General features: G+C 46.2%; 58 protein-coding genes, 1 other RNA gene, 2 pseudogenes, 1 CRISPR repeat array and 1 riboswitch (1 of these 63 running past the window's edge). Of the genes and pseudogenes, 7 read left to right on the forward strand and 54 right to left on the reverse strand.

Annotated elements, in window-relative coordinates; all coding sequences use genetic code 11:
* Window positions 1-26: 26 nt before the first annotated feature.
* From OCV59_RS09265 to OCV59_RS09310, 9 genes and pseudogenes are all read right to left on the reverse strand, one after another.
* A pseudogene (locus tag OCV59_RS09265) lies at window positions 27-908 on the reverse strand (IS3 family transposase); the annotation flags it as partial.
* A gap of 40 nt (window positions 909-948) precedes the next feature.
* On the reverse strand, window positions 949-1203 hold the full coding sequence (locus OCV59_RS09270) for a hypothetical protein (protein ID WP_147594212.1): 255 nt from the start codon (window positions 1201-1203) through the stop codon (window positions 949-951).
* A 567-nt stretch (window positions 1204-1770) separates the two neighbouring features.
* Window positions 1771-2874 carry a translation elongation factor Ts gene (tsf, locus tag OCV59_RS09280; protein ID WP_147594213.1) on the reverse strand — a complete coding sequence of 368 codons (1104 nt, stop codon included), beginning with the start codon at window positions 2872-2874 and terminating at the stop codon, window positions 1771-1773.
* 27 nt (window positions 2875-2901) lie between these two features.
* The gene (rpsB, locus tag OCV59_RS09285; protein WP_147594214.1) at window positions 2902-3678 is read right to left on the reverse strand and encodes a 30S ribosomal protein S2; all 777 of its coding nucleotides are present in this window, start codon (window positions 3676-3678) and stop codon (window positions 2902-2904) included.
* A 214-nt stretch (window positions 3679-3892) separates the two neighbouring features.
* On the reverse strand, window positions 3893-4255 hold the full coding sequence (locus tag OCV59_RS09290; protein ID WP_147594215.1) for a LytTR family DNA-binding domain-containing protein: 363 nt from the start codon (window positions 4253-4255) through the stop codon (window positions 3893-3895).
* 106 nt (window positions 4256-4361) lie between these two features.
* A complete protein-coding gene (gene rpoZ, locus OCV59_RS09295) occupies window positions 4362-4562 on the reverse strand; it encodes a DNA-directed RNA polymerase subunit omega (protein ID WP_147594216.1) in 201 nt (66 codons plus the stop codon).
* Window positions 4562-5176, reverse strand: coding sequence for a guanylate kinase (gmk, locus tag OCV59_RS09300; RefSeq protein ID WP_147594217.1), 615 nt, complete (start codon window positions 5174-5176; stop codon window positions 4562-4564). The genes rpoZ and gmk overlap by 1 nt, the downstream gene beginning before the upstream one ends.
* A gap of 129 nt (window positions 5177-5305) precedes the next feature.
* Complete coding sequence (locus OCV59_RS09305) at window positions 5306-6952, reverse strand: APC family permease (RefSeq protein WP_147594218.1); 1647 nt, start codon at window positions 6950-6952, stop codon at window positions 5306-5308.
* A gap of 258 nt (window positions 6953-7210) precedes the next feature.
* The gene (locus OCV59_RS09310) at window positions 7211-8095 is read right to left on the reverse strand and encodes a YicC/YloC family endoribonuclease (protein ID WP_147594219.1); all 885 of its coding nucleotides are present in this window, start codon (window positions 8093-8095) and stop codon (window positions 7211-7213) included.
* Between the two features lie 74 nt (window positions 8096-8169).
* Between OCV59_RS09310 and OCV59_RS09315 the strand changes: the two genes are divergently transcribed.
* Window positions 8170-9861 carry an Rqc2 family fibronectin-binding protein gene (locus tag OCV59_RS09315; RefSeq protein ID WP_147594220.1) on the forward strand — a complete coding sequence of 564 codons (1692 nt, stop codon included), beginning with the start codon at window positions 8170-8172 and terminating at the stop codon, window positions 9859-9861.
* A gap of 197 nt (window positions 9862-10058) precedes the next feature.
* On the opposite strand, the gene OCV59_RS09320 is transcribed toward OCV59_RS09315, so the two are convergent.
* Window positions 10059-10916: an alpha/beta hydrolase gene (locus tag OCV59_RS09320; RefSeq protein WP_262584280.1), complete on the reverse strand. Its 858-nt coding sequence runs from the start codon at window positions 10914-10916 to the stop codon at window positions 10059-10061.
* A gap of 243 nt (window positions 10917-11159) precedes the next feature.
* Between OCV59_RS09320 and OCV59_RS09325 the strand changes: the two genes are divergently transcribed.
* Window positions 11160-11297 (forward strand): hypothetical protein, encoded by a 138-nt coding sequence (locus OCV59_RS09325; RefSeq protein ID WP_262584281.1) that lies wholly within the window; start codon window positions 11160-11162, stop codon window positions 11295-11297.
* 14 nt (window positions 11298-11311) lie between these two features.
* Here OCV59_RS09325 and OCV59_RS09330 read toward each other — a convergent pair whose 3' ends face one another.
* From OCV59_RS09330 to OCV59_RS09395, 14 genes are all read right to left on the reverse strand, one after another.
* Window positions 11312-11938 (reverse strand): flavin reductase family protein, encoded by a 627-nt coding sequence (locus OCV59_RS09330; protein ID WP_147594222.1) that lies wholly within the window; start codon window positions 11936-11938, stop codon window positions 11312-11314.
* Between the two features lie 29 nt (window positions 11939-11967).
* On the reverse strand, window positions 11968-12918 hold the full coding sequence (locus tag OCV59_RS09335) for an RluA family pseudouridine synthase (protein WP_147594223.1): 951 nt from the start codon (window positions 12916-12918) through the stop codon (window positions 11968-11970).
* Window positions 12915-13439 (reverse strand): signal peptidase II, encoded by a 525-nt coding sequence (gene lspA / locus OCV59_RS09340; RefSeq protein WP_262584282.1) that lies wholly within the window; start codon window positions 13437-13439, stop codon window positions 12915-12917. Before lspA ends, OCV59_RS09335 begins: the two co-directional genes overlap by 4 nt.
* The gene (locus OCV59_RS09345; RefSeq protein WP_147594224.1) at window positions 13417-14034 is read right to left on the reverse strand and encodes a DivIVA domain-containing protein; all 618 of its coding nucleotides are present in this window, start codon (window positions 14032-14034) and stop codon (window positions 13417-13419) included. Before OCV59_RS09345 ends, lspA begins: the two co-directional genes overlap by 23 nt.
* A gap of 9 nt (window positions 14035-14043) precedes the next feature.
* Complete coding sequence (locus OCV59_RS09350) at window positions 14044-14541, reverse strand: cell division protein SepF (protein WP_147594225.1); 498 nt, start codon at window positions 14539-14541, stop codon at window positions 14044-14046.
* 9 nt (window positions 14542-14550) lie between these two features.
* Window positions 14551-15252, reverse strand: coding sequence for a YggS family pyridoxal phosphate-dependent enzyme (locus OCV59_RS09355; protein WP_147594226.1), 702 nt, complete (start codon window positions 15250-15252; stop codon window positions 14551-14553).
* A gap of 20 nt (window positions 15253-15272) precedes the next feature.
* Window positions 15273-16301 (reverse strand): HlyD family efflux transporter periplasmic adaptor subunit, encoded by a 1029-nt coding sequence (locus tag OCV59_RS09360; RefSeq protein ID WP_147594227.1) that lies wholly within the window; start codon window positions 16299-16301, stop codon window positions 15273-15275.
* Window positions 16302-16340: 39 nt separating this feature from the next.
* A complete protein-coding gene (gene trmD / locus OCV59_RS09365) occupies window positions 16341-17084 on the reverse strand; it encodes a tRNA (guanosine(37)-N1)-methyltransferase TrmD (RefSeq protein WP_147594228.1) in 744 nt (247 codons plus the stop codon).
* A gap of 48 nt (window positions 17085-17132) precedes the next feature.
* Window positions 17133-17630: a ribosome maturation factor RimM gene (gene rimM, locus OCV59_RS09370; protein WP_262584283.1), complete on the reverse strand. Its 498-nt coding sequence runs from the start codon at window positions 17628-17630 to the stop codon at window positions 17133-17135.
* Between the two features lie 100 nt (window positions 17631-17730).
* On the reverse strand, window positions 17731-17961 hold the full coding sequence (locus tag OCV59_RS09375) for a KH domain-containing protein (RefSeq protein WP_147594230.1): 231 nt from the start codon (window positions 17959-17961) through the stop codon (window positions 17731-17733).
* Between the two features lie 15 nt (window positions 17962-17976).
* Window positions 17977-18216: a 30S ribosomal protein S16 gene (rpsP, locus tag OCV59_RS09380; protein ID WP_147594231.1), complete on the reverse strand. Its 240-nt coding sequence runs from the start codon at window positions 18214-18216 to the stop codon at window positions 17977-17979.
* 53 nt (window positions 18217-18269) lie between these two features.
* On the reverse strand, window positions 18270-19610 hold the full coding sequence (ffh, locus tag OCV59_RS09385; protein ID WP_147594232.1) for a signal recognition particle protein: 1341 nt from the start codon (window positions 19608-19610) through the stop codon (window positions 18270-18272).
* A gap of 4 nt (window positions 19611-19614) precedes the next feature.
* Window positions 19615-19989 (reverse strand): YlxM family DNA-binding protein, encoded by a 375-nt coding sequence (ylxM, locus tag OCV59_RS09390; RefSeq protein WP_147594233.1) that lies wholly within the window; start codon window positions 19987-19989, stop codon window positions 19615-19617.
* Between the two features lie 85 nt (window positions 19990-20074).
* Window positions 20075-20857 (reverse strand): putative ABC transporter permease, encoded by a 783-nt coding sequence (locus tag OCV59_RS09395; RefSeq protein ID WP_147594234.1) that lies wholly within the window; start codon window positions 20855-20857, stop codon window positions 20075-20077.
* A 191-nt stretch (window positions 20858-21048) separates the two neighbouring features.
* Between OCV59_RS09395 and OCV59_RS09400 the strand changes: the two genes are divergently transcribed.
* Together OCV59_RS09400 and OCV59_RS09405 are read left to right on the forward strand one after the other, a co-directional pair.
* Entirely contained in the window at window positions 21049-21756 is a 708-nt protein-coding gene (locus tag OCV59_RS09400; RefSeq protein ID WP_147594235.1) for a 4Fe-4S binding protein, read from the forward strand.
* A 124-nt stretch (window positions 21757-21880) separates the two neighbouring features.
* The gene (locus OCV59_RS09405; protein WP_262584284.1) at window positions 21881-22030 is read left to right on the forward strand and encodes a hypothetical protein; all 150 of its coding nucleotides are present in this window, start codon (window positions 21881-21883) and stop codon (window positions 22028-22030) included.
* Window positions 22031-22034: 4 nt separating this feature from the next.
* Here the strand turns inward: OCV59_RS09405 and OCV59_RS09410 are convergent, their stop codons facing one another.
* The 21 genes from OCV59_RS09410 to cas6 all read right to left on the reverse strand — a co-directional run bounded on the left by OCV59_RS09410 (window position 22035) and on the right by cas6 (window position 48250).
* Window positions 22035-23942 carry a molybdopterin biosynthesis protein gene (locus tag OCV59_RS09410; RefSeq protein WP_147594236.1) on the reverse strand — a complete coding sequence of 636 codons (1908 nt, stop codon included), beginning with the start codon at window positions 23940-23942 and terminating at the stop codon, window positions 22035-22037.
* 18 nt (window positions 23943-23960) lie between these two features.
* Window positions 23961-25193: a molybdopterin molybdotransferase MoeA gene (locus OCV59_RS09415; RefSeq protein ID WP_147594237.1), complete on the reverse strand. Its 1233-nt coding sequence runs from the start codon at window positions 25191-25193 to the stop codon at window positions 23961-23963.
* Between the two features lie 109 nt (window positions 25194-25302).
* Complete coding sequence (gene mobB, locus OCV59_RS09420; RefSeq protein WP_147594238.1) at window positions 25303-25944, reverse strand: molybdopterin-guanine dinucleotide biosynthesis protein B; 642 nt, start codon at window positions 25942-25944, stop codon at window positions 25303-25305.
* A gap of 2 nt (window positions 25945-25946) precedes the next feature.
* Window positions 25947-26651 carry a HesA/MoeB/ThiF family protein gene (locus OCV59_RS09425; RefSeq protein ID WP_262584285.1) on the reverse strand — a complete coding sequence of 235 codons (705 nt, stop codon included), beginning with the start codon at window positions 26649-26651 and terminating at the stop codon, window positions 25947-25949.
* A 13-nt stretch (window positions 26652-26664) separates the two neighbouring features.
* A complete protein-coding gene (locus OCV59_RS09430) occupies window positions 26665-26904 on the reverse strand; it encodes a MoaD/ThiS family protein (RefSeq protein WP_147594239.1) in 240 nt (79 codons plus the stop codon).
* A 338-nt stretch (window positions 26905-27242) separates the two neighbouring features.
* Window positions 27243-29015 carry an aldehyde ferredoxin oxidoreductase family protein gene (locus tag OCV59_RS09435; RefSeq protein ID WP_147594240.1) on the reverse strand — a complete coding sequence of 591 codons (1773 nt, stop codon included), beginning with the start codon at window positions 29013-29015 and terminating at the stop codon, window positions 27243-27245.
* A gap of 19 nt (window positions 29016-29034) precedes the next feature.
* Window positions 29035-29421, reverse strand: coding sequence for a 4Fe-4S binding protein (locus OCV59_RS09440; protein WP_147594241.1), 387 nt, complete (start codon window positions 29419-29421; stop codon window positions 29035-29037).
* A gap of 283 nt (window positions 29422-29704) precedes the next feature.
* Complete coding sequence (locus OCV59_RS09445) at window positions 29705-30409, reverse strand: ABC transporter ATP-binding protein (protein ID WP_147594242.1); 705 nt, start codon at window positions 30407-30409, stop codon at window positions 29705-29707.
* Between the two features lie 5 nt (window positions 30410-30414).
* Window positions 30415-31110 carry an ABC transporter permease gene (locus OCV59_RS09450; protein ID WP_147594243.1) on the reverse strand — a complete coding sequence of 232 codons (696 nt, stop codon included), beginning with the start codon at window positions 31108-31110 and terminating at the stop codon, window positions 30415-30417.
* 17 nt (window positions 31111-31127) lie between these two features.
* Window positions 31128-31994: a substrate-binding domain-containing protein gene (locus tag OCV59_RS09455; protein WP_147594244.1), complete on the reverse strand. Its 867-nt coding sequence runs from the start codon at window positions 31992-31994 to the stop codon at window positions 31128-31130.
* Between the two features lie 185 nt (window positions 31995-32179).
* Window positions 32180-32303: riboswitch (molybdenum cofactor riboswitch) on the reverse strand.
* A 127-nt stretch (window positions 32304-32430) separates the two neighbouring features.
* Window positions 32431-33786, reverse strand: coding sequence for a pyruvate carboxylase subunit B (locus OCV59_RS09460; protein WP_147594245.1), 1356 nt, complete (start codon window positions 33784-33786; stop codon window positions 32431-32433).
* A gap of 137 nt (window positions 33787-33923) precedes the next feature.
* A complete protein-coding gene (recQ, locus tag OCV59_RS09465) occupies window positions 33924-35765 on the reverse strand; it encodes a DNA helicase RecQ (protein ID WP_147594246.1) in 1842 nt (613 codons plus the stop codon).
* Window positions 35766-35917: 152 nt separating this feature from the next.
* Window positions 35918-36457: a nitroreductase family protein gene (locus tag OCV59_RS09470; protein WP_147594247.1), complete on the reverse strand. Its 540-nt coding sequence runs from the start codon at window positions 36455-36457 to the stop codon at window positions 35918-35920.
* Window positions 36458-37271: 814 nt separating this feature from the next.
* Window positions 37272-39815: a CRISPR direct-repeat array (repeat unit 30 nt; unit sequence CTTTACATTCCACAATGTATCTATTAAATC).
* A 188-nt stretch (window positions 39816-40003) separates the two neighbouring features.
* Window positions 40004-40282, reverse strand: coding sequence for a CRISPR-associated endonuclease Cas2 (gene cas2 / locus OCV59_RS09475; RefSeq protein WP_147594248.1), 279 nt, complete (start codon window positions 40280-40282; stop codon window positions 40004-40006).
* Between the two features lie 3 nt (window positions 40283-40285).
* The gene (gene cas1b / locus OCV59_RS09480; protein WP_147594249.1) at window positions 40286-41278 is read right to left on the reverse strand and encodes a type I-B CRISPR-associated endonuclease Cas1b; all 993 of its coding nucleotides are present in this window, start codon (window positions 41276-41278) and stop codon (window positions 40286-40288) included.
* Between the two features lie 17 nt (window positions 41279-41295).
* Complete coding sequence (locus OCV59_RS09485) at window positions 41296-41790, reverse strand: CRISPR-associated protein Cas4 (protein ID WP_147594250.1); 495 nt, start codon at window positions 41788-41790, stop codon at window positions 41296-41298.
* A gap of 18 nt (window positions 41791-41808) precedes the next feature.
* Window positions 41809-44169 carry a CRISPR-associated helicase Cas3' gene (gene cas3, locus OCV59_RS09490; RefSeq protein ID WP_147594251.1) on the reverse strand — a complete coding sequence of 787 codons (2361 nt, stop codon included), beginning with the start codon at window positions 44167-44169 and terminating at the stop codon, window positions 41809-41811.
* Window positions 44170-44243: 74 nt separating this feature from the next.
* Window positions 44244-44957, reverse strand: a complete 714-nt coding sequence (gene cas5 / locus OCV59_RS09495) for a CRISPR-associated protein Cas5 (RefSeq protein WP_147594252.1) — start codon at window positions 44955-44957, stop codon at window positions 44244-44246.
* Window positions 44950-45819, reverse strand: coding sequence for a type I-B CRISPR-associated protein Cas7/Cst2/DevR (gene cas7i / locus OCV59_RS09500; RefSeq protein WP_147594253.1), 870 nt, complete (start codon window positions 45817-45819; stop codon window positions 44950-44952). The genes cas5 and cas7i overlap by 8 nt, the downstream gene beginning before the upstream one ends.
* On the reverse strand, window positions 45812-47512 hold the full coding sequence (cas8a1, locus tag OCV59_RS09505) for a type I-B CRISPR-associated protein Cas8b1/Cst1 (RefSeq protein ID WP_147594254.1): 1701 nt from the start codon (window positions 47510-47512) through the stop codon (window positions 45812-45814). The genes cas7i and cas8a1 overlap by 8 nt, the downstream gene beginning before the upstream one ends.
* Before the next feature lie 15 nt (window positions 47513-47527).
* A complete protein-coding gene (gene cas6, locus OCV59_RS09510; RefSeq protein ID WP_147594255.1) occupies window positions 47528-48250 on the reverse strand; it encodes a CRISPR-associated endoribonuclease Cas6 in 723 nt (240 codons plus the stop codon).
* Between the two features lie 592 nt (window positions 48251-48842).
* Between cas6 and OCV59_RS09515 the strand changes: the two genes are divergently transcribed.
* The 3 genes from OCV59_RS09515 (at window position 48843) to OCV59_RS09525 (ending at window position 51953) form a co-directional block, all read left to right on the forward strand.
* A complete protein-coding gene (locus OCV59_RS09515) occupies window positions 48843-49595 on the forward strand; it encodes a helix-turn-helix domain-containing protein (protein WP_147594256.1) in 753 nt (250 codons plus the stop codon).
* A gap of 89 nt (window positions 49596-49684) precedes the next feature.
* Window positions 49685-50578: a carbon-nitrogen hydrolase family protein gene (locus OCV59_RS09520; protein WP_147594257.1), complete on the forward strand. Its 894-nt coding sequence runs from the start codon at window positions 49685-49687 to the stop codon at window positions 50576-50578.
* A 46-nt stretch (window positions 50579-50624) separates the two neighbouring features.
* On the forward strand, window positions 50625-51953 hold the full coding sequence (locus tag OCV59_RS09525; protein ID WP_147594258.1) for an APC family permease: 1329 nt from the start codon (window positions 50625-50627) through the stop codon (window positions 51951-51953).
* A gap of 297 nt (window positions 51954-52250) precedes the next feature.
* Here the strand turns inward: OCV59_RS09525 and OCV59_RS09530 are convergent, their stop codons facing one another.
* From OCV59_RS09530 to OCV59_RS09570, 9 genes and pseudogenes are all read right to left on the reverse strand, one after another.
* Complete coding sequence (locus tag OCV59_RS09530; protein WP_262584286.1) at window positions 52251-52751, reverse strand: transposase; 501 nt, start codon at window positions 52749-52751, stop codon at window positions 52251-52253.
* Between the two features lie 49 nt (window positions 52752-52800).
* Entirely contained in the window at window positions 52801-53718 is a 918-nt protein-coding gene (locus tag OCV59_RS09535) for a transposase (protein ID WP_262584287.1), read from the reverse strand.
* Window positions 53719-53891: 173 nt separating this feature from the next.
* Window positions 53892-54265: a transfer-messenger RNA gene (gene ssrA, locus OCV59_RS09540) on the reverse strand.
* A gap of 52 nt (window positions 54266-54317) precedes the next feature.
* Window positions 54318-54623 (reverse strand): hypothetical protein, encoded by a 306-nt coding sequence (locus OCV59_RS09545; protein WP_147594259.1) that lies wholly within the window; start codon window positions 54621-54623, stop codon window positions 54318-54320.
* A 12-nt stretch (window positions 54624-54635) separates the two neighbouring features.
* Window positions 54636-55082: pseudogene (gene smpB / locus OCV59_RS09550) on the reverse strand (SsrA-binding protein SmpB); the annotation flags it as partial.
* Window positions 55083-55098: 16 nt separating this feature from the next.
* Entirely contained in the window at window positions 55099-55596 is a 498-nt protein-coding gene (lepB, locus tag OCV59_RS09555; protein ID WP_147594261.1) for a signal peptidase I, read from the reverse strand.
* 79 nt (window positions 55597-55675) lie between these two features.
* A complete protein-coding gene (gene lepB / locus OCV59_RS09560) occupies window positions 55676-56194 on the reverse strand; it encodes a signal peptidase I (RefSeq protein ID WP_147594262.1) in 519 nt (172 codons plus the stop codon).
* Between the two features lies 1 nt (window position 56195).
* Window positions 56196-56735 (reverse strand): signal peptidase I, encoded by a 540-nt coding sequence (lepB, locus tag OCV59_RS09565; RefSeq protein WP_147594263.1) that lies wholly within the window; start codon window positions 56733-56735, stop codon window positions 56196-56198.
* Window positions 56736-56746: 11 nt separating this feature from the next.
* Window positions 56747-57671: the 3' portion of an RluA family pseudouridine synthase gene (locus OCV59_RS09570; RefSeq protein WP_262584288.1), read on the reverse strand. The gene runs 38 nt beyond the window's last position; 925 of the gene's 963 nt are visible here — the last part of the coding sequence; its start codon lies beyond the right edge, outside the window; its stop codon occupies window positions 56747-56749.

The raw sequence follows: 57671 nt of genomic DNA on the forward strand, positions 1-57671 counted from the left end.
TGAGGTGCACCCATAAAAGTAGAGTATCAAACCTCGTTTTTCCCCTGCCTGTAGAACTCGTCAGGAGTTAAATATCCGAATGTTTCATGTGGCCTTTCTTTCGGATAGAAATGCCACACGTATTCATATACATCCCGCTTCGCCTGCTGGATCGTATCATACTTATCTGAAAGCCATTCCGATTTCATTTTTCCCCAGAAGCTTTCCATCGGAGCATTATCCCAGCAGTCTCCTTTTCTGCTCATACTGCAAAGAAAATCATGTTTACTGATCAGCTGCCTGTATTCCGTTGCACAGTAGGTGGAGCCTCGATCCGAGTGTATGATACAGCCGGGCTTTCCGCATCCTCTCATGATCATATCATCAAATGCATCCATTACAAGCTTTTTATCGTTGCGAGTGCTCATCGCGATCCCTACGGGCATATCTCCATACAGATCCAGAATACCGGCTACGTAGAGTTTTCCCTGTCCGGTCGTGATCACTGTTGTATCGCTGAGCATCTTGGAATCAGGCTCTTCTGCTGTAAAGCCTCTGTCGATCAGGTTATCTGCTATCAGTTCATCGTGATCTGAATCCGTTGTGCAGATATATTTTTTACAGGACTTTGAAAACAGGCAGCATTCCTGCATGATGCGTTCTACACGCTTATGGTTTATTGGTTTTTTATGCATCTTGTTTAAAATTGCAGTGATTTTCCTGGATCCATAAGAGCCTCGTGAAGAACGGTAGATCGCAAAGATCTCCTCTGTGATCTTTATGTCTTCCTGTTCTTTTTCTGTAAGGGGCGCATTGTTTTTCTTACACCATTTGAAGTATCCGCTCTCGGATACTCCCAGTACTTTGGCCATCCTTGCTATGGTGTGTTCCTGTCTATGTTCCCGCATGAACAGATACTTCAGTCGCGCTTTACATTTGCGAGGAAGGCCGCTGCTTTTTTTAGGATCTCTACTTCCTCCCGCAGCTGTGCATTTTCTTTTTCCAGTTCGACCTCTCTTGGAGTGGAACGTTTTTTAGAGTGTATCCCTTCTTGAATGCATTTTCTTCCCCGACCTGCTGAAGATGGTCTCGCCATTTTATCACTGTCCATGGCATCACGTGATATTTTTCTGCGATGACATGTTCCAGTCCCTGATTTTCCGGCAGCATCGCTTCTTTTGCAACTTTGATTTTTAATCCTCTTGAATACTTTGATCGTGCCATAGTGTACCTCCGTATTGTCTCTATTATATCATCTTTTTTCAGACTCTACTTTTTGGGGTACACCTCATTATATAAGTTTTTAAGCGATTTTTTCTGATTTACTTTTGATTTTCAAAATAGAGGAAGCGAGAATTGGATTAGGTTTGTATTTTCCACCTTTTAACTGTTGAATTAACTGCATTTCATCTCCGGATTCACATGCCAATACATATTCCACATAGTTCGTATCGCCATAAGAAGACCATACGTTCTGCTTCGATTGCGCCTTTGAAAATTCCTCAGCTGATAGAATACTTCGGACCTGTTATTCCGTTAGACTTCTTAGGGTATTTCTTATTGAACCCGCACTCGGAAGCCTGCATCGGATCGTTTCCCGTTCCTCCAGATTCTTATGATACTTTGCAACATCGGATTTCCGGCAGCAAAAAACCCCTGAAGCACTGAATTTCAATGCTTTCAGGGGTTAAAAGCCTTATTTCAAAGTTTCGCAGTCGTTTTCACCAAATCAAAGATTTGGGAAAGCTTTGCATAAGTCCTGCGCGCCGTATCAAAGATACGGGCAGGGCTTTATTTCTTCGCTGCTGCTGCCTGCTGTGCTGCCACTTCTGCTGCGAAGTCTTCTTCTTTTTTCTCGATTCCTTCGCCGACTTCGAAACGGACTACGTTAACGAGAGCAAGATCCTTGTTTACTGTTCCAAGGTACTGAGCAACTGTCTGCTTGCCGTCTTCTGCTCTGACATATGTCTGATCCAGAAGGCAGATGTCCTTTAACTGCTTTGAAACACGTCCGTCAACAAGGCCTTTGAAGATCTTGTTTTCGGAGATCGATGCTTTGTCTGCAACTGCGATCTGAGCGAGCTTAGCTTTTGCATCGTCTGAAAGGAAATTAGGCAGATAATTGAAGTTGAATTTCTTATCAGCTCTCTTTTCCTCTAAGATAGCAACGTCTTCAGCACCCCATACACCATCTACCGCTTTGTCTAATAAAGCGTTTAAGATCGGCTTAGGAAGTGTGAACGGATCGTTCAGCGCGCTTTCAAGTGTTATATCATGCATTTTAGCAAGTTCTTCATCTGAAATGTCGTTTCTGCTTACATACTGTGGATTCATTGCAGCGACCTGCATTGCTATGTTAGTCAGAGCTGCCTTCACATCATCAGTAGCTTCTACATTTCCTGCAACTACAGCACCGATCCTGCCGCCATGGATATATGAAACGACAGTTTCACCGGTAACCTTCTCGAATCTTCTGATGCTCATGTTCTCGCCGATAGTAGCGATCTTATTAGTGAGAACGTCTTTAACAGTTCCTTCATCTCCGTAAGGAAGTGCCATGAATGCGTCCATATCTGCAGCATCGTTTTCGAGAGCCATCTTTGCAAGAGTATCTACGAATGTAACGAATTCTTCGTTCTTTGCAACGAAGTCTGTTTCTGAATTTACTTCTACGATAGCTGCTGCCTTGCCGTCAGCGGCGATAGCTGTTCTTACCAGTCCCATCGCAGCAACTCTTCCTGCCTTTTTAGCAGCCTTTGCCAGACCTTTTTCCTTTAAAAGATCAACTGCTGCTTCGATATTGCCATCAGTTTCAACTAATGCTTTTTTGCAGTCCATCATACCTGCGCCTGTCATTTCACGCAGTTCTTTTACCATCTTAGCTGTTACAGCCATGATATTACCCTCCTCAATTACAAGTTACTATTCAGCATCTGCCTTTTCTTCTGCTACTTCTGCTGCATCTTCTGCCGCTGCAGCATCAGTTGATCCTGCTTCTTCACCTTCGTCAAAGCTTTCGCCCTGCTTAGCTTCGATTATAGCGTCAGCCATGCATCCTGCGATCAGTTTTACCGCTCTGATAGCATCATCATTTGCAGGAATGATATAGTCAACATCGTCAGGGTCGCAGTTAGTGTCTACGATACCGACAACAGGGATTCCGAGGATCCTTGCTTCCTTTACCGCGATTTTCTCTTTCTTAGGGTCTACTACGAAGATAGCTCCAGGCATACCCTTCATGTCTTTGATACCGCCTAAGAACTTCTCAAGCTTTTCGAGTTCGAGTCTGAGCTTGATGACTTCCTTCTTTGAAAGCTTATCAAAAGTTCCGTCCTCTTCCATAGCCTTTATATCGTTGAGTCTTCTGATTCTTCCTGAAATAGTCTTGTAGTTTGTGAGCATTCCGCCTAACCATCTCTGGTTTACATAGTACATGTCGCATCTCTTTGCTTCGTCCAGGATAGCAGCCTGAGCCTGCTTCTTAGTTCCTACGAAAAGGATCGGTTTACCGTTTGCTGCAACTTCCTTCATGAAAGCATATGCTTCATCTATTTTCTTTACAGTCTTCTGAAGGTCTATGATATAGATACCATTTCTTTCTGTAAAGATATAAGGAGCCATCTTAGGGTTCCATCTTCTAGTCTGGTGTCCGAAGTGCACGCCTGCTTCCAGCAGCTGTTTCATTGAAATTACTGACATTTTGTTTCTCCTCTCGGTTTTTTCTTCCACTGCAGTTTATTGTCGGGAACAACCTTCATAAATGTCCGACAAACCTTGAAAGGCACCGGTTCCCGTGACACTGCCGTGTGCAAACTATAAAATACAACTGGTCCCTGATAAAATGAGACCAGCTATCATTTTACTATAAACTTTTAGCAAATACAATCTTTTTCATGTTTTTAAGGCATTGTTTTTACAACTTTTTTTCAAAATATTCCTTCACACCTCTGGATGCTCTGGCAAATGTTTCTTTTCCCATATATATGTCTGCCCTGTCCTCCAGATAGATCGTATTGTCAGTCATCACGACGACCTTGTCCATATTTATTATATAACTCCTGTGGCAGTACAGGAAGCGCTCGTCAAGTCTGCTCATCACATCCTCCATCTTCCCGTAAAATTCAATGCAGTCTTTGTCCGTATCATACTTCTTCGCTTCAACACATGAGCTTTCAAGATGAACTTTTATCTTGCGCAGCGCCTTTTCCATATAAAGTATATCATCCATTTCCAGCACGAATGTACCGTGTATATTTTTTACTATAAATTTGCTCAAAACAAATCCCCTTCCTGTTTAAAGAACGATCTATTATCATTCTCTCACAAAAAGGGGATCTGCACCATTCGTTGCAAACGACATTATGCCGTGATTTTAGACAACACTATTCGTCAATAGACTCTCTGTAAGTTATAAGGTCTTCAGCGATCTCATTAGCTGCGATAGATACCGGTTTTTCAACATCTGCCTCTGTAAGCTTCGGCATACCTTCTATGATATCCCTTGCTCTCTTGGCAGCGAGTATCACCAGCGTGTATCTGCTGTCCACTTTCGTTCTGATCTTGTTAATCGATGGGTATAACATTATAACTCCTCCTTATATCTTCTGACAATCCTGTCCACTTCACTATCGTTCAGCTTGCACTGTTCTGCCGTTATTATTGCTCTGACACGGTTTATAGCCACCTCAAGATCCTCGTTTATCACTCTGTAGTCATACTGATCTATGAGTGAGATTTCCTGCAGCGCAGTCCCGAGTCTTCTTGCCATGGTCTCCTCCGTCTCCGAGCCTCTGGCCTTTATTCTGTTCTTGAGTTCTTCGATCGACGGCGGCAGTATGAATATGAACACTCCCTCCGGGTATGACTTCTTTACCTGAAGCGCACCCTGCACATCTATTTCAAGTATCACATCGATACCGTCATCGAGCCACTGTATGACGTCCTTTTTAGGTGTACCGTAAAAGTTGCCGTACACATTCGCATATTCCATGAACCCGTCTTCTTCTATCAGGGCTTCAAAAGCCTGTTTATCCACGAAATGATAGTGTATCTTGTCTACTTCTCCCTTTCGCGGTGCTCTTGTCGTCATGGAAACAGACATTCTGATGTTTCTTTCCGCATCCAGCACTTCTTTACAGATAGTCCCTTTACCGGCACCCGAAGGTCCCGAAATCACAAACAGCTTGCCTTTTGTCATATATACGCTCCTAAAAATTCTTCGTCTCTGTGCTTATTCTGAACAATAATTATATCACTGTTTCAGCATTTCTTCAAGGCAAATATTATCTTCTGCCTCTCAGCTGTCAGAATACCGGTAAGGCGTGCGTTATTCGTCGTCTTCCGGAATAGGGTCGCTCTTCTTTCCTACCAGATAGAGAATTATGCTGAGTACCAGCATACCTATTCCGAGCCAAGTCAGTATCGATATCATCAGTTCCCAGTTGCTCATGAGGCCCGAGCCGTACAGATCGAGATAGTAATCGTGGCCCCATCCTCCTTCGTACCATCTGAGGAACAGTGAACCGCCAAACGACAGGACTCCGAAGATGAGGAAGAACCTTGCGAATCTTATCAGATCTCCCATTGCAAGTCCTGTTTTAGGATTTACAGGATACAGCTGAGGATTTTCCACAGCAAGTCCTCCATATACCTTCTTACAGATGATATACATCAGCAGAGCGAACAGGATAAGAACATATCCGAGCAGGAAATATTCCGTTCCGTTCATCAGTATACCTACGAGACCTATGAACATCATCGATATAACGATGTAGTAAGGAGAGATCTTGCCCTTTACATAGTAGAGGTCGCCTCTCTTTTCCACCGGATAGAGCTTTCTCAGCTTGAGGAATGCGATAGCAAATCCTACATAGCATACGAAGAGCAGCGGTGAAAGTATGATAACCAGGATCTCAAAGTCCAGATTTACCAGTATCACATTGAGTACTGCCAGTATCAGTATAGGCCAGATAGGCACCTTTCTTTTCTTAGTCACTGTCGACAGGAACTTAGGACATAAGTGGTCTTTTCCCAGGATCATGAATGATCTCGATGCAGTCGCCGTCGTAGCATTCACGAGTGCCAGCTGCGATATTACAGCTGTGATCATGAATGCGACACCTGCCCATTCACCTACATGTGTACGAAGTACGGTCGAGTAGTCGATAGTCGAACCCCATTCTGACCAAGGTCCCACAGATACGATACCGCCAAGCGTAGGAAGTATGTAGCTCACTACCATGACAACGATACACCATTTCATTCCCTTTGGAATAATCTGAGGGTTCTCGATCTCTCCTCCGAGATTTGCTATGGCGGTATATCCGCAGAACATCCATACACCTATAGCTATCCCGACTCCAAGACTGGAGAATGCACCGTTCTCAACATTCATGAACGGATCGAACGGATTGTTCTCCCAGTGAGCAAGTCCAACGATACCTACAGCAAGGAATGCTGCCAGGATGATGAATGTGAATATAGTATTGAGCACGTTCACTTCCTGGATGCCGATAAGATTTACTACAGTAAATACGAGAATAATAGCGATTTTTACGATAAGTTTTGCCATCGGGCTCATCGGTACATACATGCTGATATAGTCCGTCGCCAGTACTATGTAGGATGCACCTGTCAGATACCACGCGACTGCCATCCAGAGCCCGAATGCGAATCCCCAGAATTCACCGAATGCCATCTTCATCCATACATAAGGACCCGAGTCTACCGGCGCCAGATTCGTCAGCTCCGATACATAAAGCCCCATAGGCAGCGCCCACATAAGCGGTATGACGATCAGCAGAACGAGCGTCACTCCCGGACCTGAAGCCGGAATGATGGACTCTATTCCGAAAGCTCCGCCGCTTACCGCGCAGAAAATGAAAAAGATTATTCCCATAAGGGAAAATTTCGTCTTTTTCAGACCAGGTACCACATCAGTCAGCACCTGACCTCCTTCATACTTAACTTTCATAATGATTCCTCCCTAAAAAAACATTAGCTTGATACTCTTATCCTTTTACCCGTTAAAGCCATCGGTCGCTTTGGTACACAACACCATGACTTTCAGATAATTATATCATTTTCAGATTTTTAGGAACATAATATTGTTGCCCTGATTTTCGCATTCATCGGAACGAACTCGCGCATTTTTTCAGAAAATTGCGTATGCGGCTCCGCTTCAGACAATAAATACAGCAACTAAATCGTATCATGCACTTTGATGCTGTCACTATTCTATATTCTGCACCTGTTCTCTTATTTTTTCGATCTCACTCTTCGTTTCCAGCATGAGCGATGTGATCTGCATATCATTCGATTTTGAGCCTATGGTATTTGCTTCTCTGTTCATTTCCTGTACCAGGAAGTCCAGCTTCTTGCCGACAGGACTCGTTTCCGACGTAAGTATCTTCCTGAGCTGTATCATGTGGCTGTCAAGTCTTACTAGCTCTTCTGTTATGTTTGATTTATCTGCAAAGACTGCAGCTTCCATCAGTATCCTGTCTTCAGGCACATCCACAGCTCCTTCTGTGAGCTCTTTTATCCTGTTGTACAGCTTCTCTGTATAATCCTTCACGACGAGAGGCGCACGCACTTCTATATTCCTGACTATATCTCTTATCAGTTCACCGCGCATCAGCAGATCCTCCTTGAGTTTTTCACCCTCGACAGCACGCATCGCATCCAGGCTTTCCGCAGCAGCCGATGCCGCCTCGACCATCGCCTTTATCACTTCTTCCTCATCGTCCACCTCCGGTATCGCCTTCATGACATCCGGCATCGATGCGATCAGTTTTATATCTACGTCTCCGTCGAGACCGTATGTGCTTTTCAGTTCATTGAGGTTGTCTATATACTGCTTCGCGATCAGCGTGTTGAGTTTTACGGTCATGTCGTCTTCGGTCAGGTTTTCCACCATGATCGAGATCTCAGCCTTTCCGCGCTTTATCTTCTGCTTTACTGCAGATTTTATTTTTTCTTCTGCAAAGGAGTAGCGTTTAGGCATTTTGACGTTTATGTCAGAATACCTGTGATTCACAGTCTTGATCTCTGCGATTATGCTCCTCTTTCCATCTGAATATTCACCACGTCCGAACCCTGTCATACTTTTTATCATTTTTTGCCCCGTTCCTTTTCTATCTATGATATTATTATCCAGTATAACATGAAATCCACAAGGAGGAAACAAATATGTCCTTTGACGGCATCGTAACATATGCAGCTGCAAAAGAATTCAGAGACAGGCTCTCCATGGGTAAAATAGAAAAAATATATCAGCCCCAGCCTGAGCAGCTTTTATTCATAATACATACAAAACAGGGAAAGCAGCGGCTTTTCATATCCTCAGCAGGCAATCATTCCGCCGCATATCTGGTGGACAAGACCCCTGAAAATCCCGTGAACCCGCCTGTTTTCTGCATGGTGCTCAGAAAGCACCTGAGCGCCGCCAGGATAACCGATATCCTGCAGTACCAGAACGACCGAATCATTGAAATACTGATGGAAACAGTCAATGAGCTCGGATTTTCCGTCAACAAGAAACTGATAATAGAGATAATGGGCAAGCACAGCAACGTACTGCTGATCGATATGGCGAGCGGAAGGATAATAGACAGCATCAAGCATGTGTCGATAGACGTCAACAGAGCCAGACAGGTGCTGCCGGGCAAGCTCTATCAGTATCCGCCCGCTCAGGAAAAGAAACCGTTTCTCGAGATCACAGAGTCCGATATGGAACGTCTCACAGCCGGACAGTCACAGCCGGAGCGAAGCGTGCTTTCAGGGATACAGGGCCTCTCTCCTGCGCTGGCCGAGACGATAGCAGCCTCCGGCAACCCGCATTCATGCTACACGAAGCTGCGCGGAATAATAGATTCGATAGACAGCGGCAAAGCGTCCCCTGTCATATATACTGACGACAGCGGCAAGCCTGTGGATTTTCACATAACATCGCTCTCCGCGTTCGAGGGTTCGTGCAAAAGGCTTGACTTCGGCACACTCAGCGAAGCCGCAGCCTATTTTTTCAGCCACAGAGAGACCTCAAACACGATAAAACAGCGCTCGAATGATCTGCTGCGTGTGATAAAGACGCATCTCGACAAGCTCAGACTCAAGACCCAGCGCCTGAACGAGGATCTGTACAAAGCCGAAAACTCGGAAAAGTACAGGCTTTACGGCGAACTGCTGATGGCAAACCTGCATGTCCCTAAACCGGGCGACAGATCCGTAGAAGTCGTCAGCTACTACGACGGGAGCTCCGTAACTATACCGCTGGACCCTAAATATTCGCCTGCCAAGAACGCGCAGAATTTTTACAAGAAATACGGCAAATCAAAAACCGCTGTAAAGGAAAAGAAAATACAGCTCGAAGAAGTATCGCGAGAGATCGAATATCTTGAATCCGTCGCATCATATCTCGAACGCACCAGGACTATCGAGGAGATCGACCTTCTTAAACAGGAGCTCATAGATTCCGGATTCATCCGCTACAAGAAGACCCGGCGCGAGCAGCCCGGAAAAAGCAGACCAAAGCCGTACAGCTACACGACATCTTCCGGAAAGACAGTTCTCGTCGGGCGCAACAACAAGGAGAACGACTGGCTGACAACAAAGAAAGCCGCATCATCAGACATGTGGTTCCACACAAAGGACATACCCGGTTCCCACACCGTACTGCTCCTCAACGGCGCAGAAGCCTCGGAAGACGACCTGTTCGAAGCGGCTGCGATCGCTGCTTTCCACAGCAAGGGTTCTGATTCGGAAAACGTTCCGGTCGACTACACTCGTATAAAGTACGTGAAAAAACCGGGCGGCGCGAAACCCGGCATGGTGATATTCACACACAACCGCACGCTTTATGTCAATCCCGGACTGCCGGAATGATATCATCCGGCGGTTGCGTCCTTCACAGGATCTCACCACAGACTGCCGGCACGTCCGTAATACAATAAAAAGGCTGCATCACAGGCGATACTTTCATCGTATCCCTGCTGCAGCCTTTGCTTTTTATCCGTTTTCGTGAATTTTACCGCGCCCTGTCACTTTTACCTGTCATGCACACTGCACGGATCAACGGTACATCACAGATCCTGTGCCCATCCGGCCATCTCTGCTATCACTTCATCTCCGGTGCTGGTCTCATTGCCGTTGTGGATCTCATGGAACAGCCCTTCCCATTCGATATACGTCAGATCATCGCCCTGAGCCTGAAGTCTCTCCGCGATACGTCTGCTGCCGTTCACATCACAAATCCTGTCTTGGCTGCCGTGCATGAGCAGCGTCGGTATGTTCGCAGCACGCCGGTCATCTTCTGCAGTACCATCCTCAAATCCGATACCCTTGTCAAATCCGTCAACGGCGCACAGAGCTGATATCCTGTTGTGCACCATCGGATTATCCTTGAAAGGCTTGACTTTTTCCGGGTTGCCCAGATTTGCTTCATTGATGTCAGAACCTATAGTAAATGACGGTGCGATCCTGGAAAGCAGCTTGACCGCTTTGTAGAGCAGCGGCGGTACAGGCCGCACGAGCCTGACCCACGGTGCGGATATGATATATCCCGCCGGATGATCGTTCATCTCGCCTCTCGCTCTGTAGTCGAGGACTATATTGCCGCCCATGCTGTGACCATAAAGTACGAGCGGCTTTCCCGGATATTTTTCTTCTGCATATCTCAAAAGCTCGCTCACATCGTCCAGCACACTGTTTCTGGGCGCGCAGTCACCTCTTTTGCCGAGTGACTCGCCGTGCCCTCTCAGATCGAGTGCACAGACTGCCATATTTTTATCGCGAAAAGCTTCCGCCACCCGATCGAATCTTCCGCCGTATTCTCCTATTCCATGAACTATGCATATGACCTTCTCCGGATCTTCAAGGTGCCATGAATAACCTCTTATGATCCCTTCTTCAAGGTTCCTTAAAACAAATTTGTCATACATGATCAAAACGCTCCTTCTATGCGATCTTAAAACATCAGACGACAGCATACCTCAACCTCACCATACGGATCATCCGGCAACGCCAGTGTCCGGAACATTACAGCAAACCGCGTGTATATTACATTCATATCAAGTTATGCTTGCTTTTCATGTGCAGTTTAAATAAACTCTAAATACAGCTCCGGCAAGAGGCAGCGACGAAGTCACGCAAGGTTCCATTCTCTTAAGAAAGGAGGGCGCACTATGAAAAAGTCTTGTACATTATGCGGCTGCATTTACGGCGATATGCTGACATTCAAAACCGGCCACGTATGCGAAGACTGTCTTCAGCAGCTGAAATCTGATTTTCAGGTTGACAGTCAGGTGCGAGCCAGGGACTAATCAGGTACCGGACCTTATCTTCTTCGTCGCTTCCTGCCGGAGTTCCTGCGTTTCTCCGCTTCTATGCGCTTTCGCGTCTTCGGCTTCATCACCGAATATCCGAAACGGCCGATCTCCTTTTTCTGAAGTGCAAAGTAGTGCCCGTGGTTGTATGCTACGAGGCCTGCCTCATCAAGACACAGCTTTCCTGTTTCGTCCATCAGGCTGTCGTCCACCGAAACACTGACTATCTCCGCAATGAACATATCGTGCGTCGGATATTCCTTCATCTCCATCACTCTGCACTCTATATTCACCGGCGATTCTTCTATCGACGGACAGCTGACCTCTTTGCTCTCCGCAGCAGTCAGCTTCATCTCTTTGAATTTATCCACATCGCGACCGGACCTGACTCCACAGTAATCAGCCGCAAAAGCCAGCTTTTCCGTAGTCAGGTTTATCACGAATTCGCCTGTTCTTTCTATTATATCGTGTGAATACCTTGATTTTCTCACCGACACATATGTTATCGGCGGATCCGAGTTTATGATCCCGGTCCAGGCTATCGTGATTATATTGTTCACCGTATCGTCACCGCATGATACCATCACAGCCGGCACAGGGTTGAGCATGGTACCCGGTTTGAATACTGTCTTTGACATCTTTATCTCCCTTTCACATATACCAGCCGTCATTTTCTCAGTTTCGCCAGTACGTCTTCAAAATCCTGAGGCAGCGGGCTGTTGAATTCCATGTATTCGCCCGTAACAGGATGCACAAATCCGAGGACTCCGGCATGCAGCATCTGGCGCTTTGCACCATATCTGTTCTTTGCCGGGCCGTAAAGCGTATCGCCGAGCAGCGGGTGTCTGATATACGCCATATGCACTCTGATCTGGTGAGTCCTTCCCGTCTCAAGGACTGCTTCCACAAGTGTAAAGCCGCCGAATCTCTCAAGCACGCGATAATGTGTTACCGCATTTTTGGAGTTCGTATAAACGACGGCATTCCTTAGCCGGTTTCCGGGGTCACGCCCGATCGGCTTGTCTACAGTACCCTCGTCTTCCTTTATATTGCTGTACACTATAGCTTTGTACCTTCTCGTTATCGAATGCTCTGCGAGCTGAGCAGACAGCGCATTGTGAGCTCTGTCAGTCTTTGCCACCATCAGAAGACCGCTCGTATCCTTGTCTATCCTGTGTACTATGCCCGGACGTATCACTCCGTTTATCGATGAAAGCGCATCGCCGCAGTGATACATCAGCGCATTCACCAGTGTTCCCGAATGGTTTCCCGGAGCCGGGTGGACAACCATGCCTGCAGGTTTGTCCACAACGAGCAGCTCATCATCTTCATATACTATATCGAGCGGGATATCTTCAGCCTCGACCTCAAGCCGCTCCGGCTGAGGTATCGCTATTTCCACGATATCACCTGCGACAGCCTTGCGCTTCTTTTCACTGCACGGATCGCCGCCGACAGTGATACTTCCGTTTTCGAACAGCTTCTGTATAAAGCTTCGCGAATACTCCGGCATCATTCCTGCCAGTACTGAATCGAGACGTTTTCCGCTCATTTCTTCAGCGACCGTGAGCTCTACCTTCTGTTCACCTTTCAGGTTTTCATTTTCTATGATGCTCATTGCTCAGCCCTCTTTCCTTCCAGAAAAATGACATCCAGAAGAAGCAGTCCGCATCCCACGCATATGAAGATGTCCGCCACATTGAACACCGGGAAATCGATCCCCGGTATGAACCTGCAATCAAACATATCTACCACATGCCCGCGTGCGATCCTGTCTATCAGATTGCCTATGCCTCCGCCGCATATGAATGCGACCGAAGTGAGCGTCACTCTGCTCCATTTCGTCCTCTTGATCCATATCGAAGCAAGCCCTGCAGCCAGTACGACGGCCGGAAGAGCGACCAGTATGATCCACTGCTGCTCCCACATGCTGAAAGCCGCCCCGCGGTTCTGAACGTATGTGAGATGGAACACGTTTTCGACAAGAGGTATCGTCTGCCCCGTATACATGCCGGTCAGTACCGCATATTTAACGATCTGATCCAGTACGATTATGCCTGCAGCGATAAAATAATAAACCATATACAGAAAACGGGGCGTTACCGCCCCTCCTCCTTTAATATTTTGGATTTTTGACATTTCTCAGAGTCTCCTGTCCCGATGCCTGTCTGCGCATCGCCGGATACCTTGTAGTCTCCGGACTCACCTTCACAGGCTCCTCCTGTACCGGAGCAGGATTCATCATCTCCGGCAGGTCGTCAAAGTCATCGATCCCCAGTTCAGGGAACATCTCTCCGCTGAGAGATTCGAACCGCTGCAGCTCCGACTGGAGTAGCTTCTTGTATCTTGAGCGGAAATCGATGAATCTGTTTTTCATCGCTTCGCTTTCTTCAGCTATCCTGTCAGCATTGTCTTTAGCCTCTTTCTGAAGGAGCTGGGCGTCAAGCTCCGCGTTTTTGAGCAGTATATCCGCGCGCTTTTCCGCACTCGCCGAAATATCGGACATGAGCGCCTTTGCAGCTTCAAGAGTCTCGACTACTGTGTTCTCCGAAGATCTGTATCTCTCAAGCTCCTCGACAAGCCTGCTGTTTTCTTCTTTGACAGTCCTGAGTTCACTGAGAAGGCGTTCCAGATCCACTGTTATCTCATCAAGAAACTGATTCACGTCATCTTCTTTGTATCCTCTTACCGCTCTTCCGAATTCCTTTTCCTGAATGTCTATCGGTCTGATCATTTTGTCCTCCTACTTCCAAGGGTTCATATCGTCTGCGTTCTCACCTGTAAAGCTGTACGGCTTGTTCTCTCCCTCTGCGAATATCGAAACATTCTCCGGAGCGAAAACGAAGATATTGTTTGCTACCTTCTGGACGTTTCCGTTGAGCGCATACGTCGCTCCGCCCAGGAAGTCGAATATCTTTCTTGCAGTATCTGCATCGAGTTTTTCGAGGTTCACGATTATCGGCTTTCTGCTCTTGAGACTGTCAACGAGCTTGGAACACTCGTCGAATCCCTTAGGCTCTATGACCATGAGCTTGAATGTGCTCGTTATAGCCTTTACGGTACGGTTCTGCATCGACACCACATTGTCGCTGCCGCCGTATCTCGACTGAGAAGTGAGCGGTGCTCTCGTCTCTACAGTCTTGCGGTCATATCCGTATTCTTCCTCTTCTGCGTCGAAATCGTCCTCATCATACTCTTCTTCGATACCGACCAGATCTTTAATTTTATCAATAACGCTCATGTTTACCTCCTAAACTTTACTGTAGTCTCTTTCTCCGAATATCGCACTTCCTACTCTTACAAGATTCGATCCGGCTTCTATCGCTACCGGGAAGTCGTGTGACATTCCCATCGACAGATATCTGAAATCAAGATTAGGATGATCGATAGTGCTGAACTGATCATACTGCTCCTTCACACTGTCGAAATACTTTTTGATATCTTCGGGATCGTCTGCATAAGGCGCGATGCACATCAGACCTCTTATCCTGATGTTTTCACAACTGTCGAGTATCTGCATTATCAGACCCTCTGTCTCTTCCGTGGATATGCCGAACTTGCTTTCCTCCTGCGCAGAATTCACCTGCAGCAGTATATCCATCGTGATACCGCATGCCGCTGCACGCTTGTTTATCTCGGCAGCCAGCTTGTACGAATCGACAGAATGTATCATCGAGACCTTGTCTATGATATATTTCACCTTGTTCGTCTGCAGATGCCCTATCATATGCCATCTCACAGGCTTTATATCGTCGTACTTGTCCATTATCTCCTGGACCTTGTTCTCGCCTATATCAGTCACTCCGGCTTCTATCGCTATGTTGATCTCTTCCGGAGTCCTCGTTTTGCTGACAGCTACCAGCAGGACGTCATCCTGCGATCTTCCGCAGCCTTCTGCGGACTGTCTTATCTGCTGTCTGACTTTCTCAAGATTTCCTCTTATGTCTTCCATTGCTAATCCCCCTCTTTGGATCATCCGCCGTTTTCAGAGTTCTCTTTTTTCTGATCTTCCTTCAGTGCGCCTGCCGGATGCTTGAGCACCTCGTCATATACATCGACGGTGTATACCTGATTTCCTTCATCGTCATAGAACGTCGATGTCTCCAGCACTGATTTCTTATCATCGCTCGAAATTATTTTTACTCTTGTAAAGATGTATGCGCCGTTTTTATCTTTGACGTAAACACCCTTGTTGCCGTCTTTCTCGACTATACATTTATTGTAAACTATAAGGCCTTCATTATCACTCGTAACGATGGACATGTCCTCCGCTCTGCTTTCACAGAAAGCCTTGTAGTACACATCCAGATAGAACACCACTCTGTAGTCGCTGCCGTCTTTCTTTACACTGTAAACAGTCGCGTCAACAGTGCCCTCGGGAAGCTCGAGCGATACTCCTCGCCCCTCTGAATATGATTCTACCACATCCTTGCCCACCCAGCAGAGCACATACCATTTGTCATCTGCCGAGATTTTGTACACAGGCTCGCCCTTTATAACAGAATCACGCTCCAGTGAAACCGAACCGTATGACAGCTGTTCGACCTTGTCGCGCTCTATCTTGTCCAGGTTTCCGATCGAGAAATATTCCTCGTAGCCGTCTATCGTCAGACTGAACACGCCGCTTATCGGCGCATTGTAATCTTCTGAAAGTCCTTCATAGCCTTTGAGCCTGTCAGTGTACTTGCTGAATCTGGATTCTTTACTGCTTTTTTCACCGGCCTCCACCGAAACCACCGGATGCCCTTTTTTGACTGCAGTTCCCTTTCCCACCAGATACTGCACTTTTCCGGACTCAGGAGCTATGCCAATATATTCATCCTTTATAAAATATCCTTTAGTCTCGTACGAAACTTTTAGCGTGCCCGGTTCCAGCACCTGCGTGGTCTCAAAGATGTCCGTCACTTTAGGTAAAACTTCAACAACGATATATAGTATAAGCAATGCCGCTATGTAAACAGATATTGCCTTTTTTGTCTTCTTACTGAGTTTGATTTTCATTATTTTATTCTACACCAAAGGTCTGCTGCTTGCAATGCGCTATCCTTCTGTTTTCATTATTTCTTCCAGTATTTTTTGTTCTTCCTTTGAAAGATTTCTGTTTTCATTCACATACTTTTCAAAAAGATCCGGCCTGCGTTTTTTCGTAAGTTCAAGAGACTGCCTGAACTTCCACAAAGCTATCAGTTTATGATTTCCGCTTACCAGCACTTCGGGAACATTCAGCCCTCTGTACTCCCTCGGTTTCGTATACTGCGGGTGCTCCAGCAGCCCCGAATACACCGATTCGTCCATCGCCGAGTTTTCATTGCCCAGCACGCCAGGTATCAGCCGCGCCACGGAATCGATCAGAACCATCGCCGGCAGTTCGCCTCCGGTTAGAACGTAATCGCCAATCGAGACCTCTTCTATGCTCCAGTGATCGAGCACTCTCTGATCCAGCCCTTCGTAATGCCCGCAGAGTATCACGAGCTCGTCGAGCGAAGAAAACTGCTGTATCATCTCCTGATCCAGTATCCTTCCTCGCGGAGACATGTATATCACTTTTTTGTGCTCCGCTTCCACCGACTCCAGTGCACCGAAGACAGGATCTGCCATCATGACCATGCCTCCGCCTCCGCCGAACGGATAATCATCCGCTTTGTTGTGTTTGTCATTGCTGAAGTCGCGTATATCTGTAAGATTTATCTCAAGTATCCCGCTTTCCGCAGCTCTTCCCAGTATGCTGCTGCCTGTGACAGGCACGAACATCTCAGGAAAGAGCGTGAGTACATCTATTTTCATAACAATCTCCCGAAACGACCCTGAAACTCATAAAGTCCGCTTTCACTTCTAAAGATCAAGCATCCCTTCTATCAGTCTTACGGTTATTTCCCTCTTTTCCGCATCTATATCCAAAACGAACTGATCTACCTTTGGTATCAGCAGCTTCTTTCCGTTTTCACTTTCAACTTCAAATATATCCTGTGCCGTATTCTGAAGCACATCGGTAACATGCCCCAGCAGATTTCCGTCCTCCTCTGTGACACTCATTCCTATCAGATCCCGCACATAGTACTGGCCCTCCGGGAGCTCTGGAAGATCGTCTTCCGTTATATACAGCTCCTTCCCTCTGAGCGCCTCCGCAGCATTCCTGTCGTCAGCGCCTTCAAGTTTCAGTATCACCATGTTCTTCTGAGCTCTGACGTTTTCTATGACAGTGAGCCTGTCCTCTACATATATAGATTCGATCGTTTCATATATCTCTATACTGTCCGAATAATTGTAGACCTTGACTTCGCCTTTAAGGCCCACAGTGTTTACTATCTTTCCGATTTTGATTTTTTCCATATGGATCCACCTGTCCCGAAATAATGGCGCATGCATGTCAGCATGCGTGTAATAAAGCACAGGCACATATATTGACGTAATACATGTGCCTTATCTGTCTCTATTGAACTATTTCAACTACTACTCTTATATTTGCTTTTGTAGCCGCTGCTTTTACGACAGTACGAATAGCTTTGGCGATTCTGCCCTGCTTTCCGATGACTTTTCCCATGTCATCAGGAGCCACCTTGAGCTGTATGACTGTAGTGCCATTGGACTGTGACTCGGAAACCTCAACGGATTCCGGATGTTCAACTAGTGACTTTGCAATTGCACTAACCAATTCTGCCATTGATTTCACCACTTTCTATAAAATACCGGTCTTTTTGAAAAGTGTCTTCACGGTATTTGTTGGCTGAGCTCCGTTTCCTAACCATTTCTTAGCTTTTTCTTCGTCGATCTTGATATCTGCCGGTTCTGTCATCGGGTTGTAGTATCCGATCTCTTCGATGAATCTGCCGTCTCTAGGTGATCTGATATCTGCAACAACTACACGATAGAAAGGCTTCTTGTGAGCTCCCATTCTCTTAAGTCTGATTTTAACCATTTTTATTTCCTCCTAAAAATTCATGACTGTATTATTATTTATTTCACAGAGATCTAAAATCCCCGGAACATTTTATTTAATCGGCTGTTTCCGCCTTTTCCCGTAAAGCTCTTCATCATCTTTTTCGCATCGTTGTAGCGCTTCACGAGCTGGTTTATCTTGGAAACAGGCTGGCCTGATCCCGCCGCGATCCTTCTTCTGCGGCTGGCATTGAGTATCGAAGGATCCTCCCTCTCCGCTTTCGTCATGGACTGGATTATAGCCTCCATCTGCATGAACTCCTGCTCGCTCTTTGCCATGTTTATGTTGTTCTTGGCATTGCTGTTGATTCCCGGCATCATATCCAGGATCTTCGCTATGCCGCCCATCTTCTTTATCTGTCCCATCTGCTCGAGGAAGTCCTCAAGAGTGAACTTGTTCTTTCTTATCTTCTTCTCAAGCTCTGCGGCTTTTTTTTCGTCGTAGTCCTCCTGAGCCTTTTCTATCAGAGAGAGCATATCTCCCATGCCCAGTATCCTGCTCGCCATTCGCTCAGGATGGAAAGGCTCGAGCGCATCGAACTTTTCTCCCATACCTACGAACTTGATCGGCTTTCCTGTCACTTTTTTTGCTGAAAGCGCCGCACCGCCTCTGGAGTCACCGTCCATCTTCGTCATGATAATGCCGTCGATGCCGAGTCTGTCATTGAAGCCTTCTGCCGCGTTCACCGCATCCTGACCGGTCAGTGCGTCGACTACCAGCAGTATCTCATGCGGCTTCACAGCCTGTTTTATCGTAACGAGCTCGTCCATCAGCGCCTCGTCGATCTGGAGACGTCCGGCCGTATCGACTATCAACACGTTGCATCCCAGGCGCTCAGCTTCCTTCATGGCAGCAAGCGCTATCTTTTCCGGCTCTCTGCTCTCACGCATCGTGAACACCGGTGTATCAACCGTCTTTCCGACGACTTCCAGCTGATCTATAGCCGCCGGTCTGTATATGTCGCACGCACAGAGCATAGGCTTCTTGCCGTTCTTCTTGAGATAATTTGCAAGCTTTCCGCAGGTAGTGGTCTTACCTGTACCCTGCAGACCCACCATCATATAAACCGTAAATCCCTTAGGTGAATAAGTGAGCTTGCTGTTCGTTCCGCCCATGAGCTCTGTCAGCTCTTCATTAACTATTTTTATTACCTGCTGCGCAGGGGTAAGGCTCTCCAGAACTTCCTTGCCGAGAGATTTCTCTTTGACGCTTGCGACGAACTCCTTTACAACTTTGAAGTTTACATCAGCTTCCAGCAGCGCCAGCTTGACCTCACGCATCGCAGTATTGATATCGGATTCCGTCAGACTTCCTTTTCCCTTGAGTCCTTTGAAAACGCCCTGCAGTTTTTCCGATAATCCTTCAAATGCCATAGGATCATTCCTCCAACTCATCTATTATATGTTTTACTTTTTTCAGATCTTCTGCAGCTTTTTCCGCACTTCCCGCGCCGCCGCGCTCAAGCAGTTCTATCGTGCTGTCGATCATGCTGTCGATCTGACGCACTGCATCGCTGCTCCTGCGAAATTTCGCCACCAGCCCAAGCTTCGCTTCATACTCGCTCAGCGCTCTCTCTGCATTCTTCAATGCATCATGCACACCCTGCCTGCTTATCCCGAACTCTGCCGCAATCTCCGCCAGCGACAGGTTCTCTTCATGGTAAAGCTCCATTACCTCGCTCTGTCTCTTCGAAAGCAGCTGTCCGTAAAAATCGTACAGGAGGCTTGCCTGCGTAATTTCATCTATTTTCATAGTTTCCACCTTATTGCACCATGACAGTATACATCAGCGCGATATTCGTGTCAAGCCTTTTTCCTTAACAGGTCTCCGACTTTCTTCAACCCTTCCTTTTAAGCTTGTTCTTCACATCATCTCTGGCTTCTTCGAGCTTCTTTTTCCTAGTTTCCAGTCTCTGTTCAAAATAGCCCTGCAGCTGATCCCTGAACGGTCTGTCCGTCTTGAATGCCAGCAGGAAGCTGTTCTTTTCCTTGAGCTCTAGTCTCTGCTCACGCAGGAAATGCTTGAGTTCCTCGTACTTTACAACTACCTCGTTCTCTACTGCAAATCTTCTTATCTTTGCAGAAAGCTGCAGCGTGTAGCCGAGGTCCACAGCGAACACTCCGAAAAACATCCCGATAAAAAACGAAAATGTCAGATGATGCGACAGCCATTCCACCCAGTTTTCCACATGGTTGTTCAGCGTGAAGAAGTACGCCGTGCCCAGCGCTCCCCATATAGCTGTGAACTTGATACATATGACACCCTGTATGTTGAGCTTTTCATCAGTGTAATCCCAGAGCTTCACATTCATCCCTTTTACGAATATGAGTCCTGCTATGTACTCTATCACCGTCATCACCACTGCCATCACGACGAATATTATCAGCACATCCACATATATGATGCCTGTCATCATCAGCTCTATCAGCCGCGACACCTCATACATGCCCCACAGCCCGAACCCGTACAGCGGAAGGTACGGTCCTGTCAGGAACCCCGGGTTGATCCACGCTCTTTCCGGATTTTTATTCGATATGAAACGCCTGAAAAAGAGCTCCATGCACCACCCCAGACAGCTTCCAATGAAAAACAGAAATGCAAAAATCAAAAAATCATTCACGTTAAATCTCTCCCGTCCTCATAAATAATCATAACCTATGTTGCAACAGCAACATACACGTGTCTATTATTATATTAAAATCCAGGTACAAAAGCAAATGAACAACGCTTTTTTATGCAGAAGATGCAGTTTTGATCCCGGCCTGTATCATCGCCGAGGATCGGAAATCACATACAAAGGAGAACTGTCAGATGAAAAGAAAAATAATACGTATAGACGAAGAAAAGTGCAACGGCTGCGGCCTTTGCGCAGAAGCATGCCACGAAGGCGCTATCGGAATGGTCGGCGGAAAGGCAAAGCTGCTCCGCGACGACTACTGCGACGGCCTCGGCGACTGCCTGCCGGTCTGTCCTGCCGATGCGATATCATTCGAAGAACGCGAAGCCGCTGCATATGACGAGGAGGCTGTCAAAGCGAACATGCAGAAGAAACACATGCAGAAGCAGTCCCACGATCACGGGGGCGGCTGTCTCTCTCAGGCATTCAACGGCATGATGAAGAAGCAGGAGCCGCACAAAGACGAAGCCGGCGATATCTCGAGCAGGCTGACACACTGGCCTGTGCAGATCAAACTGGCTCCGGTGAATGCTCCGTATTTCCGGGGAGCTGATCTGCTGATCGCTGCAGACTGCTCCGCATACGCATACGGCGATTTTCACCGAAAATTCATGGATGGAAAGATCACACTGATCGGATGTCCGAAGCTCGACATGATCGATTACTCGGAGAAGCTGACTCAGATAATCAGTGAAAACGATATCAGCAGCGTGACTGTCACGAGGATGGAAGTCCCTTGCTGCGGAGGCATAGAGTTCGCGGTAAAACAGGCCGTCGCCGCTTCAGGCAAAGACATCGCGGTGGAAATAGTGACTCTCGGCATCGACGGCAGCGTACGCTGAAAGAGCACAACCAAGCCTTACTTAAACAATTAAACATTGTATTTTACAAAAAAACCGATATAATTATCATATCGGTTTTTCTATTTATCAGATGTTTATCAGAAAGGATGTAAATATGTTCCAGATGACTACAATAATCGGTGCTCTTATACTCGGATTCGCAGGCTATATTATCGGACGCAAGCTCACCGCAGACAAAAAGAAATCTGCCGTTATCGGAATCATCGTATTCTTCATCATGATCGCAGTCAAGGCGCTGTTCCTGTCGAATTAGACCATCAGACAAGGATCACTTTTCCGGAATCATCACTTGTGTATCCGCCGAGCCGCTCCAGTTCTTCCCTGAACTCGGAGCTTTTTAATATCTCTATGAAAGCCTGCACATGAGGAAGTTCCAGGTATTTCACAGGTATGGCAAAATCATACTCCTCATAAGCTACTTCCATGAAGTCGAGCCCCATGGCATTCGCTGCAGAAAGCACGCCCATACCGGCATCTGCACTTTCACTTGCAACAGCCGCGGCGACTGCCATATGCGTAGCCATCTCGCGATCATAGCCATATATATCATCTGCAGAGATCCCCTGCTCTTTCAGCTTGTAGTCCAGGAGAACTCTCGTTCCGGCTCCCCTCTGACGATTGACATACCTCACACTTTCACGTGCGAGGTCTTTTATCTCATTTATATCGAGAGGGTTCCCTTTTTTGACCATGATGCCCTGTATCCTGTTGACACCCTTTATCAGCGCCATCGGTTCGCTGAACATCCTTTTCACATATGAAATGTTATATTCTCCGGTAGTCTCATCGAGCAGATGTATCGGGGCCATGTGCGCTTCCCCTCGCTTCAGCGCCATCAGTCCTCCCATGCTGCCCACATGAGTGCTCGACACGAACATGTCCGTATGCTTTTCAGGCACCATGTCAGCGATGACATCGAGTATGAGATCGTGGCTGCCTATTATCACGACTGTGTTTTCTACTTCGTGCCTGCTTCTGTAAAGCTCGATCTCGACTTTTTCTCCGGCTTCTACACCTTCGCTGTTCTGTTCTATGACACAGAAACCGTCTGCACGTACCAGCGACATCGCAGCGCCTGCACCGCGGGCCAGCGGAGCTGCAACGAACTTGTCTCCGACCTTGCCGACCTTTACTCTGACGTACTCCCTGTGCTTCAGACTGGACACGAGGCGTTTTGATATATGTGCATCTATTTTTTCGTTCAGACTTTCACTGCGTTTTCCCATAATATTGAGCAGCGGCTCAACGAAATTTTCGAATCCGATATATGCTGAAACCGGATATCCCGGCAGTCCTATTACCGGCTTGCCCTTCACCATCGCCAGGATCACCGGCTTGCCGGGCTTTACAGCTACGCCGTGAACTATCACTTCTCCAAGCTCTCTGAGCACGTGCACCGTATAATCTTCGGTCCCTGCGCTCGATCCCGCATTCACGATCACCATATCATATTTGTCTGCAGCATCCGAGACCTTGTGCAGTATCTCGTCGTAATCGTCTTTTATAGCCGGAAATCTGTGCGCAGTACCTCCCAGTGCGGTCACCATGTTTTCGAACATCCTGGAGTTCGATTCTATAATACTGCCTTCTTCTATCTCTGCATCGGGTTCTATGATCTCTGTACCGGTAGGAAAAACTGCAACTGCCGGCTTTCTTATCACTTCTATCTCCAGTATTCCTGCAGACAGCAGCACACCTATATCTATCGGTCTGATCTTGTGATTTCTCGGCAGGATCATTTCTCCTGCCACGATATCCTCGCCGATAGGCCTTATATGCTGCCACGGTGACGCCGATGCCGTTATCCTGACTCCACCCTCGGTCTCCACTATGTCTTCTGCCATTATCACAGCATCATGCGGTGCGTGCACGGGATCTCCCGTATCTACTACAGTATACTGATCTTCTCTCAGTATCACAGGGGATGTCTCCGATGCACTTTCTGTATCACCAGCCTTTACGGATATGCCGTCCATGGCTGATGCGTTGAAAAGCGGCGAACTGTACCTGGCATATGTCGCTTTCTTCGTGACACGTCCCAGACTGTCTATGACCTTTATCGTCTCGCTCTGCGGATGTATTATCTCGCGTACGCGTTCAAAATACTTTTCTTTTGCTTCCTCTACCGGGATCGTCTTTAGATACAGGTTTCTTTTTCTGCTCATTTCGTATCTGCCCCTTTCCTAGAACAATGTCACTGCAACGATCTCTCCCTCGCGGAGCCCCTCCGCATCTGTTCCTGTCACTGTATATCCGTCCGCTCTCGTCATCGTCGTCATTATCCCGGATCTGCCGAGAACAGGTATCGCATCATATATGCCGTCTTCTCCCTCGCGGAGTTCCAGCAGTATGCATGTAGCCTTGCCTCCTGCAGACGCGATATTTTCTGTCATGCGTGCCGCTGTCTTCACCGGTTCTTTCTGACCTGTCAGTTTTCTGTAGAGCCAGGCTATGAACAGCTCGAATATCATAAGGGCGGCTACGGGATGGCCCGGCAGTCCTGCGAGTATCGTACTGCTTTTACTGTCATAACCTATTATCGTAGGTTTCCCGGGTTTTATCGCAATTCCATGAGTGAAGACCCCGCCGTCAGAAAGCTCGTCCATAACTTCTGCGGTAAAATCCTTCTCTCCCTGTGAACTGCCGCCGGATACAAGCACGACATCGCTCGACGACATAGCCTTCCGTATCGCTTCTCTGACAGACTCTCTGCCATCTTTCACAGCTGTCTTCTCAGTTATCCTGAAGCCGTGTTTTTCAGCAGCTGCAGACAGTGAATACGTATTTATATCGCGTGTCTGCCCTTTCTTCATTTCCTGTCCGGCAGCGACGATCTCATCTCCTGTAGATATCACGGAGATACTCCACGGCATGAACACCGGCACCTCTGATATCCCGGCCGAAGGCATGAGTCCGATTTCCTGCGGTCTCAGTACAGTGCCCTTTTTCAGGAATACATCGCCGTCTGCCAGGTCTTCTCCTTCAAGTATGACGTTTCTCCCCGGCGACACCGAATCATATACTGCGATACTGTTCTCGTCGAATTTTTCAACATATTCGATCATCACTACGGCATCCGCACCGTCCGGCAGCATACCGCCTGTAGGCACATATACCGCCTGACCGTCTCTTATATCTATGCCCGGTGACTGTCCCATCAAAACCTCACCGACGACTTCCAGAAAAACAGGTATACTGTCCGTTACTCCCTGCGTATTTTTTGCCATGACCGCATATCCATCGACTGTAGACTTGCGGAAGCCCGGCACGTTTTCTGCCGCCGGTATATCCTGTGCCAGTATACGCCCGCAGCTTTCCATAAAACCTGTACATTCAGTATCCGGCACCTTTTCACCAGCTGCCTCCAGCAGCTTGCAGCGCGCCTCCTCTATCTTATCGACTTTCAATAAACGCATCTTTCCATTCCTTTTCGCATTTGATATACATACTATATGACTAGCTCTTTTTTCTACAGATCAGTTTTTCATGACGGCTTCGACTCTGTCGATCCCGTCCGGCTGTGTATTATCCGATCTTTATCACTATCTCTTTGCCGTCCTCATACCCGTCGAGCGCCTTTACCGCCCCTGTCACGACATTCGCTATGGTCTTCTGCACGAACGGCACCATGCCGATCTCTTTGCCGTCTATCAGCAGCTGTACTTCGATGTCTTCCTGGTATTTTTCTGTCGCTTTTTCCACCATATCAGCCAATCTTTCCACTTCCTTTCTCGCATCTATGACGGGAAGTCCTCTGTATTCCCGCTTTTTGCCGGCGATGACTCCGGATATCGCGATCGCCTCGCCGCACATTCTCCGGTCGATATCATCTTCAGTCCTGCCTGTGATGATCGTCGGGCATTTGATCCCGCAGTCGCCTTCCAGGACGATGAAATCTTCTTTGTAATATTTGAGTATCGCCTCAGGATCCATCCTGCTGTCCATCATTATCGCAGTATCTCGCGGACCGAGCGCTGTGACCCGGTATGCACCGCTCTCCCTGTGCCTGAAAGTATCCGTCCCCGGCACATCGGCACGATAGTCTTCATAATGGATATCCTTTATCGTGCCTACCGAGTATCCTCTTCTTCTAAGCTCTCTTATCAGCAGTTCCACTGTGGTCGTCTTCCCGGTTTTAGAGAAGCCTTTTATCATTATGATCCTCATCGTTACTCTCCAAAATCTATTGTCTCGTATTCATGGTGCAGCAGATCTATGGTGAGCATCCTGCTTATAAGGCTTCCTTCTCTGGCCAGAAGCAGCTTCACCGTCTCTGCGACCTCGATGGCCGAGACCACTGCCGGTGTGAAATACGGATTTCCCGTCAGAACTTCCTCGCCTTTCTCCTCTTCACCTTCATATACTGCAGCCAGAGTCCGGTCACCCGGCATCACCACTGATACCTGCCCGTTCCAGCCTGCTATCGCACCGTGAACAAGGGGTATGTTTTCCGCTTCACACGCTCGCTCGAGGATCTTTCTCGAGGATATGTTATCCAGTGCATCGACCACTGCGTCAAAACCGCGGATCAGCTCTGCAGCGTTGCTTTCATCTATGAATGCATATACCGGCTCTATCCTGACCTCTGAATTTATCAGCTTCATCTGGAGAGCCGCCTCCTCAGCCTTGCTCCTGCCGAGATTGCATTCGTTTGAAAGTACCTGCCTGTTCAGATTTGTCTCGTCGAACACATCTCCGTCTATCGCTCTGACAGTACCGACACCGATCCTTACAAGACCTTCGATCACACCGCCGCCAAGGCCTCCGCATCCTGCGACGCATACCTTTTTCGCACGAAGCAGTTTATTTTCTTCAGGCGTTATGGTCATGCTGTTGCGCTCATAACGCCTCTGCAATTTCTTTTCTTCTATCATAATCCTTCACCTGTCAGCCTCCGGACACCTTTGAAAATGCTTTCAGCAGATCTCCGTCATGAAGCTCGTCGTAGATCATCACTCTCTTGCTGTTGATCGAAACGAAACCGAAATTTTTTATCTCCCTGTAATTGAGACCTGCTATCTGCAGTGCCTCGTCGCAAGTGCAGCCTTCCGGCACTTCATACACTCGCTCCTTGTCTTCTCCGAAATACTTTTTTAAGGTACCCCTGAGAGTTATCGTGACTTTCATAAACTCCTCCTTTCATATATTTGTCGGCGTCAGCCGACATAAAGGTTACGCCCCTTTGGTGTTTCATATATTTGTCGATCGGAGATCGACATCAGGTTACACCCTTGCGGTGTTTCATATATTTGTCGATCGGAGATCGACATCAGGTTACACCCCTGCGGTGTTTCATATATTTGTCGGCGTCAGCCGACATAAAGGTTATACCCTTGCGGTATTTCTATTGTACCATGGATCCGTATTTTTAAATACACCAAAACCGGCAAGCACCGATATACCTGCCGGCTTTGTTTCATTCAGTGATACTCCTTGACACTCCCGGAATACACGCCGCCTGCGCTTTACAGTATCGACTGTATGAGCTCCTCAGGCATCGTGCCGTCTTTGTTCCAGCCCATGACTTCATAATACTGATCCAGCATATCTTCGAACGCCTCCTGCGGTATTTTCTGTCCCGCAGCCGGACCTTCTCCGCCGAGAGCCTCTCTGATGACACGTTTAGGCACAGTGTCATCGGCTCTGTTGAAGCCCTCTCTCTGGTTGAACGCTCTGCCTATGTTGAGCACACGTCTTCCGACCTCACCCATCTCTTCAGGCGTCCATTCCTCACCTGTGATCATTGTCAGCATCTCAGCCATGATCTCGTAAGTGATCGTTCCCCAGAAGTCGCAGATGCACAGTGAGAATTTCACTGCATTGAATTCACCAAGCTCGTAGACCATCTGTCCTTTTCCCTCTGAAGTATATGGAGGCATTGCAGCAGCAAATACTTCCACGTTAGGCGCATATGCTCTCATGTGACAGGCACCTCTGTCTGATACTGCGTATGCAAGCGACATCCCCCATGAGCCGCGCGGCTCGTACTGAGGATATTCTAGTCCTTTTACCTGCATCGCGAAGTCCGTGCCGCCGTATTTCTCGGAGCAGTACTTAGTTCCCCTGCAAAGGTCTGCACCTACGCCTTCCTGTCTTGCTATGAGCTCGACCATCTCTATCATCTTTTCGGCTTCTCCGAACCTGATGCCGAAATCGTATATGCCCTTTTCAGTCATTTCCATGGCCCATACTATCGTATCTCCTGTACTTATTGTATCGAGTCCCATGTTGTCGCACACTTCATTGAATTTGACGATATGTTCAGGATCTGTTATCCCTGCATTCGGCCCTGCCACTGCGATAGTCTCGTATTCCGGACCTTCGCATATAGCATTCCCTATCTTGAGGAAGTTACCGCATCCGAGTCCGCAGCTGCCGCAGCCTCTCTTGCCCTCTCTGTACTGCATCAGCACATCGCCGTTGTACTTTTCCCATTCAGGATCATTGGCGCTTGAGAAGTTCTTGTACGGTACGATGCCTCCATCTCCGCAGGCCTCCAGGAATGCAGTTGTTCCCGCATCATACACGAAAGTATTATCTTCCTGCAGAACGTCTTCGTGAAGTATCTCGAGTATCCTGTCGGTAGTCTTCTCTATATTCGCTACTTTGACGCCCTTTGTTCCCTTTATCAGGATCGCTTTCATTTTCTTGGAACCCATTACTGCACCTATGCCGCCTCTTCCTGCCTGCCTGTAGTAATCGGAGTTGATGCACGCCATATTGCTCAGCTTCTCGCCTGCAGGTCCTATCGACATTATACTGTATTCTATACCGTATTTTTCGGCAAGTATCGCCTCAGCTTCATGCGAGCCAATTCCCCACAGATCTCCTGCATCCAGGAATTCGACCTTGTCATCTTCTATCACGACATAGCACGGTTCCTCCGATATGCCCTCGAAGATTATCATATCGTACCCTGCGAATTTTATCCTGATCCCGGCATGGCCGCCTATCGAGCAGTCGTTCATCGTGCCGGTCGCCGGCGACTTTGCCGCTACCGACAGCTTGCCTGAGCACGGTACGGGAGTTCCCGTAAGCGGGCCTGTCGTGAGGAACAGCTTGTTCTTTTCACCCAGAGCATCGATACCCGGCTCCAGCTCTTCATACATATATCTTATGGCAAGGCCCTTCGAGCCTATGTATTTCCTCGCAAAGTCCATTCTGAGAGGCTCTGTGGAGGCCGTTTTTTCTTTTAAGTTTATTCTCAGCACATTGTTCTGATATCCAAGCATAGTCATCTTTTTATACCTCCTAAGCCTATTCAAAAGTCAGCGCGTTCTGCGGACATGTCTTCACACAGTTCGGATCGCCCTTGCATGTATCACATATATACGCCTTGTCGTCTCTTATCCTTACGACTTTCTTAGGACATTTTTCTGCGCATATGCCGCAGCCTGTGCACTTGTCGAAATCTACACTGATATATTCGCCCTTGGTTATTGCGCCTGTCGGACAGTTCTTCGCACATATGCCGCAGAGTATGCAGAAATGGTCCGCATATTTCAACGCACCTTTATCGTAATATGTCTCTATGGCTATCCTCGCTTTCGAAGGTATGTATTCGCCCTCCTTATAGGCGGAACAGACCTGCGCACACAGCTGACAGCCTATGCATTTAACTTTATCGAACTTAAGTCTTTTCATTTTTTACTCCTTCCTGACTCCCAAACAACAACATATGATCCGGAGTTCTGATATCAGGCATAAAAAAAGTGCATCAGAAACCCGTCGGAAAAATACTTTTCCTCAAATGAAAGGTTCTCCTTTGCACAATGGCAGGCCGCAAAATCGCTCTCACGACCCTGACGTTCCAGCCGGCAGCTTGTGTCTGGCGGGAATCGGAGCAGTATTCGTATCTATATCGGAATTATAACGCATTTTCTGAAAACATGTCAATGATATTTATTTGCTGTATAAAAACAACTGTTTATACCAGGATCTCACCTTCAACAAATCTGCGAGTCTTATCATCTGATGGATTTTTAAGCATACTCATACACTCTCCGCTCTCTATCACATTCCCGGCATACATCATTATCACTCTGTCGCACATCCGGGCCGCCTGGGCAAGGTTATGTGTTACTATAACAACAGTTGTATCCTCCTTTGCACGTGTAGAATCCAGCATATTTTCTATTTCTGATGTCGTATACGGGTCTATGTTGGCAGTCGGTTCATCCAGAAGAAGCATCTTCGGCCTGAATGATAATGCTCTTGCAAGTGCGACTTTCTGCTTTTCACCGCCGGAAAGCTTCCAGGCATGCTGCTTCCTCAGCTTCTCAAGTCCCAGCTCCGCAAGAAGGAATTCCGCTCTTTTTTCACGCTCCCGTTTATCGACGCCTCGTATTTTCAAAGGGTATATTATATTTTTTTCTACAGTAGTCGATATCATATACGGAGCCTGGAAAACCATACTTACATCATTCTGTGGAAAAGCAATACTGCCGTCATAATAAACAGTTCCTGATGTTTGCGGCAGTATACCGGCTATCACAGAAAGCAGCGTACTTTTTCCCGCCCCGTTAGGTCCTATGATCGCAGTACTCCTGCCATGCATTATCTCTCCGTATCCTGTATCCAGAACGACTTTATCTCCAAATTCTTTTTTTAAGGAATCAAAAACCACATGCATTTATGTCACCTGCTCTCCCGTTCCTGAAAATGATACAGCAGTGCATTTATTATAAAAGAAATCGTCAGCAGTATCATTCCAACGGCTATCGCTCTGTCATAATTCCCCATGCCTTTAAGCTCTGAAATATATGTAGTCATAACACGCGTCTTGCCCTTTATATTCCCTCCGACGATCATCACTGCTCCGACCTCGGAGATCGCTCTTCCGAACCCTGTAACAACTGCGGTCGTTATTCCTACACGCATTTCATAAATCAAAAGCTTCAGGCGCTGCACTTTTCCGGCGCCAAGTGTTTTTCCCAGAGAATCAACTATCTGCGCCTTTTCTTTCACCATATTATATGTAAGCCCCGTTATAATAGGCACAACGAGACAGATCTGCGCTATTATCATCGCCGGAACAGTATAATTCAGCTGCAGACTGCCTAATGGTCCTCTTCTCATAAGTATCAGAAAAACCGTAAGTCCCGCTATAACGGGAGGCAGGCTCATAAATGTATATATGAGCCTGACTATTATCCCTTTTGCTTTGAAATCATATGTCCCTATCAGTATACCCGCAGGGATCCCAGCTACAGCGGCTATGATCACTGACGAAAATGAAACGTAAAGCGATAATCCTACTATTTCAAATATCTCAGAATCTGCAGAAAAAATCAGCCGTACCGCTTCTGCTATTCCCTGTCCAATAGTATCCATATTTCAAACCTTTTCTGCTATTTAGCGTTCGGCACGAACAGCGCCTGTCCATATTCTTCAACACCGTATTCACCGATCAGCTTCTGTGTTTCCTTTGAAACGATCCATTTCTGGAATGCCTTTGCTCCATCATGATTGATGTTTTCGTTTTTATCAGGGTTCACACATATAACTCCATACTGGTTGTTCAGCACCCCGCTTGGATCCTTTTCGCATACGATCTTGAGTGCAGTGTCTCCGCCTACATTGAGCCATGTAGCTCTGTCTGAAAGTGTATATCCTGCTTTTTCATCTGTCATAGTGATGACATCGCCCATTCCTGCTGCAGCCTCAACATACCAGTCACCTGACGGCGTCAGACCTGCTTTCTCCCAGATGGATAATTCTTTTTTATGTGTTCCTGATTCATCAGCTCTTGATACAAATGTCTGCTGCTGTTCCATTATAGCTGTAAATGCTGCAACAGCGTCATCTTTTGCATTTTCACCGATAGCTGCAGGATCTGCTTCCGGACCTACAACAACAAAGTCATTGTACATTACGTCCATTCTTCCGTCCTCATCTGCATGTCCGCCTTCTACATACTCTTTTTCAGCAGCCGGCGAGTGCACCAGCAGCACATCTGCCTCTCCGTTTTCTCCCATCGTCATCGCCTCTCCGGAACCCACAGAGACAACGTCTACAGAGTAACCTGATTCCTCCTCGAATACAGGCAGGATCTCATCCAGAAGACCGCTGTCTTTAGTGCTGGTAGTAGTCGCAAGGATTATAGTTCCCTTGCTCTCTGCTTCATCCTTCTTGTCACTTCCGCATCCTGCCAGTATCGCTGTCATGGACAGTGCCACTGCAAGAACAAGAAATACTGATAAAATTCTCTTTTTCATACTTACCTCCGTTTTATGAATAAATAATATCTGATAAACAGCAGCTGCTGTTTATATCAACATACTTACTACATAAATCCCACAAAAAAAGGAACATATGTAATACAACGTAATGCAGCACTTTTATCTGCCTGCAGAACATCCAGAATAAAAAAAGAATTTTCCGGAATGAAAATTCTTTTTTTTATTATCTTTACATCATTCCTTTCCATAATGGGAGGCCTGCACGTTTCCATACAAACCCATCGATAAGCACTCCATAGCATTTATACAAGCCTTAGAAACACTTATTCGGAATTATTCATTTGTCAAATTCTGTTTATATAATACCATAACGTTGTTCAAACAACAAGTGTTTTATCACAGTACGATCGTGTCGATTTTACCGTATTATCCTGTGTTCTCCGGCACTCGTCGTCATTCTGCCGCCCGAAAATCAGAACTTCTGCTGTCCGAAAAACGCTTCTGCGGACTGCGGGAACAGTATATATGCCAGCAGTATCTCTTCTGTCGGCGCCTTGTCTCCGAGCTCCTTCTTCTTGTTGAAGAATTCCGGTGCAAGTAGATCTGCCGGCCTGCAGTCGATAGGCTCCTCTCCGTCAAGCACTTTTTTCTGTATCGCCTTGTTGAACGGTCTTATCGTCCTGCCGTACTCGCCCTTGAGGATGGCTTTCGTCTGCTTGCTGACCATCTTGTAGCGTTCGCCTGTCATGATGTTGAACACTGCCTGTGTTCCAACGATCTGCGATGACGGCGTCACGAGAGGCGGTTCACCGAGATCTTCACGCACTTTAGGTATTTCTTTGAGCACGTCCGAAAATCTGTCTTCCATGTTCTGATCCTTCATCTGCACGTACAGGTTCGAGAGCATGCCCCCGGGAACCTGATATCTGAGCGTTTCCGTATCGACGTCCATCATCTTGATGTCGATCATGCCCTTCTGTTCGGCATGTCTGCGGAACTCTCTGAAGTATTCGGTCGCTTTGATCATAGCCTTTTCGTTGAGCTCGACGTTCCTGCCTGCCATTTCCAGCGTCTTGAACATAACTTCCGTCGCAGGCTGGCTCGTACCCATCGCCAGCGGTGAAAGCGCTGTGTCTATGCCGTCGCATCCGGCATCTATGGCCTTGAGATAGGTCATCGGAGCCACTCCGCTGGTGCAGTGCGAATGCAGCTGTATAGGCACATCGACGGTCTTCTTGAGCATCTTTATCAGCTTCTCTGCATCATAAGGCATAAGCAGCCCTGCCATGTCCTTGATGCATATCGAATCTGCGCCCATTTCCTCGAAATCCTTCGCGAGCTTCTTCCAGTATTTCAATGTATATTTTTTACCGACAGTATATGACATCGCCATCTGCACGTGCGCGCCTTCCTGTTTCGCGGCATTGACTGATCTCTCGAGATTCCTCGTATCGTTGAATGCATCGAATATACGGAAAATGTCTATGCCGTTGTCCACGGATTTTCGTATGAATGCGTCCACGACATCGTCCGGATAATGATTGTAGCCGAGCAGGTTCTGCCCTCTGAGGAGCATCTGCAGCTTCGTCTTGCGGAATCTCCTGCGCAGCAGCCTGAGTCTCTCCCACGGATCTTCGTTGAGATATCTCATGCACACGTCAAAGGTCGCGCCGCCCCAGCACTCGACCGAGTCGTATCCGATCTCGTCCAGCACTGATGCTATCGGCAGCATATCAGAGGTCCTCATCCTTGTCGCCATCAGCGACTGATGCGCGTCTCGAAGGATCGTCTCTGTGAATTTCACTTTCCCTTTATTCATAAAAATCATATGATTTCTCCCTTTTAGCCAGTTAGTAGATTATGCTCATTTTTGATCCAGCTTAGACCAGTTTACTAAATTTTACCCATATTTGCAACTTACATTGTTAAACATATGTCAGGTTTTTGCATGTATTTTTGTGCGTGTCAATGTGATGCGCTCTCATTTTCGCCGATATGCGCTCTGATAACCTCCAGGAACTTCTCCCCGTATCTGTCTGCCTTCGCGTCACCGACACCCTTTACACAAAGGAGCTCAGCCTTCGTCTGCGGCATATACATGCACATTTCTGTAAGCGAAGCGTCCGTGAATATGACGTATGCAGGCACGCTGCTCGTCCTGGCGATCTGAAGGCGCAGTTTCTTGAGCTTTGCAAGAAGCACCTCGTCCGGCTGTCCACCTGCTCCCGGACTGCCTGCCGGTCCGCTCTGTATCTCGGCGAATTCTTTCACAAACTCCGTCTCGACCCTGACCTGACCACGCAGGAGCTCTGCAGACTTTGCAGTGAGTCTGAGCACAGGATATTCGCCGTCATCGACCCGCAGGAACCCGTCGCTTATCAGCGCATCCGTCATCTGCCGTATCCGCTTGACCGGAGTGTCCGCCAGCAGCCCGTACGTCGACAGTCTGTCCAGCCCCGCCGAAAGCACGCGCTGGTTACGGCTGCCCCTGAGGATGTCAGCGATCATCATCACGCCGTATCTTTCCTCGCAGCGGTAGATGCACGACAGTATCATCTGCGCCGGCACGGTGTAGTCTACCTTTTCGAATTCTGTCAGGCAGTTCGAGCAGTTGCCGCAGTAGTGCGGCGCTTTCTCGCCGAAATATCTCAGTATGAACTCCCTCAGGCAGTCTCTGGTCGTCGAAAAAAACACCATCTGCCTAAGTCGTTCGTAGTCTTTTTCCTTGATCTCCGCGATCTCATCATCGCTCAGCTCGTCGTTCTGCGCCGGATTTTCTATAAAAAACTTTATCGTGTTCACGTCGCCAGGTGAATAAAAAAGTATGCAGTCCGCTCTGCTGCCGTCACGTCCGGCTCTGCCGGCTTCCTGATAGTAGCTTTCGATGTTCTTTGGCATGCTGTAGTGTATCACGAATGAAACGTCGGATTTGTCGATGCCCATCCCGAATGCATTCGTCGCGACCATGATCTTTCGCCGGTCGTATATGAAATCGTCCTGATTAGCGATTCGTTCCTCGTCGGAAAGTCCTGCGTGGTATCTCGTTGCCTCGAAGCCTTTGGACTCCAGTAGTTCGCAGACTGACTCCACGTCCTTTCGCTTCGTGCAGTAGATTATGCCTGTCTGCCCCCTGCGCTTTGCAAGGGTCTTCAGGAGCTGCCGTTCTTTGTTGTCAGGGTGTATCACGGTGAATGACAGGTTCGGTCTGTCGAAGCTGGTCGTTATGCAAAACGGCTCGTCCAGCTCGAGCAGTGTTTTTATGTCTTCTTTCACGTCCGGGGTGGCTGTTGCTGTAAATGCTCCGATAACCGGTCTGCCCGGCAGTTCTCTGACGAATTCCGCGATCCTGAGGTAGCTGGGCCTGAAATCCTGGCCCCACTGCGATATGCAGTGGGCTTCATCCACTGCGATGAACGGTATGTCTATTTCTCTGCATATTTCTGCAAAGGTCTCGGAGTGCAGTCTTTCCGGGGCGACATAGACTATCCTGTAAAGGCCTCTGCTCATGGCTGAAAGCGTCCTGCCGTATTCCTGCGAGGTCATGGAGCTGTTGATGTATGCCGCCTTTATATCCATCTGTGACAGCGCACTGACCTGATCCTTCATCAGCGATATGAGGGGCGAGACGACCAGCGTCGTGCCGTTTTGCATGAGTGCCGGGATCTGATAGCAGACCGACTTGCCGGCTCCCGTCGGCATTATGCACATGACGTCCCTGCCCGCCATGATGCTGTCGATGACCTCTGCCTGGCCTTCCTTGAAGGTGTCAAATCCGTAATATGATTTTAGTATCCTGTTTCTGTCCATGTATCGTCGTGTTATCCTTGATATGTGCTGATTAACGTGTGATAGTGTGTTTTGCGAGTTTCACAGCTGTGTATGCGGGCGCGAATACAAGTGCTTGCCTACAGGCGTGAGCCCGCAGACTTGACCTAGACCCGCGCGATGACACGGGCCGCTCAGTAAACCTCTCTGTGTATTTTGCCGGCCATTTCTGAAGTGATGGTCTGCAGATCATACGGTGCCGGATGCGATGCGGGCACCCCAAGCGACAGCATTGCTTCCAACCGGTAACTTTCCGGGAATCCCAGCAGTTTTCTGAGATATTTCTCAGTCGTTTCGGGCGGCTGATCTGATGCCATTCTCAAACGCCCCTGTATCCAGCAGCTGCCGAGCCCCAAACTGTCCGCCATCAGGTGCATGTTCGCCATCACGATCGAGCAGTCTTCGACCCAGACATCGCATTTTTCCGGATCAGCGATCACTGCGATCGCCGTATCTGCACCTTTTAGCATGGCAGCACCTGCCACTCTGGAATGCGCCATCTTTTCCAGCGTCTCCTTGCTTCTTACCACGATAAATTCCCATGGGCGGCGACCCTTACTCGATGCTGAAAGCATCCCGGCCTGAAGCACTTTCTCTATCTTTTCATCATCTATACGCTCGCCTGTGTACTTCCTGACACTGCGGCGGTTTCTCATTATTTCAAGCAGATCCATGATTTTCTCCTCTTTTCTATTACAATATAAATATGGTTAATATCCCTTACCCCCTTACGGACAGTATGAGATCATCCATCTTGTTGCCTGTTTTTACGCAAATGTACGACAGCCTGGAAGCTCCTGCCGATCGACTGCTTTTATTTTACTATCAAACTCGAAAAGCTTCAATCGAAAACCGAATTATATAATTTTGGCTCACCTCCGCGTTTCATGATCACCTCTTATTTCTGTGATGCACGGCTACTTACTTCTGTGATGTACGACTGTTACTCACAGCGATCTGGATCAGAACTATAAATCAGAATGATAAAATGATATAGCCTGGAAAAATCCCAAAGTCACATACTGCATAAGTTGTATCAGAACTTGTGGACGCAGTATAATCCCGAAATCTGTGTATTATCCGCCACATTTAAAAATACCTGCACAAACGCTCTTAAAAATGTGTATGATATGCGATCTTTCAAAAATAGTTACACACGATTTTCTATAATATATCAAAAATTACATCAAAAACGCGCCAAAAACGCATTTTTATCCAATATTTTCTATATTTGTGTGTAATAAAAAATAAATCCTTTTGTAAATACACAGACTAGAATGCGTTTGTGTATTGAGACTAAAAAACAATGTATTCTACACAAAATCAAAGAGCCTCAATTTAAGTTACAGATAAATTGAAAGGTCTCTGCATTCTATGATGTAACTGTTAAATCCCCAACCTCTTCAAACTCTCTAATTATAACACTTCCAGGCTGTGTTTTGTTTACCTCTTAATCAATAAGTGTTTCCGACTTTCGTCCATATGCCATTTTACATTCCACAATGTATCTATTAAATCGCTTCACTAAGTCATTTACTGAGCATGGTCTTGTTACTTTACATTCCACAATGTATCTATTAAATCTTGTCTCCGTCGATTGTCGTACATGCTACATCGTTCTTTACATTCCACAATGTATCTATTAAATCTATACCTTTTGCTATAATAATGACATAAGATAAAGAACTTTACATTCCACAATGTATCTATTAAATCCAGGAATCAACAAAACATAAAAATCAGAAACACCATTCTTTACATTCCACAATGTATCTATTAAATCGTCAGTACCTTGCGCAAAAATTTCACGATTTTTAACCTTTACATTCCACAATGTATCTATTAAATCCGTAGTGTTCTACATTCCAGTCCGTGCTGCCGGATGACTTTACATTCCACAATGTATCTATTAAATCCCGAGACAGATCAGATGATTTACTCCGTTCTGGGTCTCTTTACATTCCACAATGTATCTATTAAATCTGAACCCTATCAGCTCATCATTTGCGGACGCGCCCTCCTTTACATTCCACAATGTATCTATTAAATCGCGAATACCGCACTGAATGCATCGTAGCAAAAACAGTGCTTTACATTCCACAATGTATCTATTAAATCGTAGTTTCTGCCCTCGCGCGTTACGATGTCATTCTCTTTACATTCCACAATGTATCTATTAAATCCAATAACGAATATGTCTATGATCCGCTGCCGAAGCCTTTACATTCCACAATGTATCTATTAAATCCAGAGCTCTGATCAACGCAAATGTCGTTCAGGATCTGCTTTACATTCCACAATGTATCTATTAAATCGGTGATGATGCTCTTCTTTCTGCTCGCTTGGGGCGGCTTTACATTCCACAATGTATCTATTAAATCCGCAAACGGCACCGGATCTGTGACTATCGAAAAACCTTTACATTCCACAATGTATCTATTAAATCTGTATTGCATTCGAAAACACAAGGACCGTTATTGCCTTTACATTCCACAATGTATCTATTAAATCTTAAACTGGCTTGCGGGAATGACGGTTCGTGACGACCTTTACATTCCACAATGTATCTATTAAATCTCAGTTGCTCTGTTCCCGGTTCGATCATCTCCTCTTCTTTACATTCCACAATGTATCTATTAAATCTTACGCACGGACCATACACGATCATTTTAAATTCTGACTTTACATTCCACAATGTATCTATTAAATCTTCAGTTGCTCTGTTCCCGGTTCGATCATCTCCTCTTCTTTACATTCCACAATGTATCTATTAAATCATGAATATCACCACGGACGCTATCATGGCGATCTGCCTTTACATTCCACAATGTATCTATTAAATCGATTTTAATGCTGTAGCATCAGAAGACGGTACAGCCTTTACATTCCACAATGTATCTATTAAATCTACAGCCGGAAACATCATCGCGCAGCTGCAGAAAAACTTTACATTCCACAATGTATCTATTAAATCTCGTGCTTTCCTGCGCACACGCGCCAGTTTTCCGCCTTTACATTCCACAATGTATCTATTAAATCTGCACGAGGTTCGAAGATCAAATAAATTTGTCTTTCAGCTTTACATTCCACAATGTATCTATTAAATCAATATGCGTCGTTGCAACGCTGGTCATCGCTGCAGCTTTACATTCCACAATGTATCTATTAAATCTTTTCCCCGAATTTATTCCGCGTGCATATTTTTCCACTTTACATTCCACAATGTATCTATTAAATCTGAAAAGTGGAAAGCAAACCGACAACGCCGCAACAAACTTTACATTCCACAATGTATCTATTAAATCTGGCACGTGATCCAGGGAACGCCGGCAACCGGAACGCCTTTACATTCCACAATGTATCTATTAAATCTCTATTTATGACGACACCAAAACCGGCCGCTGCTGTCTTTACATTCCACAATGTATCTATTAAATCTGCCCAGAGGGCTCTCCGTATCGATGTTTTCTTTTACTTTACATTCCACAATGTATCTATTAAATCTGCCGCCCTTAATGTCTTTTAGCATTTTTTTCAGTGCCTTTACATTCCACAATGTATCTATTAAATCCCTTGAACACTTGCGTGTCAAACTCTCTGAAATCTACTTTACATTCCACAATGTATCTATTAAATCTGACATCTATCGCCGGCCTGCCGGAAATAAAAGAGGCTTTACATTCCACAATGTATCTATTAAATCTGAAAAGTGGAAAGCAAACCGACAACGCCGCAACAAACTTTACATTCCACAATGTATCTATTAAATCGCTCGGCAGGTGCTTTGAAAAATACGTCAAAGCCGCCTTTACATTCCACAATGTATCTATTAAATCTTGTCCACGAACGCGCCCTCATTGATAATCGCCGCTTTACATTCCACAATGTATCTATTAAATCGAGCAGATCGCGTACCAGATCGGCACGGAAGAAGCTGCTTTACATTCCACAATGTATCTATTAAATCAAGAAGAAAATTTCGTTATTTTTGCATGAAAGTGCCTTTACATTCCACAATGTATCTATTAAATCCCCGTACTCTTCAACCTCTCTAATTATAGTACTTCCCAGCTATGTTTTGTCCACCTCTTGATTAATAAATTTTCCTGGCCTTCACTGGTATGCGAAAATCACGGTAAAAGCTGCCGGAGTGTGTGCTTTTCAGGGTTTGTCGACTGGCTACGTTTTTTGCATTATCAGGAGTCGACAAAGGTAAATGATCAAATTAAGAAACTGGTCTTGTCATCTTCGATGCCCCAGAATTCCTTGTCCAGCCATCTTTCCTGCCGGCTTTTGAACAGTATTATCGAGTCCAGCGAGGTGTCAACATGCGGCTTCAGTTCCTGCCTGAGCTTTTCCAGCTGGACCTTTGACAGCTCGCCTTCAAAAACCGAATTCTGGATATGCGTCAGATATTTTTTGCATATCTTGAATATGCGCGACCACCTCTTCTGCCCGTTATCCGTCTTGCTTATATCATATACCAGCACAATATACATTTTTCACCACCATATTCTGAACCCTTCATACTCTTTTTCACCGATCAGATGCTTTATCAGCTTGTAAGCTTCCAGACGCATCAGATACTGATACGAAACTTTCCGCCCGAGCTCCCTGTGCATGATCGTCTTCTTCAGCCGGTTTTCAAACTCAGAAACTATCAGCCTCGAGGCATCCTGCTTCAGATGCATGAAGTTTAGTTCTTTTGTAAAGCTGCCCTCTGTTATCTGCCTCCTGTTCAGGAGCGAAAAAATCAACCGGTCACCTATCAGAGGCTTGAAGACCTCGGTCAGATCCAGGCAAAGCGAATACCTGCGCACTCCCGGTTCATGCAGATAGCTTATCGTCGGATCGAGCTGAGTTTTATATATTTCACTTAAAGCCTTCGTGTATATCAAAGAATTCACGTACGAAATCAGTGAATTGATCATATTGTCCGGCGGATGCATCACTCTTTTTTCAAACCGGATGTCCTGATCCACTATGATATTCCATGCCGAATAATAGCTTTTGCGTATATTCCCTTCGATCCCCATGAGCTCATCGATCTTTTTCGCAGACGATATCCCACGCCTCAGGCTGTCTATCTCTCTCATGTAAAGCGATACATCTTTTCCTCTTCCGTTATAATAGCGCAAATTACGATATATATTGTCTGCCGCGGCTTCTATGAATTTCCTGGCGATCACGAGCCGCTTACTGTCATCCGTGTAATGTTCCACCTGTCTGACCAGCATCTGTCCTGCCAGCAGACTTTCTCTAGGGTAGTAGCTCCCTGTATAGAAACTGTAGTGATTGAAGAAATGCATCGGTATCCCGTACTTTGATATATAATTGATAAAATTCGTATTGAACGTCATCTCCGACATGACATATATATCAGAAATACGTTCAACCGGCATGTCACGTTTTTCTCCTTCATATGTCGTAAACTGCAGTGTGTTGTCTTTACGCTTCAGATCTCCACTGCTGTAGACATAAAAACTCTGTTTCATCAGGTCCTCCTTTCCGGTCAAATAAAGCACAGATCATGGTATGCACACTTTCGACATATTTTTTTCTCGCAAAAATCAGGTGGGATTTCCTGCTTCCTTACCCTATTGATCTCTTCAATGATGCATTCGAGTTCATGTTCATCCTCAGACAGCAGTTCTACAGTCAGATTCTGTTTCAGCAGAGGATAATCTATCCTTGCTTTCATATCTCTAAGCCCTCGCTGTGCAAGATAGTACAGATAATATTTGACCTGCCAGATCCCCGCTTCCTCTATCGATCTGCTCTTTTTTATTTCATGCAGTTCACGGTGTCCTTTTATGAAATCTATATTTATCACATTGTCTATGTTTATATGTTTTTCATCACGCCTGTAACTGTTTTCATCCAGCAGTTTTCCAAGCATCACATCTTCATTTTCATTCTCCATGTTTATCTCGTGGCAAAAATACCACAGCTTTCTCTTACAGACAAAATGATAATATATCATCATTCCTGTGATTCTTTCTTCCATAAGCAACTCTCCTGCAGATCAGCATATCATAAACGTTTCCTGCTGTTCTTCAGCCTTGATGAAGAGGCCTTTACCACTCAGCGTTTCCTCATCGAAATCGTATTCAGCGCAATTTTCATCTATCCTGTGTATGAAAGTCCCCTTGATCGGCTCTTTATCCATCGCGTTCCTGTACCTCTTGTCATACGAGGCTACATTGAGAGTAAGCGCATCCAGCTTTGAGTTGAGTACAGCTTTTATTTCTGTACCTATATTCGCACCACACAAAATATTGCTACATACACGTATCATTTCATGTTCCTTCTGGTATATGCTGTCAGGCATAACAGTCGTGTTTCTTATCTTTCGAAAGCTGTCATCCGCTTCACTTTTGCTGTATTCAGCAAATAATATAGTTTCGAAATGTCGGAGCATATCCTTTATTTCTTTATAATAATTGCTGTTTTCTATTTCGGGCGAACCATAAACTTCGTTCACGCATTCTGTTTTCATTTTCTCGGAAAGCACCTCGCCGGTAATTTTTCTGATACAGTGCAGTGACTCGTCATAGATCACCTCGTCGTATATCGTTTTTCTGCCGTTTTTCGTATCATGCACTATGATATTAGGATGTTCAGGGAAGTATCTGCCAGAACGGTTGCAGCGGCCCATGCGCTGCAGCAGGCTGTCGATCGGGCACATCTCCGTATACAAAATATCAAAATCTATATCGAGACTGGCCTCCACGATCTGCGTAGTCACCCAGATGCCTTCCGCGCCTTCCTGCACAGAAAAGTCCATTATGCTTTTCTCAAGCAAGTCACGATGCTTTCTGATAAAACCTGCGTGCAGCAGCTTTACATTGCTATTCATTTCTCGCAGCGAGTCATAGACCCTCTGGGCTTTGCGCACTGTATTGCATATCACAAGCACTTTCCTGCCGTGTGCGCTTTCCAGTATCTCATTGATATCCATTTCACCGTCTGTCACAGATACGATATGCCTCTTCAGCTCTGATTCACCTGAAAAATCCTGCAGATAGCACTCTTCACCAAAGCGCAGTCCGTGCTCTTCCATAAGTTTTTTCAGCACCGGCGGGAAAGTCGCTGTTATTATCGCAAACCGCCCGCCCATCTCTGATATTGTTTTTAGCCCGTATATCAGCGCTGCAACTACGCGCGGAGAATACGACTGTATCTCGTCGATTACCACCTTTGAATATTTGAGCGTCGCCGCAAATATTTCAGTGCCTGCGGCTTTATACGAGAATTTGAACAGCTGATCCACCGTGCATACTGTCAATGGTGCGGACAGAAGCTTCGCCTTTTCATAGCGGCTGTAGCCATCGCCCTTTTCAGAGGATTCTTTGAGGAATTTCTTCATGCTGCCCGAGTGCAGAAGCGCCGCCTCTTTATACTCATATCGTTCACGTATCCTGTCGTATATCGCATCAGACGAGACCATCATCGGAAGCGTGTAAAAACCTTTTTCGCCATCGAGCCATAAAAGCGCCGCTTCTGTTTTACCGGATCCTGTCGGTGCTATCACTACCAGGTTATCCTCAGAATGCTCACGCATGTATTCCTGCGCTGGTCTAAGATTACCGTCCAGGCTTTTTTCGATACTTGATTTCAGCTTCTTTTCTATCAGATCGGGATGCTGCTCCGCTTCACTGTACCCGGCGCTCACGGACCAGTCAAATTTGTTCAGCATACCCTTCACCAGGATATACTCGCGCCATATTTCATCATCTACATCTGAATTCCGGCATTGCTGATTCAATCTGAATATGACCTTCCGAATGTTTCCAACAGAAAACTCCCACTTATCGTCATCAAGGAACTCTCTGACGGATTTGTTGTAATATTTTTCCGCATACCCATTAATATCTTTAGCTTTATATTCATCATCTCTTGTGTGGTGATGATAAACAGCAGTAATGAACACCTTGAAATCATCCTCCGTGAAGCGCTCATCTATATCCTTGAAATCATTCCACGAAACCGACAGTGCACTCAGGTGACCATGCGGCATCTGCCGCACGCCCTTCAATTTCTCGTTATCAGTAATCCTATCCTGAAAAACTTCGTTTGCCTTGCCTATATCATGATATCTGCAGGCCGCTATGATCAGTTTTATTTCTTTTTCCGAAAAATATTTTCCATGGTCGACAAAGAATCCTTCAGCACATTTCACTGTTTCATCAAGGTGATCTTTTAACAGTTTCTGCGGCCCGTTTTTTCCGGCTTTCACTTTCTGAGCTGCATTATCTATCGCAGCAAGTTCCCAGTCAGCCAGTTCGCCATGCAATACTTCCTTAAGCTCACGCACTGATTTCAAAAAAGTGTCTTTCTCCTTGCCGGTAATGCTCCGTTCTTCTGATTTTGCATAATACTCCATATGATCCCCGACCTCCTTTCAGAAGTTGCCTGCGGTTCTGACTTCTATACATGACTCATTTCCGGATCATACAGTTATGCCAGCACAACTACTGTTCCATGATCTGAAAAATCATCCACATACACATTTCCTATCGACTTATTTGCTGGAAAAAGTTTAGCTTTGATCTTGCCACCTTCAGCTTTCCAGCGCCTTAGTCCTTTCTTCGTTATCTCGTACTCTTTCGTCAATGTGTATACAGTTGTCATTGTCCCCTCTGTATCTGCATCCGAATCAACAGGCACATATATATCCATTTCCGTGAAAGCCTCGTCACTTTTTTCCAGTCCGACGATATCTACACGCTCTATATCGAGCATGTCCTCATATCGGCCCATTGAAGGATAACGCTGAGGTCTGCACAAGGCATGATACACCGTATCGAAATCATCATCAGACGGCACGACATGTATGACCATCCTGTTTTCACATATCAGTTCCACGTTGGCTATACCTTTGAAAATGCCATATTCTTTGCCATCCTTTATGCATATCTGATGTCGCGCTTTATCGAATTTCCCCCCCGGAGTAAACGAATATCTCGTATAAAGCTCTGATACCGTTCCATTGTTCGTTCCCTGTATGCTCAGCTTCATCGGATGGAATTCCTTAAAACCGCATGCTGCATGTATCATTCCCAGGACTGTTGAATATGGCGGCAGGGGGAACGTTTCCTTGATGATGAAGCTGCTTGGCTTACGGTAATTAGCAAGTTCCTGGTAACACTGTATCCTTATTGCCCTATCCATAGTATCTGTCCACTTCCTCTTTGATGTGCCCGAACACATCTCCTATGGTCTCCGCCCCTAGAATGTCCTTTATCTCTTTATCGTTATCGAACATTTCAGAGACAACACCTGCGAATGTATTTTCCCCGATGCTGCTGTCCGAATCTGTGAGTTCTTTTATCATCTCAACACTGAGTCTGTTTTTTTCGATTTTCACCTTGTTCTCAAAGAACGGATTCTTTCTCTCGTACACTCCGCCGATAATGAATACCGGACTCAGATCCTCCCTGCGACCTTTTATATCTCTGTAAAGGTACCGGATACCGTCCAGCAGGGCTTTTACGCGCTCTGCCTTTTCCTCACTGCTGATCTCGATATCCCCGTCTATGCCGACACGTTCCAGATCCACGGATACCGTATATCTGTAATATGTGCGGTGTATCTCGCTCTGAGCTATTCCGTTGTCCGCATCGATCCTGGATGCCAGCCCCATATTTGTCAGAAAGTCAAGATCGCTCTGGTACGGTTCAAGCGATATCGCATTGCTCAGCCTTGCCACGGCATTTCTGGTCGATGCGCCGCCGCTCTGCTTGTCGTCTTTGGCCGTGGTTTTCATGTATCCGAACAGATCAATCTCCGGAAATTCCGCTATCGTTGCAGATGGTGCGAACTGCACTACTCCGCTTTTAGCATCCACCGGAGTCTTGTCCCATCCCATCTGCTGAACGAGACTGTACCTGAGCGCCTGCCTTGATATATATGTATACTGCTTGTTGTCTCCTCTGGTCATTTTTTTCAGAGACGTTATGTTACCTATACCTTCTCCGTAATTAGCACTTTCTGCCAGAAACACCATCGTTACCGTTAAACCATTTCTATTCATCGCGACCTTCCTCCTTTTCATCATCCTGCGTCTTTACCGAATAACTTCCCTTCAATCCCAGTACGAATGCATACCCGTCTTCCTGGAAGCACTTCTGATCTCCGATCATGTATATAAATCCTTCCGGCATCTGAAGCCTGCTCGAGCAGTACATTCGCATCACTATTTCTATAAACTTTTTATCATTTCCGACTGAAAGAGCATTGAGAAGCTGATATATAGTTCCGCGGAGAAAATCATCGCTTGTCAGCCCTCTGCTTTCCATCAGATTTTTCCGCAGAGCATACCCGCTGTCTCTCATCCTGTATTTATTCATAAAAGCATTACCTCCTTTGTTCTCGTTTATATGGCACTGCTGCAGCTGGATGCAGTACACCATGAAAGCCGTTCCCAGCATACCGTCGTTTTCTATCGAAGCCTTCATCAGCCTGTTCAGCAGCGGATACTGTTCACGGTATTTCAGCAGATTCATTATGACTTCCTCATACACATTCAGGTATTCGCTGCCTATTTTGCAGAACGGATGCTCTGCCAGTTTCCCAAGGCAGCTTTTCACCGTTTTATCATTAAGGATCCTCAGTACAGGCTTGCTTATTATGCTGAAGGCATATCTGTCGCTCTCATTCGTACCTCTCATGATCACCTGTATATTTAAAAGCTCATTCGTCTTGTCTTCGAGCACCATGTTCACAACTCTTGCAAACCACGACGGATATCTTTCATCTTTTTCTTTCATCGAACTATCTTCCACCGCAGGTATTTTTTTATTGACGCCAATAATCGTTTTTACATTGTGATTCAAATTCACAAATACGAATTTATTTCCGATAAGCTGAAAACCCAGTGGACTCATCGCATACAGGAATGCACATACCGGACATAGATACGCATCCACTTTCCCGTTCCAGAATGCAGATCTTTTTCGTGCCAGATCATCGGCCATTTCTTTCATAAATGCTATAGAAACCTTCTCCCCACTCTTAATAGGCATGCCGCATTCTATACATGAATCCTTAGACCTGCTGTGATCGCTTTTCAGATACTCTACGAACGGGATTCCAAAATCTTTTGCAAATATTGCTCTCATGTTTTTGTCTGCATTTTTACGATGGAGGAAACATTTTTTATCCCAAAATCTGTTTATGATGCTGTATATGATGCTTTTCATCGCAAAAGTTTCCCTGCAGATGTCATTTGAAAGGAAAACCTTGAGTCCTCTCAGTTTTTCAAGAAGCAGTGTCTCATCCATTTTGTCACTGAGTTTTTCTTTTTTCAGCTGCTCATACGCTTCCATGCATTTTACTTCATCACTGCCTGCAGCCTCTTTTATGTTTTCAAATCCTGCCTTGTAACTGTTTAACAGCAGTTTGTCATTTATATACTTCAGCTGTTCTCTGTTTTCTTTCGTAGCTTCCCAGCTGTGGATCTCCAGTTTACTGATGCAGCTGTCGATCTTCTTTTCGATCTCAGGCAGTACTGTCGCCGGCCCTAAATATTTTACAAAAGCTTTGAAATATACGTCTGTCCAGTCAGTATCCAGTGCAAATGCCCGGTCTATCCAGAACGTATATTTATCATCAGAGATCCCGTAATCGACACCTTCTCTCGCACCGTGATTTTCGAGTGCATAATAAAGGCCTGTGATGCCTGCGTTTTTAAGAAAATCCCCAAGACTTATTTCTAAACGATCCATATTACACCCCCTCTGTTACAGCAGCAGCGTCCACTTGCCATGCCCTGATGACCGCCTTGCACCCATTCCCGCCTGATACAATACGTTCAGAAGCTCTGGCGTTCCTGTCAGTTTGTACACTCCCAAGCTGGCATCCGTATTTCTGCCAAACACGGGCACGACGACTTTCTTTGCTTTTACCGGTGTTATAGAAAATCCTTCTGTAGAAACGCTTGTCCCTGTTTTCTGAAGAAAGAAATCTATATTTTCTTTGAGTGCTTCACTGAACTCCCGGTCTTCAAAGGTGTAGTACGTGTCTTTATTGTTTTCGTAATCATGTCTCCTGACAACAAGAGGGCTCATCATCTTTACCACAACTTCACGATCTCTGATATCCCTGTATCGCTGCATCACGAGTGAGACAAGTGTCATCGAATTGTTTTTCATCGGATATCGTTTTTGTACAAGTGATTTGAACCCGTTAAAAAACCGTATGAATTCGCCCAGATCACTGTCCGAAAAAAACATCGTGAGTCTGCTGCTCCCGAGCAGTATACGATCCGCTTCAAATCTGGGCCTGTCCAGCATATATGAATATGTATACTGCTTCAGCACCGATCTGTCTTTGGCGTACATTTCGTGGAAAAATTCCTGCGATGATGCTTCTGCCGCCGCTTTTATGAAGCTGACCAGCAGTCTGTCGAGCTCTTTCGGCAGTTCAGGTTTTTCCAGCTCAAATACTAGCTTTAATTGCTGCATGATTTACTCCTTTCGTTAATTATGATTATTTTGCCCGTTTTATTTGTTTGAATTTTCTTTCATTATAAGCCCTCTCATGATTCTTGTCAACCAGATATATGTGTTTTATAACATGAGTCTCTTGATTTGAAATTTTATTTGTTGTATAATCCGTTATACATATTGGAATGTAAAAGATATTTGTGTATTTATCACTCAATTTAATAGCCCCATATTGGATCTCATCAGCTCCCTGCCACCACTAGTGGCGGGGAGCTTTACTATGCCATACATATTTTCACAGTTGAACCCCTTCCCTTTCCCTGTTATATTAATATCAAAGATCGTGCATTATGCCGCTTTCATCCGCGCCGGTTCTCCTTGCGAATGATGTGTCGAGCGGAAGCACGGAAAGCTTTCTCCCTATGGAAAAAATTATGACGTGCTCATAAAAGCATTGCATTCTCAACATCTGCAGCGTTTTTACACTAAAATAAAGTACCGATTTTTACTACAGGGGTATGAAATATGGTACCTGGGTACCATAGATTTCAGAAAGCTTAGATAGTATAATCATTCACGAAATAATCAAACAATATTGAAAGGACTGCTTATGAGTCAGGAACTGTGGACGAAAGACTGGAAAAAAATCAACGATATAATACTCCAGATGAACAGCGAAAGCGACATCCTCAAGGCTTTGAACACATTTCTAGTTGATATCGAGGGACTGGTGCCTTATGAGAAAGCGTGTATATACTTTTATGACCTTTCTGCACCTAACACTGTCAAGCATTACCTCGGTCAGGGCTTCAGCGACAAGGAGCTCAGGGATTACGAGCGTTACTACTGCAAAATCGATGACGTTGTGGACAAGATGATGCCGAACAAGGAGGTCGTGATCAAAAGCACAGAGGCTTTCGATATAGAGCAGCGAAAGGAGACTGAGTACTTCATCGATTACGTGACTCCGGCAAACACCAAGATCTCTCTGGATACGAATTTCCGATGGAATCTTGAAAACAGGGAGTTCTGCATCGGTTCACTGGATCTGTTCCGCAATGAGAAGGACATCGATTTTTCTGAAAGGGAAGTTGAGATCTGCAGGGTATTCCAGCCTCATCTCGAGCTGAAGGCTTCGAACTACGCATTCCTGTTTGACAATATCGCTCATCAGTATTCGCTGACTAACGCCGAGCAGGATATCGCGACTATGATCCTTAAAGGCTATTCCAACGAGCAGATAGCCGAGGAAAAATGCATCACGATATCCACGGTCAAAAAGCATGTGACCAGGATACTGGAAAAATCCGAAACAAAATCGCGTATCGAATTCATCTGCAAGACTACCGGCAAGGGCAAATAAACGCAGCTGCCGGCCGGCGCAGGCAGTGCGTATCAACCAATTGACAATTATTTGGAATAATTTTAATACTACTAAAAAAGGAGAACACTATGAAAGACATTATCACTGTTGCCGTGGCAAACTTCAGAGTCGATGCGGCAAACAAAGAGAGCAACCTTTCCAGAATGTGCGGATTTGCAGAAGCTGCAGCTAAGCGCGGCGCAAACCTCATCTTATTCCCTGAGATGTGTCTCTACGGTTATGACTACTACGTAGATGAAACTATCCCTCAGGAAGAAAAGATCAAAACCGCAGAAACGATCAACGGTCCTTCATGCCAGGCGATCGCAGAGATCACAAAGAAATACGGGATCTATGTTGTTTTCGGAATGGCAGAAAAAATGGAAGAAACACCTGACGCAACGCTTTACAACTCAGCTGTTGCAATAGGTCCTGACGGTGTTATCGGCGCTTACCAGAAGATGCATCCGTTCGAAACAGAGAGCATCTGGTGTGTAAAGGGCGAAAAGCCGTTCATGTTCGATACTCCATGGGGTCCGATCTCAGTGGGCATCTGCTTCGATACATATCAGTTCCCTGAACTCCAGAGATACTACTGCGGACAGGGCAGCAGACTTTACCTGAACCCTACTGCAGTTATCGAGGAGATCCCTAAGGAAGGCAGCCGTCAGGCATTCATAGACTACTATGCACCTACTCTCGAATACGGAGTTCTGTGCAATACTATCTTCGTTGCAAGCTCGAACCTCTGCGGTACTGACATCGTGGACTACTTCGGCGGCGGCAGCTGCATCATAGGACCGAAGATCACTCCGTTCTATGAGACAAACCTTCACTACTATGCAGGAAACAAGGATAATGTACAGGAAGGCATCTTCATCGAAACGATCGACCTTTCTCTCGCAGAAAGACGTCTGTTCGTAAACAAGGAGATCACTGGTGTTCCTGACTACAGACCTGACCTTTACAAAAAGTTTCTGTAAATCGTTGTCTTAAAGAACATGTCAATAAGAGAGGAGAAGTGTTCAAATGAGTGACAATACTTTAAAACGTACTATGAAACTGCACCACCTTGTCATCTTCGGTGTAGCTTTCCTGACACCTATGATCGCATATACTATCTACGGTGTCATCGCCACTGCATCACACGGTGTTGAATCCGGTTCGATATGCTTCGCGGTAATCGCTATGCTGTTCACAGCACTGAGCTACGGCCACATGGCCAAGGCTTTCCCTGCTGCCGGATCCACATATACATACACAAGAAAGGCTATCAACGCCAAGCTCGGAGTTGTCGCAGGATGGATCGTACTGCTGGGATATGTGTTCTTCCCAATGGCAATATGGCTCATCGGCGCATCATACTTCAGCGCTGCTGTTCCTGCCGTTCCTTCATGGGTATGGCTCATCGGCTTCATCGTTGTTACATCACTGATCAATATCGTCGGTGTGGAAGTAGGAAGCAAGATCAACTTCATCATGGTTTCGATCCAGGTCGTTATCATAGTAGCTTTCCTTATCTTCACTATCAAGGCGATCACTGAGGGCATGGGAGAAGGTACACTTGCATCGTTCTCACCGTTCTACAACCCTGACATCGATTTCAGCTACACGGTAGCCGGAGCTGCAGCTGCATGCTACTGCTTCCTCGGGTTCGACGCGCTGACTACATTCACAGAAGATACTATCGACCCGACAAAGAACATCCCAAGATCGATCATACTGACACTGCTCGTATGCGGCGCGATCTTCCTGGTAGTAACTTACTTCACTCACCTCGTGCATCCTTCGTTCGACTATCCGAACCCGGACAACGCTGCATATGATATCGCTAAGCAGGTAGCTCCTTCTATCTTCGGAGGCATCTTCCTGATCGGTACTATAGCAGGTCAGTTCGCGGCAGGTCTGTCGGCTCAGGCCAGCGGCGCACGTCTGCTCTACGCAATGGGCAGAGATGGTGTACTTCCTAAGAAGTTCTTCGGAAATCTGAATCACAAGACTCAGACTCCTGTAAATGCTATCATCCTGACTGGTGTAGTTGCACTGTTCGCTGTATTCCTCGATGTTACAAAGGCTACAGCTTACATCAACTTCGGCGGATTCGTTGCATTCTTCTTCGTAAACATTTCTGTTATCGTGTACTATTTCGTAAAGCAGAAGCAGCGTTCAGTGAAAGGCTTCTTCCTGTACCTGGTATTCCCTGTCCTGGGAGCGCTTCTCTGCCTGTACCTGCTGGTGCACCTTGACAAGATCGCTATCATCCTGGGATGTGCATGGACAGTAGCCGGTATCATCTACCTGCTCGTTCTCACCAAGGGACTCAAGGAAGAACCGCCTGAACTCGGTATCGATGCGTAAAGCACAGTGCAGCGGCAGGCAAACGTACGGCATCGCGAATACAGATGCTATGTGCAATGCAGGCCGTATGATACAGCAAAGCTGCAGTGCAGCATAAACAAATTCTATAATATACAAAAATCATAGGGGCTGTCGCATTAACGATTTAAGGTCGTTAGGGCGGTGTCCCTTTTTCATTTCTTTAAAACATTGGAATTCTAAGCTTACTCTTTGATGATCATATTGTTGTTTTGCGTATCACAAAATACAGACACTATTCTCGTCTCTGAACTTCCGTTTCAGTTTTTTCATTTAAAATTATGCAGCTTCTTTTTCCTGTTTCAGTTCATAAAGATGCAGGTTGAGCTTATCGTTTTGGATCCTGCTATGAAGCCATCCCAGGTTATGTGACATGGCAAAGAGTATGTATTCCGCCTGCACATTGACGCTTCCACGACACAGGAATCCAGTAAATCCACAGTCTCCTTTGATATCGGCAAAGCATCCTTCTGCCTGTATACTTCTGTTCATGCGCAGCTTTTTTCCTTCTTCCGAATCGATGAGCCGGTATTCTTCCGCCCGCAGAGCCTCAAATTTTCGTGATACGATCAGAGTCTTGTATCTTTTATCCAAAGGTTTCTTCCAGTTCTTTCCTTCAAGACATTTTGCTCTGTGAGGACATCCGTCGCATTCTTCACAGTAGTAATGGGTTTCTTCCCGGATATATCCTGAGGCTGTTTTGACTTTTCTGCTTCCCGTTTTTTTGACAGCTTTTCCATTGCAGCAGATGTAACAGTCATGCTCTGCATCATACATCATATTTTCTTTGCGACCGATTTCCTTTGAAAATTTCCGGGTGCCGATCTGTTCATAGCTGCCAGGCTTTATGTAGGCTGCGATCCCCCTTTTCCTTAAGATAGGTCAGATTCTCTTCACTTTCATATCCGGCATCTGCTACGATCCTCTCAAACTTCATGTTCAGATTCGATTCCATGTTTTCCACGAATGGCTTTAATGTCAGTACATCTGTTGGATCAGGGAATATCCCCACAGAAACAATAAATCCGGAATTAACAGCATGCGGTACATTAAATGCAGGTTTGAGCTGTCCGTTCATCATATGATCATCCTTCATATGCATGAAAGTTGCATCATTGTCGGTCTTGGAATAACTGTTTCGCATACCGCATTTGTGGATCTTCAGCTCGTATTCCCTGATCTTTTCAAGCGCAGCTTCCAGATCCTCGATATCTCTCTGCAGCTGTTCTTTTCTGTGCCCTCGCCCGCAGACGAATTCAAGGCCCTGCTTCCGCGCAAGGGTTTTGAGAGTTTTCAGTAGCTTCTTTACATGCTTTTTCCTGACCTGCTTTTGCCATAACGGCTTAAGGTCATATCGCTGTATGATATCTCCAACCAGCAAAGCAGTTTTTCTTGAAAATCTTGCCTGATGCCTTGAAACTGCCCGTTTCCATACAAAAGTATATTTGTTTGCAGCAGCCTCGATCTTTGTTCCATCAATGAAAACTTCTGACGTGGTAAGCTGATCAAGTTCATAAAGTATGCGGCTCATCTGGGCCAGGAAGCTTTGCGCACATTTTGCAAAGTGCTTTGTTCGGAATCTTGCGATCGCGGCATGATCAGGTGCAGCTCTGCCTTCCAGAAGATATTTGTAATTGATATCACGCCTGCAGTTTTTCTCGATGGACCTGGAAGAAATATCTTTGGCTTCATGGTATGCATACAGCATTACCTTTATCAAAGCATCCAGTTCCATTGGTATTTTCAATTGATAGTTTTGTTCGTTCAGTATATACTGTTTTCGTAAGATGTTGTGTTTGGTCATACAACTATTTTACCATACCCTGCTCACATCCTTGTGATCAGGGTAGTTTTTTTGCACGAAAAAAGAGGCTCCGCCCTAACGATCTTAAATCGTTAATGCGACAGCCCCCATAGGTTTGGTGGAGATGACGGGAGTCGAACCCGTGTCCGAAAGCATTTCCACGAGACTTTCTCCGAGCGCAGCTTATGTTTTAAGATTTCGCCTCTCTCAACGCCCAAAAGCAGGCTTTGAAATCAGCTATCCCGTTGTTCCCTCATGCTGCCGGGCTTTCACATGAAGTTTTCCTGTATGATCGATGCCAGGTCTCCAGCCTACAGGTGAGCCGGAGCTGACACGCACAGCTTATGACTGACTACGCAGCCATAGCCATAGGTGCGAAATTATTGTTCTTTTTAGCGTTTATATTTAAACGGCCACTTTTAACGTAGACTTGGCGACTACGGCTCGCTTATCCGGTTTCCACACCCCCGTCGAAACCATAAACATCCCCATATCTCACTGCAGACGATCGCTCGCCTGCAGGGTTTTTCTCTGAATAATCTTTACTGATCTTCGTCAGCTGCTCCTGCTCTGACATCACTGATCTGCTGCTGCAGATCTGCTATGTTGTCCTCATATACCCTGATCTTCTCGCAGTACTCTCTGATCTTTTCGTTATCTATACAGTCCTGCTGGAACAGATCGTAGCAGTAGTCACCTATAGCCGCCTTTGCAGCTTTGATGTTCTGCTTTTCAGTGCTGATCTTTCCCTTGAGCTTGCCGATCTCCAGCAGCTCATTTGCTTTGCTGCCCGCCTTGTTTGCGGCAGCTCCCGCTGTTTTACCTATTTTGTTCAAGAAACTCTGCATATCACAGCCTCCTTACTTTCTCATGGCCTGCTGCATCCTTCTGTCAGCATCCCTCTTGGCAATATCGTGTCTCTTGTCATATTCTTTCTTGCCTCGCGCAACTGCGATCTCTACTTTGGCAAGACCGCTACCATTAATGTACATCTTCAGCGGCACCAAAGTCAAGCCTTTTAATGTAGTGTATCCGATAAGTTTCCTTATCTCACGCTTGTGCATCAGCAGCTTTCGCGGTCTGACAGGCTCTGCATTGAACCTGTTGCCCTGTTCGTACGGACTTATATTCATACCGTAGAGTATTATCTCTTCATTTTCTATCTTCGCATAGCTTTCCTTTATGCTCACTTTTCCCTGTCTCACCGATTTTATTTCGGTACCGGTAAGAGATATCCCCGCTTCATAAGTCTCTTCTATAAAGAAATCGTGTCTGGCTTTTTTATTATTTGCTACGATTCTCATTTCCCATGCATCCTTTCTGTCATCTGAAGCAGACTTTGCCTATACATTCACGGCTGTCGACGATGCCGACCGCCTCATTCCTGCTGTCCATCGATGCTCTGCGGTCATCGCTGAGCACGAATATTTCATTCTTCCCGAGCGTCGTTTTCTTTACAGTCTTCATATCGGCCGGTTCTGACATATATTCCTCGTAAGGGCTGCCGTTGAGATAGAATATATTGTCCTTTATCTCTATGACATCTCCGCTGCTTCCTGCAACTCTCCTCACCAGTATCGCGCCTTCTCCGTCCTCTCCGTGCACATCACATCTGAATGCGACTATATCACCGACAGCTGGAGCCGTATCGTGCGCCTTTCCATATGCCATCCTGTTCACCAGTATGTGATCTCCGTCTGACAAAACCGGCTCCATGCCGCTTCCGGTCATATCTTCAACTGTGAATACGGCTGACAGCGCCAGCGCCAGTGCGATACCTGCCGCACCGGACAGTACATAAAGCAGCATTTTTCTGATCATAGCGACCTCCCGCTCATTAAAAATATGTACCACTGTGCATCGGCTGTCTATGCCGCCGGTTTTTACGGTTTCTTCCTCTCTATTTGAGCAGACCTATCTCACTGAACGGATAGAGCCTGAAAAACGCCTTTCCTATGATTTGATCCTCGTCGACAGTGCCCACTTCATCCGACCTGCTGTCGAGGCTCACTCCCCTGTTGTCACCCATTACGAAAACTTCGTTTTCCGGAACGGTGAATCCGTCTATCTCGCCGCTCGTGAACCCCTCGAGCGTATAAGGCTCATCCAGTCTCACATCATTGCGGTAAACACTGCCGTCCTTTATGGTTATCACATCGCCTTCAACGCCGATGACACGTTTTATCAGGATCTTTTTCCCACTGCCGTCATCCTTGCTGATATCCGACTTGAAGATTATTATATCTCCGTATGACGGATGATCCTTCGTCACATACGCCAGCTTGTTGACGAACAGATAATTGTTCTCATACAGCGTCGGCTCCATCGAGCTTTCCTTTACTATCGTCGGTTTTATCACAAAAGTTATCGCTAATACTATTATGAGTGCTATTATTATGTCTTTTATAAATTCCTTCATCCTAGTCTATTCCTCCGAATCGTGACAAAGGCCATACGGAAAAGAGCACACGCCCCTTTATCGCTTTCATATCGACCGGGCCGAGCTTTTCATTCCTGCTGTCGATATCCTCATCTCTGTTGTCGCAGAGCAGGAAGACCTCGTTTTTCTTCAGCTTTACTTTCATTTCACCGTCAGCGCCCTTTATACCGCCCGGAGCAACATATTCATCTCCGTCTATGTACACCTTGCCGTCTTTGATCTCCACAGTCTCCCCCGGAAGTCCGGCTACACGAGCTATGATGTTGTCGTCATAGACATCCGGAGCTGCGGTCTTTTCGAGAACCACTATATCGTTCCTGTCAGGCGCTCCTCTCTTGGCCGAGTACGATGTCTTGCTGAGTACAAGCACCTGCCCGTTTTCTATCGCAGGCGACATCGCCTTTCCCTCGTTCACTTCCGGCGCGACCAGAATAAACATAACTATCGCCAGCACGAATGCGACTGCATACGGCGATTTCCGCCTTCTTCCATAAGTCTGTCCACTTGATCCTCTGTTCATACTTTATCCTTTCATTTTCCGGCATCCGCCAGCAGCAGCTTCCTCGCTCTGATGAACTCAGACGGTAAAGGAGCCTCGGCTGTTGTGCCCTCAAGATATTCCAGTCCCTCGATACTTCCCTTGAATTCAAGCCTGCACGCATGCAGCAGCTGCGTCGTTATGCCTTCTTTTTTCAGCTGCCGGTTCACAGCCGGATCGCCGTACTTGCTGTCGCCCGCCAGCGGGAATCCGGCATGAGCGAGGTGCGTCCTTATCTGGTGCGTCCGTCCTGTGAATATCCTCACTTCAACGAGAGAAAAGTTTTTTCCCGTGCTGACCGGCTTCACGTACGTAGCTGCCGCCTTTCCGCTGCCGTCACTGCTCACTTCCGAAATATTCCTGTCCGTATCCCGCTTCAGGTTTTCATTGAGAAAGACAGGCTCCTTCAGACTGCCGCAGACTATCGTCATATAATACTTTTCTATATTATCGTGTTCTCTTATGGATCTTGTCAGATTTCGCAGCGCAGCTGAATTCTTTCCAAAAACAACAAGGCCGGTGGTGTTCCGGTCAAGCCTGTTGACGGGTGCAGGAGTAAAAGTCTTCTCTTTCGAAGGATCGTACTCTCCCTTGTCCTGCAGGTATCCGCACACCTGATTCACAAGTGTGTTCTTCTTCTCATGAGAATCGCCGTGCGTCAGAAGCCCCCACGGTTTATCGACGATCAGGATGTTGTCATCTTCATATGCGATCTTGAACTGTCGTTTCGATGTCTTTTTTCTGCTGTCAGTCGCCAGCTCTTTTGCCTTTTCTTCAGGTATGTAAATGCTCAGCTCGTCGCCCGTGCAGAGCATAGTGTCTTCCTTTGCACGTTTTCCGTTCAGCTTGATATCTTTTCTTATCAGCTTGTAGATAAAACTCAGCGTCGCTTTTCTGAAATACTTCCTGAGAAAACGG

The sequence above is a fragment of the Brotomerdimonas butyrica genome (genome assembly GCF_025567305.1).
GTDB lineage: Bacteria > Bacillota > Clostridia > Peptostreptococcales > Anaerovoracaceae > Lentihominibacter > Lentihominibacter butyricus.

Coding starts and splice junctions, on each gene's coding strand:
- cas1b (WP_147594249.1), bottom strand. CDS start 41,278: ATGAAACAGAGTTTTTATGTCTACAGCAGTGGAGATCTGAAGCGTAAA.
- lepB (WP_147594262.1), bottom strand. CDS start 56,194: ATGAAGGAATTTATAAAAGACATAATAATAGCACTCATAATAGTATTA.
- OCV59_RS09315 (WP_147594220.1), top strand. CDS start 8,170: ATGTCCTTTGACGGCATCGTAACATATGCAGCTGCAAAAGAATTCAGA.
- OCV59_RS09400 (WP_147594235.1), top strand. CDS start 21,049: ATGAAAAGAAAAATAATACGTATAGACGAAGAAAAGTGCAACGGCTGC.
- lepB (WP_147594263.1), bottom strand. CDS start 56,735: ATGAACAGAGGATCAAGTGGACAGACTTATGGAAGAAGGCGGAAATCG.
- OCV59_RS09410 (WP_147594236.1), bottom strand. CDS start 23,942: ATGAGCAGAAAAAGAAACCTGTATCTAAAGACGATCCCGGTAGAGGAA.
- OCV59_RS09435 (WP_147594240.1), bottom strand. CDS start 29,015: ATGACTATGCTTGGATATCAGAACAATGTGCTGAGAATAAACTTAAAA.
- OCV59_RS09530 (WP_262584286.1), bottom strand. CDS start 52,751: ATGATGTATGATGCAGAGCATGACTGTTACATCTGCTGCAATGGAAAA.
- rimM (WP_262584283.1), bottom strand. CDS start 17,630: ATGGAAAAAATCAAAATCGGAAAGATAGTAAACACTGTGGGCCTTAAA.
- OCV59_RS09525 (WP_147594258.1), top strand. CDS start 50,625: ATGAGTGACAATACTTTAAAACGTACTATGAAACTGCACCACCTTGTC.
- rpsB (WP_147594214.1), bottom strand. CDS start 3,678: ATGTCAGTAATTTCAATGAAACAGCTGCTGGAAGCAGGCGTGCACTTC.
- cas3 (WP_147594251.1), bottom strand. CDS start 44,169: ATGGAGTATTATGCAAAATCAGAAGAACGGAGCATTACCGGCAAGGAG.
- OCV59_RS09455 (WP_147594244.1), bottom strand. CDS start 31,994: ATGAAAAAGAGAATTTTATCAGTATTTCTTGTTCTTGCAGTGGCACTG.
- OCV59_RS09335 (WP_147594223.1), bottom strand. CDS start 12,918: ATGAGCATCATAGAAAATGAAAACCTGAAAGGTGAACAGAAGGTAGAG.
- OCV59_RS09325 (WP_262584281.1), top strand. CDS start 11,160: ATGAAAAAGTCTTGTACATTATGCGGCTGCATTTACGGCGATATGCTG.
- OCV59_RS09345 (WP_147594224.1), bottom strand. CDS start 14,034: ATGATCAGACCGATAGACATTCAGGAAAAGGAATTCGGAAGAGCGGTA.
- OCV59_RS09415 (WP_147594237.1), bottom strand. CDS start 25,193: ATGCGTTTATTGAAAGTCGATAAGATAGAGGAGGCGCGCTGCAAGCTG.
- ffh (WP_147594232.1), bottom strand. CDS start 19,610: ATGGCATTTGAAGGATTATCGGAAAAACTGCAGGGCGTTTTCAAAGGA.
- OCV59_RS09520 (WP_147594257.1), top strand. CDS start 49,685: ATGAAAGACATTATCACTGTTGCCGTGGCAAACTTCAGAGTCGATGCG.
- cas8a1 (WP_147594254.1), bottom strand. CDS start 47,512: ATGGATCGTTTAGAAATAAGTCTTGGGGATTTTCTTAAAAACGCAGGC.
- rpoZ (WP_147594216.1), bottom strand. CDS start 4,562: ATGTTATACCCATCGATTAACAAGATCAGAACGAAAGTGGACAGCAGA.
- lepB (WP_147594261.1), bottom strand. CDS start 55,596: ATGATCAGAAAAATGCTGCTTTATGTACTGTCCGGTGCGGCAGGTATC.
- OCV59_RS09515 (WP_147594256.1), top strand. CDS start 48,843: ATGAGTCAGGAACTGTGGACGAAAGACTGGAAAAAAATCAACGATATA.
- OCV59_RS09360 (WP_147594227.1), bottom strand. CDS start 16,301: ATGAAAATCAAACTCAGTAAGAAGACAAAAAAGGCAATATCTGTTTAC.
- OCV59_RS09440 (WP_147594241.1), bottom strand. CDS start 29,421: ATGAAAAGACTTAAGTTCGATAAAGTTAAATGCATAGGCTGTCAGCTG.
- OCV59_RS09350 (WP_147594225.1), bottom strand. CDS start 14,541: ATGAGCGTTATTGATAAAATTAAAGATCTGGTCGGTATCGAAGAAGAG.
- OCV59_RS09425 (WP_262584285.1), bottom strand. CDS start 26,651: ATGATAGAAGAAAAGAAATTGCAGAGGCGTTATGAGCGCAACAGCATG.
- rpsP (WP_147594231.1), bottom strand. CDS start 18,216: ATGGTTAAAATCAGACTTAAGAGAATGGGAGCTCACAAGAAGCCTTTC.
- OCV59_RS09545 (WP_147594259.1), bottom strand. CDS start 54,623: ATGCAGAGTTTCTTGAACAAAATAGGTAAAACAGCGGGAGCTGCCGCA.
- OCV59_RS09430 (WP_147594239.1), bottom strand. CDS start 26,904: ATGAAAGTCACGATAACTCTCAGGGGTACCTTAAAAAAGTATTTCGGA.
- cas5 (WP_147594252.1), bottom strand. CDS start 44,957: ATGGATAGGGCAATAAGGATACAGTGTTACCAGGAACTTGCTAATTAC.
- cas2 (WP_147594248.1), bottom strand. CDS start 40,282: ATGTATATTGTGCTGGTATATGATATAAGCAAGACGGATAACGGGCAG.
- OCV59_RS09470 (WP_147594247.1), bottom strand. CDS start 36,457: ATGGATCTGCTTGAAATAATGAGAAACCGCCGCAGTGTCAGGAAGTAC.
- OCV59_RS09485 (WP_147594250.1), bottom strand. CDS start 41,790: ATGGAAGAAAGAATCACAGGAATGATGATATATTATCATTTTGTCTGT.
- gmk (WP_147594217.1), bottom strand. CDS start 5,176: ATGACAAAAGGCAAGCTGTTTGTGATTTCGGGACCTTCGGGTGCCGGT.
- lspA (WP_262584282.1), bottom strand. CDS start 13,439: ATGTCAAAAATCCAAAATATTAAAGGAGGAGGGGCGGTAACGCCCCGT.
- OCV59_RS09270 (WP_147594212.1), bottom strand. CDS start 1,203: ATGGCACGATCAAAGTATTCAAGAGGATTAAAAATCAAAGTTGCAAAA.
- OCV59_RS09310 (WP_147594219.1), bottom strand. CDS start 8,095: ATGATAAAAAGTATGACAGGGTTCGGACGTGGTGAATATTCAGATGGA.
- OCV59_RS09450 (WP_147594243.1), bottom strand. CDS start 31,110: ATGGATACTATTGGACAGGGAATAGCAGAAGCGGTACGGCTGATTTTT.
- OCV59_RS09355 (WP_147594226.1), bottom strand. CDS start 15,252: ATGGAAGACATAAGAGGAAATCTTGAGAAAGTCAGACAGCAGATAAGA.
- cas6 (WP_147594255.1), bottom strand. CDS start 48,250: ATGCAGCAATTAAAGCTAGTATTTGAGCTGGAAAAACCTGAACTGCCG.
- OCV59_RS09305 (WP_147594218.1), bottom strand. CDS start 6,952: ATGAAAGTTAAGTATGAAGGAGGTCAGGTGCTGACTGATGTGGTACCT.
- recQ (WP_147594246.1), bottom strand. CDS start 35,765: ATGGACAGAAACAGGATACTAAAATCATATTACGGATTTGACACCTTC.
- OCV59_RS09460 (WP_147594245.1), bottom strand. CDS start 33,786: ATGATTTTTATGAATAAAGGGAAAGTGAAATTCACAGAGACGATCCTT.
- tsf (WP_147594213.1), bottom strand. CDS start 2,874: ATGGCTGTAACAGCTAAGATGGTAAAAGAACTGCGTGAAATGACAGGC.
- OCV59_RS09375 (WP_147594230.1), bottom strand. CDS start 17,961: ATGGCAGAATTGGTTAGTGCAATTGCAAAGTCACTAGTTGAACATCCG.
- OCV59_RS09445 (WP_147594242.1), bottom strand. CDS start 30,409: ATGCATGTGGTTTTTGATTCCTTAAAAAAAGAATTTGGAGATAAAGTC.
- OCV59_RS09330 (WP_147594222.1), bottom strand. CDS start 11,938: ATGTCAAAGACAGTATTCAAACCGGGTACCATGCTCAACCCTGTGCCG.
- OCV59_RS09320 (WP_262584280.1), bottom strand. CDS start 10,916: ATGTATGACAAATTTGTTTTAAGGAACCTTGAAGAAGGGATCATAAGA.
- ylxM (WP_147594233.1), bottom strand. CDS start 19,989: ATGAAAATAGATGAAATTACGCAGGCAAGCCTCCTGTACGATTTTTAC.
- OCV59_RS09405 (WP_262584284.1), top strand. CDS start 21,881: ATGACTACAATAATCGGTGCTCTTATACTCGGATTCGCAGGCTATATT.
- mobB (WP_147594238.1), bottom strand. CDS start 25,944: ATGAGGATCATAATGATAAAAGGCTTCTCTAAAACCGGGAAGACGACC.
- cas7i (WP_147594253.1), bottom strand. CDS start 45,819: ATGAATAGAAATGGTTTAACGGTAACGATGGTGTTTCTGGCAGAAAGT.
- trmD (WP_147594228.1), bottom strand. CDS start 17,084: ATGAAAATAGATGTACTCACGCTCTTTCCTGAGATGTTCGTGCCTGTC.